This window comes from Deltaproteobacteria bacterium, assembly GCA_016210045.1.
GTDB lineage: Bacteria > UBA10199 > UBA10199.
This window is the reverse complement of record JACQUX010000007.1, coordinates 1-57434: the sequence shown is the minus strand read 5'-3', so window position 1 is coordinate 57434 and position 57434 is coordinate 1. Positions and strand designations below refer to the sequence as shown.

Annotated in this window: 53 protein-coding genes and 1 tRNA gene; 33 read left to right on the top strand and 21 right to left on the bottom strand. The window is 62.0% G+C overall.

What is annotated here, in order from left to right; genetic code table 11:
- Nucleotides 1-39 precede the first annotated feature (39 nt).
- The 5 genes from HY696_02005 to HY696_01985 form a co-directional block, all read right to left on the bottom strand.
- Nucleotides 40-312, bottom strand: a complete 273-nt coding sequence (locus tag HY696_02005) for a hypothetical protein (GenBank protein ID MBI4237176.1) — start codon at nucleotides 310-312, stop codon at nucleotides 40-42.
- 18 nt (nucleotides 313-330) lie between these two features.
- Nucleotides 331-900 carry a hypothetical protein gene (locus HY696_02000; protein ID MBI4237175.1) on the bottom strand — a complete coding sequence of 190 codons (570 nt, stop codon included), beginning with the start codon at nucleotides 898-900 and terminating at the stop codon, nucleotides 331-333.
- Between the two features lie 173 nt (nucleotides 901-1073).
- On the bottom strand, nucleotides 1074-2183 hold the full coding sequence (locus HY696_01995; GenBank protein ID MBI4237174.1) for a hypothetical protein: 1110 nt from the start codon (nucleotides 2181-2183) through the stop codon (nucleotides 1074-1076).
- A gap of 127 nt (nucleotides 2184-2310) precedes the next feature.
- Entirely contained in the window at nucleotides 2311-3024 is a 714-nt protein-coding gene (locus HY696_01990) for a hypothetical protein (protein ID MBI4237173.1), read from the bottom strand.
- The gene (locus tag HY696_01985) at nucleotides 3009-3194 is read right to left on the bottom strand and encodes a hypothetical protein (protein MBI4237172.1); all 186 of its coding nucleotides are present in this window, start codon (nucleotides 3192-3194) and stop codon (nucleotides 3009-3011) included. The genes HY696_01990 and HY696_01985 overlap by 16 nt, the downstream gene beginning before the upstream one ends.
- Nucleotides 3195-3364: 170 nt before the next feature.
- Here HY696_01985 and HY696_01980 point away from each other — a divergent pair, with 170 nt between their 5' ends.
- The 4 genes from HY696_01980 to HY696_01965 all read left to right on the top strand — a co-directional run bounded on the left by HY696_01980 (nucleotide 3365) and on the right by HY696_01965 (nucleotide 6971).
- Entirely contained in the window at nucleotides 3365-4114 is a 750-nt protein-coding gene (locus tag HY696_01980) for a YebC/PmpR family DNA-binding transcriptional regulator (GenBank protein ID MBI4237171.1), read from the top strand.
- A 134-nt stretch (nucleotides 4115-4248) separates the two neighbouring features.
- A complete protein-coding gene (gene ruvC / locus HY696_01975; protein ID MBI4237170.1) occupies nucleotides 4249-4719 on the top strand; it encodes a crossover junction endodeoxyribonuclease RuvC in 471 nt (156 codons plus the stop codon).
- 3 nt (nucleotides 4720-4722) lie between these two features.
- Nucleotides 4723-6435: an O-antigen ligase family protein gene (locus HY696_01970; protein ID MBI4237169.1), complete on the top strand. Its 1713-nt coding sequence runs from the start codon at nucleotides 4723-4725 to the stop codon at nucleotides 6433-6435.
- Nucleotides 6436-6566: 131 nt separating this feature from the next.
- Nucleotides 6567-6971 carry a hypothetical protein gene (locus HY696_01965; protein MBI4237168.1) on the top strand — a complete coding sequence of 135 codons (405 nt, stop codon included), beginning with the start codon at nucleotides 6567-6569 and terminating at the stop codon, nucleotides 6969-6971.
- 7 nt (nucleotides 6972-6978) lie between these two features.
- On the opposite strand, the gene HY696_01960 is transcribed toward HY696_01965, so the two are convergent.
- From HY696_01960 to HY696_01945, 4 genes are all read right to left on the bottom strand, one after another.
- Nucleotides 6979-7362, bottom strand: a complete 384-nt coding sequence (locus tag HY696_01960) for a retroviral-like aspartic protease family protein (GenBank protein ID MBI4237167.1) — start codon at nucleotides 7360-7362, stop codon at nucleotides 6979-6981.
- A gap of 61 nt (nucleotides 7363-7423) precedes the next feature.
- Nucleotides 7424-10453: an ATP-dependent helicase gene (locus HY696_01955; GenBank protein MBI4237166.1), complete on the bottom strand. Its 3030-nt coding sequence runs from the start codon at nucleotides 10451-10453 to the stop codon at nucleotides 7424-7426.
- A gap of 103 nt (nucleotides 10454-10556) precedes the next feature.
- Complete coding sequence (locus HY696_01950) at nucleotides 10557-13187, bottom strand: PD-(D/E)XK nuclease family protein (protein ID MBI4237165.1); 2631 nt, start codon at nucleotides 13185-13187, stop codon at nucleotides 10557-10559.
- Nucleotides 13188-13255: 68 nt separating this feature from the next.
- Nucleotides 13256-14170: a hypothetical protein gene (locus tag HY696_01945; protein MBI4237164.1), complete on the bottom strand. Its 915-nt coding sequence runs from the start codon at nucleotides 14168-14170 to the stop codon at nucleotides 13256-13258.
- A 548-nt stretch (nucleotides 14171-14718) separates the two neighbouring features.
- On the opposite strand from HY696_01945, the gene HY696_01940 reads away from it, so the two are divergent.
- Nucleotides 14719-15762 carry a hypothetical protein gene (locus HY696_01940; protein ID MBI4237163.1) on the top strand — a complete coding sequence of 348 codons (1044 nt, stop codon included), beginning with the start codon at nucleotides 14719-14721 and terminating at the stop codon, nucleotides 15760-15762.
- Nucleotides 15759-17066, top strand: coding sequence for a hypothetical protein (locus tag HY696_01935; protein ID MBI4237162.1), 1308 nt, complete (start codon nucleotides 15759-15761; stop codon nucleotides 17064-17066). The genes HY696_01940 and HY696_01935 overlap by 4 nt, the downstream gene beginning before the upstream one ends.
- Here HY696_01935 and HY696_01930 read toward each other — a convergent pair.
- The 5 genes from HY696_01930 to radC all read right to left on the bottom strand — a co-directional run bounded on the left by HY696_01930 (nucleotide 17056) and on the right by radC (nucleotide 20876).
- On the bottom strand, nucleotides 17056-17691 hold the full coding sequence (locus HY696_01930; GenBank protein ID MBI4237161.1) for a glutathione S-transferase family protein: 636 nt from the start codon (nucleotides 17689-17691) through the stop codon (nucleotides 17056-17058). The genes HY696_01935 and HY696_01930 overlap by 11 nt on opposite strands.
- A 105-nt stretch (nucleotides 17692-17796) precedes the next feature.
- Nucleotides 17797-18192, bottom strand: coding sequence for a type II toxin-antitoxin system VapC family toxin (locus HY696_01925; protein MBI4237160.1), 396 nt, complete (start codon nucleotides 18190-18192; stop codon nucleotides 17797-17799).
- Nucleotides 18189-18449 (bottom strand): hypothetical protein, encoded by a 261-nt coding sequence (locus HY696_01920; protein MBI4237159.1) that lies wholly within the window; start codon nucleotides 18447-18449, stop codon nucleotides 18189-18191. The genes HY696_01925 and HY696_01920 overlap by 4 nt, the downstream gene beginning before the upstream one ends.
- 59 nt (nucleotides 18450-18508) lie before the next feature.
- Complete coding sequence (locus tag HY696_01915; GenBank protein ID MBI4237158.1) at nucleotides 18509-20020, bottom strand: YifB family Mg chelatase-like AAA ATPase; 1512 nt, start codon at nucleotides 20018-20020, stop codon at nucleotides 18509-18511.
- A 178-nt stretch (nucleotides 20021-20198) separates the two neighbouring features.
- Entirely contained in the window at nucleotides 20199-20876 is a 678-nt protein-coding gene (gene radC / locus HY696_01910; GenBank protein ID MBI4237157.1) for a DNA repair protein RadC, read from the bottom strand.
- A gap of 232 nt (nucleotides 20877-21108) precedes the next feature.
- On the opposite strand from radC, the gene HY696_01905 reads away from it, so the two are divergent.
- From HY696_01905 to trxB, 4 genes are all read left to right on the top strand, one after another.
- On the top strand, nucleotides 21109-21927 hold the full coding sequence (locus HY696_01905; GenBank protein ID MBI4237156.1) for a hypothetical protein: 819 nt from the start codon (nucleotides 21109-21111) through the stop codon (nucleotides 21925-21927).
- Between the two features lie 91 nt (nucleotides 21928-22018).
- A complete protein-coding gene (locus HY696_01900) occupies nucleotides 22019-22786 on the top strand; it encodes a HAMP domain-containing histidine kinase (protein MBI4237155.1) in 768 nt (255 codons plus the stop codon).
- Nucleotides 22787-22890: 104 nt separating this feature from the next.
- Nucleotides 22891-23604: a hypothetical protein gene (locus HY696_01895; GenBank protein MBI4237154.1), complete on the top strand. Its 714-nt coding sequence runs from the start codon at nucleotides 22891-22893 to the stop codon at nucleotides 23602-23604.
- Between the two features lie 9 nt (nucleotides 23605-23613).
- Complete coding sequence (trxB, locus tag HY696_01890; protein MBI4237153.1) at nucleotides 23614-24531, top strand: thioredoxin-disulfide reductase; 918 nt, start codon at nucleotides 23614-23616, stop codon at nucleotides 24529-24531.
- 23 nt (nucleotides 24532-24554) lie between these two features.
- On the opposite strand, the gene HY696_01885 is transcribed toward trxB, so the two are convergent.
- Nucleotides 24555-25412, bottom strand: a complete 858-nt coding sequence (locus HY696_01885; protein MBI4237152.1) for a hypothetical protein — start codon at nucleotides 25410-25412, stop codon at nucleotides 24555-24557.
- Between the two features lie 47 nt (nucleotides 25413-25459).
- Complete coding sequence (locus HY696_01880; GenBank protein MBI4237151.1) at nucleotides 25460-26110, bottom strand: RNA pseudouridine synthase; 651 nt, start codon at nucleotides 26108-26110, stop codon at nucleotides 25460-25462.
- 156 nt (nucleotides 26111-26266) lie between these two features.
- Here HY696_01880 and HY696_01875 point away from each other — a divergent pair, with 156 nt between their 5' ends.
- Together HY696_01875 and HY696_01870 are read left to right on the top strand one after the other, a co-directional pair.
- Entirely contained in the window at nucleotides 26267-26908 is a 642-nt protein-coding gene (locus HY696_01875) for a hypothetical protein (protein ID MBI4237150.1), read from the top strand.
- Between the two features lie 124 nt (nucleotides 26909-27032).
- Nucleotides 27033-28085, top strand: coding sequence for a hypothetical protein (locus HY696_01870; GenBank protein MBI4237149.1), 1053 nt, complete (start codon nucleotides 27033-27035; stop codon nucleotides 28083-28085).
- A gap of 392 nt (nucleotides 28086-28477) precedes the next feature.
- Here the strand turns inward: HY696_01870 and HY696_01865 are convergent, their stop codons facing one another.
- On the bottom strand, nucleotides 28478-29314 hold the full coding sequence (locus HY696_01865) for an endo alpha-1,4 polygalactosaminidase (GenBank protein MBI4237148.1): 837 nt from the start codon (nucleotides 29312-29314) through the stop codon (nucleotides 28478-28480).
- Between the two features lie 486 nt (nucleotides 29315-29800).
- Here HY696_01865 and HY696_01860 point away from each other — a divergent pair.
- Nucleotides 29801-29872, top strand: a tRNA-Cys gene (locus HY696_01860).
- A gap of 289 nt (nucleotides 29873-30161) precedes the next feature.
- Here HY696_01860 and HY696_01855 read toward each other — a convergent pair.
- Nucleotides 30162-32462 carry a cyclic nucleotide-binding domain-containing protein gene (locus HY696_01855; protein MBI4237147.1) on the bottom strand — a complete coding sequence of 767 codons (2301 nt, stop codon included), beginning with the start codon at nucleotides 32460-32462 and terminating at the stop codon, nucleotides 30162-30164.
- Between the two features lie 207 nt (nucleotides 32463-32669).
- On the opposite strand from HY696_01855, the gene HY696_01850 reads away from it, so the two are divergent.
- Complete coding sequence (locus tag HY696_01850; protein ID MBI4237146.1) at nucleotides 32670-34364, top strand: 4Fe-4S dicluster domain-containing protein; 1695 nt, start codon at nucleotides 32670-32672, stop codon at nucleotides 34362-34364.
- 96 nt (nucleotides 34365-34460) lie between these two features.
- Entirely contained in the window at nucleotides 34461-35600 is a 1140-nt protein-coding gene (locus HY696_01845) for a DUF4419 domain-containing protein (GenBank protein ID MBI4237145.1), read from the top strand.
- A 35-nt stretch (nucleotides 35601-35635) separates the two neighbouring features.
- Here HY696_01845 and HY696_01840 read toward each other — a convergent pair whose 3' ends face one another.
- Nucleotides 35636-38194: a PBP1A family penicillin-binding protein gene (locus HY696_01840; GenBank protein MBI4237144.1), complete on the bottom strand. Its 2559-nt coding sequence runs from the start codon at nucleotides 38192-38194 to the stop codon at nucleotides 35636-35638.
- 269 nt (nucleotides 38195-38463) lie between these two features.
- Here HY696_01840 and HY696_01835 point away from each other — a divergent pair, with 269 nt between their 5' ends.
- The 18 genes from HY696_01835 to truA all read left to right on the top strand — a co-directional run bounded on the left by HY696_01835 (nucleotide 38464) and on the right by truA (nucleotide 55467).
- On the top strand, nucleotides 38464-39873 hold the full coding sequence (locus HY696_01835; GenBank protein ID MBI4237143.1) for a class II fumarate hydratase: 1410 nt from the start codon (nucleotides 38464-38466) through the stop codon (nucleotides 39871-39873).
- 267 nt (nucleotides 39874-40140) lie between these two features.
- A complete protein-coding gene (locus HY696_01830; GenBank protein MBI4237142.1) occupies nucleotides 40141-42192 on the top strand; it encodes a hypothetical protein in 2052 nt (683 codons plus the stop codon).
- Nucleotides 42193-42194: 2 nt separating this feature from the next.
- The gene (locus tag HY696_01825) at nucleotides 42195-43328 is read left to right on the top strand and encodes a hypothetical protein (protein MBI4237141.1); all 1134 of its coding nucleotides are present in this window, start codon (nucleotides 42195-42197) and stop codon (nucleotides 43326-43328) included.
- 76 nt (nucleotides 43329-43404) lie between these two features.
- Nucleotides 43405-43917, top strand: coding sequence for a hypothetical protein (locus HY696_01820; protein MBI4237140.1), 513 nt, complete (start codon nucleotides 43405-43407; stop codon nucleotides 43915-43917).
- 69 nt (nucleotides 43918-43986) lie between these two features.
- Complete coding sequence (locus HY696_01815) at nucleotides 43987-45306, top strand: hypothetical protein (GenBank protein MBI4237139.1); 1320 nt, start codon at nucleotides 43987-43989, stop codon at nucleotides 45304-45306.
- A gap of 30 nt (nucleotides 45307-45336) precedes the next feature.
- Entirely contained in the window at nucleotides 45337-46032 is a 696-nt protein-coding gene (tsaB, locus tag HY696_01810) for a tRNA (adenosine(37)-N6)-threonylcarbamoyltransferase complex dimerization subunit type 1 TsaB (protein MBI4237138.1), read from the top strand.
- Nucleotides 46026-46466 (top strand): hypothetical protein, encoded by a 441-nt coding sequence (locus HY696_01805; protein ID MBI4237137.1) that lies wholly within the window; start codon nucleotides 46026-46028, stop codon nucleotides 46464-46466. The genes tsaB and HY696_01805 overlap by 7 nt, the downstream gene beginning before the upstream one ends.
- A gap of 120 nt (nucleotides 46467-46586) precedes the next feature.
- On the top strand, nucleotides 46587-46787 hold the full coding sequence (locus HY696_01800) for a hypothetical protein (protein MBI4237136.1): 201 nt from the start codon (nucleotides 46587-46589) through the stop codon (nucleotides 46785-46787).
- Between the two features lie 188 nt (nucleotides 46788-46975).
- The gene (locus HY696_01795; GenBank protein ID MBI4237135.1) at nucleotides 46976-47179 is read left to right on the top strand and encodes a hypothetical protein; all 204 of its coding nucleotides are present in this window, start codon (nucleotides 46976-46978) and stop codon (nucleotides 47177-47179) included.
- A 145-nt stretch (nucleotides 47180-47324) separates the two neighbouring features.
- Entirely contained in the window at nucleotides 47325-48881 is a 1557-nt protein-coding gene (hutH, locus tag HY696_01790; protein ID MBI4237134.1) for a histidine ammonia-lyase, read from the top strand.
- A 124-nt stretch (nucleotides 48882-49005) separates the two neighbouring features.
- Nucleotides 49006-49236 (top strand): YdcH family protein, encoded by a 231-nt coding sequence (locus HY696_01785; GenBank protein MBI4237133.1) that lies wholly within the window; start codon nucleotides 49006-49008, stop codon nucleotides 49234-49236.
- 66 nt (nucleotides 49237-49302) lie between these two features.
- Entirely contained in the window at nucleotides 49303-49968 is a 666-nt protein-coding gene (locus HY696_01780; protein MBI4237132.1) for a phosphatidylserine decarboxylase family protein, read from the top strand.
- On the top strand, nucleotides 49965-50819 hold the full coding sequence (gene pssA / locus HY696_01775) for a CDP-diacylglycerol--serine O-phosphatidyltransferase (protein MBI4237131.1): 855 nt from the start codon (nucleotides 49965-49967) through the stop codon (nucleotides 50817-50819). The genes HY696_01780 and pssA overlap by 4 nt, the downstream gene beginning before the upstream one ends.
- 29 nt (nucleotides 50820-50848) lie before the next feature.
- On the top strand, nucleotides 50849-51121 hold the full coding sequence (locus tag HY696_01770; GenBank protein ID MBI4237130.1) for a hypothetical protein: 273 nt from the start codon (nucleotides 50849-50851) through the stop codon (nucleotides 51119-51121).
- Between the two features lie 3 nt (nucleotides 51122-51124).
- Complete coding sequence (locus HY696_01765; GenBank protein ID MBI4237129.1) at nucleotides 51125-52153, top strand: aspartate-semialdehyde dehydrogenase; 1029 nt, start codon at nucleotides 51125-51127, stop codon at nucleotides 52151-52153.
- 65 nt (nucleotides 52154-52218) lie between these two features.
- Nucleotides 52219-53997, top strand: a complete 1779-nt coding sequence (locus HY696_01760) for a hypothetical protein (GenBank protein ID MBI4237128.1) — start codon at nucleotides 52219-52221, stop codon at nucleotides 53995-53997.
- Nucleotides 53998-54125: 128 nt separating this feature from the next.
- A complete protein-coding gene (locus HY696_01755) occupies nucleotides 54126-54668 on the top strand; it encodes a hypothetical protein (GenBank protein ID MBI4237127.1) in 543 nt (180 codons plus the stop codon).
- Between the two features lie 7 nt (nucleotides 54669-54675).
- Complete coding sequence (truA, locus tag HY696_01750) at nucleotides 54676-55467, top strand: tRNA pseudouridine(38-40) synthase TruA (protein ID MBI4237126.1); 792 nt, start codon at nucleotides 54676-54678, stop codon at nucleotides 55465-55467.
- A 91-nt stretch (nucleotides 55468-55558) separates the two neighbouring features.
- Here the strand turns inward: truA and HY696_01745 are convergent, their stop codons facing one another.
- Both HY696_01745 and HY696_01740 read right to left on the bottom strand, forming a co-directional pair.
- Nucleotides 55559-56707, bottom strand: coding sequence for a PQQ-binding-like beta-propeller repeat protein (locus HY696_01745; GenBank protein ID MBI4237125.1), 1149 nt, complete (start codon nucleotides 56705-56707; stop codon nucleotides 55559-55561).
- The gene (locus HY696_01740; protein ID MBI4237124.1) at nucleotides 56674-57351 is read right to left on the bottom strand and encodes a tetratricopeptide repeat protein; all 678 of its coding nucleotides are present in this window, start codon (nucleotides 57349-57351) and stop codon (nucleotides 56674-56676) included. The genes HY696_01745 and HY696_01740 overlap by 34 nt, the downstream gene beginning before the upstream one ends.
- Nucleotides 57352-57434: the final 83 nt, after the last annotated feature.

Here is a 57434-nt window from a genome sequence, read left to right as displayed (position 1 = left end):
AGCGTGAAAGCCGTGGGGCGGGGGTGGGCGGACCATCCCTCAACTCGGTAACACCTCCGGCACCTTCAGCGGCTCCACGCCATCGGCCAAGGTCCAGACCGGATCATCAGGCGTATGGATTTGATTCTCCCCGGTCGCGAGAATCACGCGCTTCACGCCCGCGGCCTTCAAGTGCGTGATGACTTGCGCGATCGGCCAGGTGCTGCTGGGGATGTTCTTGTCGACGAACGCGAAATCGAACTGCGCGTAATCCGGCGCTGCGGCCGCGCAGGCATCCATGGAGGGATAAATCGCGAGTCGACCGATCCCCAACCGCTGTTGCTCCGCCTCCTACGCGAATTGGATGCCGGTGTCGTCGTCGATCACTAACACGCCAGGGCCAGTGGCCGAGCCGTTGCTCGGGGCCGTAGCCGGTGTCGTCCCCGCCTCCGCCGGAGGCGCACGCCTGCCAACCGTCGGGCAGGGATCCGCCGGTGGCGGAGGCGGGGCCACACCCGCAGCATCACCCGCAGCATGGCCTGCTGGCAGCAGGCCATGCTGAACGTCGATAGACGAACCGGCGTTAGATTGCGGAGTTGGCGCGGGCGCGGGGTCTGGGGCCGCCAGCGGAACGGCCACCTCAATCGGCACCAATCCCGCCAAGCCTTTGGGGATCAAGCGCACGCCGAGTGCGGCGCACCGCTGTTGCACGTGCGGTTCTTCATAATGGCTCGTGACCAAGATGGCACACGCTTGGACGCCGAGTTCTTGAATCAGGTCTAAACCATAGTTGGGTTCGCCGATGAGTTCGTAGTCACAGAGAAACACCGTTTGATCCAGTCGCTGCTGTTGGCACCACCGCCGCGCCTCGGTACCGGATGAGAAATGTTGTACCCGGATCTCGTGTTGTGCCAGTGCCAACGGCGCGAAGCGTTCCCCCAGATGTGGTGAATCGATGCATCGTCATCCACGATCACGATCAGACTCCGGGGTGGGATTTCCAAGCGCGCAACCGGCGCAGGTAGAAGACCGCCACATTGCTCAAAATGAATGCTTTGTGCACCGACAAAAAACTCGGCGAGAGATTCCCAACCTTACTCACAATATTCTGCCACCAAAGCGCGCAAGTCCTGTGGTCGGTAGAAGCCATTCAACAACCGCGTGCCAAAATCCGTGAGCGCATCATCGTGTAAGTTGCGCGCGGGTTGCAGTTGAGAAAATGCGCCATGGTACGCCAGGATTTGCGCGCAGGAGATGGCGTCATTGCGAATGGTGGTATACCACGTGGCGGTATCGGCTGGTGATCCGGTCAGCCATCGTCCGAGAAAACGGTGATGGCGATCTACGGCGGTGTCGAGATCGATCGCGTCATCAATGAAGTCACACAGAATATGATGGCGCGCTGCGAAAAATAATTCCATCTGCTTTGCAGCCACGCGTACTGCGGCACCTGTGGGCGCATAGCGATCCACTAGCAACGCTGCCACCCACTGTGCGATGCCTTCGACCAAATACGTGTCCTGCGTATGAATGGCGATGCACAACAAATGCGGTGCGCGGGCCGCTAAGGCCGCGTTATTCTGCAACTGCGCAAAATGTACCATGTGCCCGCAGACTTCATGGAGCGCAAGAAATTCGATAAACCCCATGGTGTACGTATGTTGCGGATGCGTGTTCACCCACAACGAAAATTGGCCGGTGCTGCAGGTGACCAAATTTTTCCACGTGTCGGTGGAACGGCGATTCAACACGGCAAAACGAAAGCGCGCAAATTTGGGAAAGAGTGCGTACATGCAATCGAGCCACTGCCGCGTGCGGCGCTTGATCAACGCCGGCACGTCATCATTGGAAATGGCCGTGTACAAATAATCTTCCAACGCTTCTGGACGTCCGACATGCTGCGCGTAAGCATCACAATAGGATGTGCAAGCCTCCGCAATGGCTGCGATCTCGTTCTGAGGCACGTGTTGCCATGGCGTGCCGAATCGTTCGACCATACTGCGACGCGTGACCGGATCGGCATGTCCCGCAAAGTATGCGGCACTTTGGCAGAGTTTGCTGCGTGCGTAAGCTGGGAAGAGCGCCGGGTCTGGCGTTTCCTGCTCGAGGCCGTGTTGGACAATCGCTAAATCTTCGCGAATACGTTCACGATGACGATACAGCATCGGTGCAAATACGCGCGGCGCCAAATCATCGACCACCACATAACTTGCCGCATCGCGCGATTCATGCCTGCGGACATGATTTCTCCATCCCCGATATACGCTCGTGGCGGCATCAGCGACGGATGAAAAGTGGCGGCCTCGTAAAGATATTCTTACCATACTGCACTCACGAAATCGTGCTCCATGATTCAGGAATTTTCCCCAACATTATTGTGTCAATGCCATAGGTGCGCATCTGAACAGATGCCGCTTCAGACAATCGTTCTCCGGTAGACAACACGATTCGTTTGACACCGTGCTCTTTCAAATGTTTAGCGGCGTGCTCGATGTCCCAGCTGGACGCAGGAATGTGCTTGTCTAAAAATGCATAGTCATATTCCGTGTATTGGAGATTGGCTTTTTCACAGGCTTCCATCGATTCATACAATGCCAGATTGCTAATATTGAGTTGTCCTTTCACTATCTGCCACACGAGTCGAATATTTTCGTCATCATCGATGACCAAAACATTACGGTGCACGGGAGCTTCTATGGTTGCCTGGACTATATGGATGATTGGAAGCGGTTTTGGGCAGAGTGTAATGTGCATGTCATTGGCAACATCACGAATACTCGGTTTCCAATACTCCGCTGTACATAAAACGATAGTTTTAAAATTGCGCGCGGTGAGACGTCGAACGATTTCCAAACCATCGACTTCGCTATTGTCGTAATCGTAATTCAGAGCACACTCCGTGCCAACAATAATGCGGTCGTATCTGCTTGATTTTTCGTGCCGTGACCGGGTTTGTGAGCCATGTAAGTGTTCCACTTTCCGGATTGTGGCATTCGCATCGGCGGATTGGACTGCGGCATGGGCGGTCCTCAATAATTCAAACACGCCGGCGGATGATGGGCCCAGGTGGCGAGGCAGTCTCCGCCAGAGGCGGACCCGCCTTCGGCGGGGGCGGTGTCGGGGGGGCAGTTGTAATGATACTTACTGTAGATCGCGTCGATGGTGTCGTAGGCGACGCCGCCGGGATAGGTCTGGCCGGGGAGCGCGTGGGACATGGGCGGTCCACTAGGTCGCTACAGTAGTGGCGTCAAGCGCGAAAGTGGGCAGGTCCCCATTATTAGATAACAGGGGCGGCGTTTTCTCGCTGACAAGCGTTGCCAGGTGTGCGAGAGGGGGCCCTTGTCAGGGAGGTTCGGGGTTTCGAGGTTCGAAGGTGGGAGGGATTATGTCCGGTCATTCCAAGTGGGCGACGATTAAACGGAAGAAGGGCGCGGCGGATGCGAAGCGCGGCAAACTCTTTTCCAAGATCATTAAAGAACTGACGATCGCGGCGCGCGACGGCGGCGGCGATCCGGGCGGGAATCCGCGGTTGCGCACCGTGTTGGAAAAGGCCAAGGCGGCCAATATGCCGCAAGACAACGTCACGCGCGCGATCAAACGCGGGACCGGGGAACTCGAAGGCGTGACCTATGAAGAAATCACGTTTGAAGGCTACGGCCCGGGCGGCGCGGCGCTGATGCTCGAAGTCGTCACCGACAATCGGAATCGGACCGTCGCGGATATTCGGCACTGTTTTATGAAACACGGCGGCAATTTGGGCGAAACCAATTGCGTCGGCTGGATGTTCACGCGGCGTGGCGTGCTCGCGTTCGAGAAGGTCAAGGTAACGGAAGAACAGCTGATGGAAACGGCGATCGGCGCGGGCGCTGAAGATCTGCGTGATGCCGGCGATGCGTTCGAAGTCGTGACCGACACGGCCCATTTTCATCCGGTCCAAGAGGCCTGCAAGGCGGCGGGGCTCACGCCGACGTCGGCCGAACTGCGACTGGAGGCTTCGACGACGCTCCGGTTGGAAGGCCACGACGCGGAGCGGATGTTGAAACTGATGGAAGCGCTCGAAGATCACGACGACGTCCAAAACGTCTACGCCAATTTCGACATCGACGACGCGTTAATGGAACAATTAGCGTCGTAACAGGGGCAGGCAAAGCCCCCTCCACCGGCAAAGCCTCCGCCAAAGGCGGACCCGCCTCTGGCGGGGGATGGAGCCTCCCCCTCAACGCCGCTGTGCGGCTGGAGGGTGGCCTCTGGTGTCTCTTGGGGCTCCGCATGCGTATCATCGGCATCGATCCGGGGAGTGTGATCACGGGATATGGCGTGGTGGAGCGGCAGGGAAACCGGCTGCGTCACATCGACAACGGCGTGATCCGTCCCCGCACTGTGGCGACATATCCCGCCCGCTTAGCCCACATTTACGACGCGCTCCGCGCATGCGTGGCGCAATTTTCGCCGGATGCGCTGGCGATCGAGGAAGTCTTCGTCGCGAAGAACGTCCGCAGCGCACTCCACTTGGGTCAAGCGCGTGGGATTGCGCTTCTCGTCGCGGCACAAAGTAACCTGACGATTACCGAATACAGTACGCGGACGGTCAAACAGAGCGTCGTGGGCAATGGTGCGGCGACCAAAGAGCAAGTCCAATATATGGTGACGAAGTTATTGGCCCTCCCGGAGCCGCCGTCGCCCGATGCCGCCGACGCGCTCGCCGTTGCGATCGCCCATGCGTATCATCTGCGGGGGTGAACCGTGTTGTCACTGTTGCCTGCGACACTGCTCGCCCTCTGGTGGAGTGCGTTGCTCTGGACTTGGGTGCGTGCCTGGCCGCGCCCGTTCGACGATTGGAAAAACGGACTTTTTTATCTCGGTGCAAGTTTGCTCGTGTGTCGCGCGCTGTGGCAACGGGCTCGCGTGTCGCTGCGCTGGGATGTCTGGCACGGCGTGATCGGGCTCTATGCCACCGTTGCACTGCTGCCGCTCGTTTGGCGGTCGGGCCCGTGGTACGAAGGTCTCCTCGAGGCGGCGCGGTGCTGGCTTTGGATCGGTCTGGCATGGGCCTTTGCGCAATGGTCCTCGGCGGCGCAGTGGCGAGTGGCGGCGTGGAGTGTCGCCAACGTCGCCATGATCGCGGCATTGAGTGCGGTGCATGCGTATCTCCTCCCCATTTGGTCGGCACAACGCGAGGTCTTTCTCTGGCCGATCGGCCATGTCAGTTATTACGGCGACCTGATGGCCATGCACCTCCCGCTCGCGGGATACGGGCTGTGGCGCGCGACGCGGAGATGGAAGGTGTGGTGGGGTGCGGCCTGCGTTACGCTCCTCTTTGGCGTGTTGTTCTCCGGCAATCGGACGAGCTTTACCGGTCTGTGCCTCGCCGTCGTCGCCGCGCTCGCGTGTTGCTGGTGGCGATGGCCTGCGGCGCGGCGTCGTGTGCTGCGTTGGAGTGTCGCGGCGTGCCTGTTCGGTGCGGTGCTGCTCATCTGGCATCCGCCGAGTGTGCGAGGACATGCGGAGTCGGTCGTGAGTCGGATGACGCGCATGTTTGTGCCGCCGCCGCATGCCGATTGGCGCGGTCTTCTTGATGACGTCACGTCCAACCGTTGGCACACTTACGAAACGACCACCAATATCATCGCGGCGCGACCGTTGCTCGGCTGGGGAATCGGGAGTTTTCGCTTCGTCTATCCGGAATTTGCGCATCGTCGCGACCCGGACTATTTGTCGAATGCGACGACGTGGTACATGCATCCGCATCAGGAATGGCTGCATCAGGCGATGGAAGTGGGGCTGATCGGACTCTCCTGTTTTTGTCTCTGGTGGGGGATGTTGCTCTGGCGTGGCTGTCGATCGCTGACACGCGTCACCACGGCTGCGGAAACGGCTGCGCTGCTGGCCGGTCTTTTGGGTTGCGGCCTCGTGATCTGGAGTTGGTTGTGGAGCACAAACTATGCGTATCCCCTGTCCCGTTTGCTCGCCGCGTTCTGTGTCGTACTCGTGTGGCGCGGACATCGAGCGACTGTTGAGGCGACCGTGGTTGGTGCTTGGCGTTGGTGGCGTCCGATGGCATTGATAATCACGCTGTCGGCGAGCGTGTTGCTCATGGCGCATCACGCCTCGCTCTATGCCGTGCAGCGGGCGATCCATGCGTCAACGGAGGCGACACGACTGGTGTGGGCGCGCACGGCGCATCGATTGGCCCCCGGCGCCTTTGATCCGTTGTACTTGTACGCGAGCGTGTTGACCCATCACGACGCCGCCGCTCCGACGATTGCGCTCTGGGAGTCGGTACTGCGGCAATATCCGTACGTCCCGGTCGTGCTCTATGAAGCCGCCCTCGCGCATCTGCAACACGGCGATCCGGAAAGCGCCATCCAGTTACTGCGCCACGCGGTGGCGAATTCGCCTGCGTTCACCCCGGCGGAGACGCTGCTGCAGGAGTTGGAGGGCGAGGAAAAGCGGTGACTGGTGGCTCGTGGCTGGTGACTCGTGGTCCGATCCCCAGCCACCAGCCACGAGTCACCAGTCACCAGTCACTTTTCTTGTGTTGCGCAAAAAAGTTGCGTCCGCAGGGGGCTGGGTGTAATTTTGTCACCATGCTGCGACTCATCCAGTGGTCTTTCCGTATAGTGTTGCTCGCCATCGCCGGCCTCGCGATGCCCACGTTCGACGCAGCGGCGCTGTCGGTCTCCGCGCCGCCCGAGAATCCGCAGCAGATCGATCTCGCGCACGAAGTGGGGCGGCAAACGACCGTTCGCGGTGTGGCGCGCGACAGTAAAGCGGGCGCGATCATCGTATTGGCGCAAGGTGAAGTGATTTACATCGACGGCCTTTCCGAGTGGCCGGCGGAGCTGCACGGCAAGCAAGTTTCCGCGCACGGTCTGTTGAAGCGCCGCAAATATATTCCCGACCCGACCATCGGTCCCGATGGTGGGATCGCCCAAGGGGCCAAAGGCCTCCAGTTCGTCCTCACCCGCGCGCGTTGGCAGCTTGCCCGGTAGCGATCGGTTACTTCATCTTCAATGATGGAAGATAGGGTGACTCGGGACGGGAAATAAGGATCTTCTTCAGCGGGTCGACAATCAGATCCAGTCGCTCGAGCACAATCTGTCCGATCAGTGCTTCGCATTGGGGGGGGCCGACGAGGCAGTCGGTTACCATGGAACGATTTCCGATGCTGAGCGAGAGCGGGAGGGCTACCGGGAGTTCAATCTTCTGATCGTTGGCCAGCGCAACCACTACCTTCCCGTTACGCTCCAGACCAAGCGCATCGACGAGGTCTTCCGGCAGCAACACCATCACAGCTCCGGTGTCCACCAGGGCATCCACTTCAATCGTCGCGCCTTGATGACCGACCTTGGCTAATTGGCAAATGGCTCGTACTTCACCCATAGAACTCGATGATATTGCATGCGTCGCAAATAACGCAATGTCTTATTTTAGGCATCACGCATCACCGGCGGTCGAGTTGCAGTGCTTGCGCCGCATGCGCGCACAGGCGATTGCGACCATAAACGCAGGTGGCGCACGGCGGTGGTGCGGCGGTCGCGAGGGTAAAATCCTCGGCCGCGATTTGCTGCACGAGCGTTTGTAATTGTTCCCGCGTCGCGGCGAGGGACGCTGCGGTGATGGGGGCCGAGATCTTCGTATTCGTATTCAAAAAGTGCAGTGTCGTGCGATGGAGTGACCGATGCCCGGCCTCGTGCGCGGCAAGGGCGTATACGGCCATTTGCAGCGCGTACCGTGTCGCATGTATTTCCGCCTCCGCGGCCGTTGCAATGCGATCCGTTTTGTAATCGACGATCTCCCAACCATCCGAACGGAGTTGCAGCAGATCGATCGTGCCGCTGATGATGGCCGACGGCGTCGTGGTAAGTCGCAAATGAAACGGGAGTTCGTGCCAGGCCGCTTCTGCTGCGCCGCCCTGCTGTGCGGTCGTTGTTTGTGTGAAATGCTGCAGCAAATGCTGTAGTTCGCGATGGTGCACAAGTGATGGATCGACGCCGCGCAAGCGCAGCTCTTCGCGCGTGATCTCCGCAAGCGTGCGCATCGGCTCCTGCGCCGCCCGCGCGATCACGGCATGCACCACTTCGCCCCGCAGCGGCTCGTGCAATCCCGTCGGCTCCGGCCATGCGAGTGTTCCCGGGAGTCCCAACCGATACTTCAAATAATATTCCTGCGGACAGCGTGCCAATACTTCGAGTTCCGTGACGGTCAGATGCAGGAGCGCGCGCGCTGCTGCTTCACTCTGAGCCAGGTCTTCCACCGGTGTCAGCCGCTGGGATGGCATCTTCGCCGCCGCTGCGTCCTCCTCTGTATGCTCGGCAGTCGCAATAACGATGGTTCGGGGTGCAATCCCCAGCGCCTCGCATGCGTGCGTGAGGCGGGTGGGCCAGTTTGGGACGGCATTGTCGGTCTCTGTGTCTGGTTCCGGCGCGGGACCGAGTGGCAGGATGATTCGCTCCGCAGCGCGGGTGAGGGCGACATAGAGGAGCCGATCCCGTTCTTGTATCTCGGCCGTGGTATTTACCAAGTTGAGCGCGGTCCACGGGTCGGTGGGATCGGGAGTGATTTTTTTCGTGGCCGTCCCGAGCGGTGGTCGGGTGCGTAGTGCTAGACCGATGCCGGGAAGGAAGCCCCAATCGGCAAACTGCGGGCTTCGTTTCGCCGCGCAGTCGAGCAGAAAGACGACGCGAAACTCGTTCCCCTTCGCTGCGTGGATCGTCAGCAATTGCACGGCGTCGTCGCCCGCCAATTGCACGGGTTGATCTGCGAGCCCAGCCTCGCGGACGGTGAGGTCTTGCATGGCGGCCACGAACGCGGCGAGATCGAGTGCCTGCGTATCCGGCGCGCATTCCGCTAACGTACAGAGTCGCTCGAGGTTGGCGGATGCTTGCCCGGTCGGATCCAGTTCCGCGAGCACGGCGTCGTAGGCGGTCGATGCGATGAGGGTCTGCAACATTTCCGCGACCGTGCAGTGCGGGAGCCGCTGCTGCCAATATTGAAACAGCGCGGCGAGGGGCGGATGGCTGAACGCAGCGCGATGCAATGGCGGCAGGCCATCCGTCTGCGGCGCTGCGGGCCCGGAGAGGTGGACTAATCGATAACAGAGGTCCGCCGTGAGGCCGATCAGCGGAGAACGGAGCAGACCAAGCAGCACGCCGTCGTCATATTGCCGTGTGGCGAGGTTGGCCAGAAAGCGGGCGGCAAGCAAGCAATCTTGGACCTCGCGGCGTTGCAAGAATCCGCGGCCTTGATAGCGATGGAACGGAATGCCGGCAGTCCGTAGTGCGTCTACGACCGGTTCGACGCCGAGGTGCGTCGGGAAGAGGCAGGCGATGTCTCCGTAGCGCACGCCTTCGTTTACCACCAACTCCGCGATGCGCGCGGCCACGGCTGCCGCTTCGGTCTGCCGACGCTCCGCGCTGCTCGCTTTAGCCGCCAGCGGCACTGCGAGCCATTCCACAGCGCCTTCGGTCGGTGTGCCGGTGGCGGCGATTAATTGTTCCCCGGCGGGGATATCGGGGCATGCGGCATTGATGAACCGAATTACGCCCGCGCGACTGCGAAAGTTTTCGCGCAAATGGACGACAGCGCCGCCGGACGTGGTGATGACGTCGAGCATCGCGTGAAAACAGCGGACTTCTGCGCCACGGAACCGATAGATCGACTGTTTCGGATCGCCGACGATACACAGCAGGTTGTCCGGCGGAGTAAAGAGCCGTTGGAGTAGCGCCATTTGGATCGGATTGGTGTCTTGGACCTCGTCGATCAACAAGTGGCGGAAGCGGCGCTGATAGTCACTCAAGATTTCCGGATGGGTGTCGAAGATGCGCAGTGCGAAAATTTCTAAATCGTGAAAATCGACGACTTGCTGTGCCCGTTTCGCGTCTGCGTACGCCGCGTCGCAGCGCGTGAAGGCCTCGAGTACGGCGGCCGTATTGGGGAGCGGCGGTTGCGGCGATGCGGCCATCCATTGCGTGACGTTCCAGCGGTCATTCACGAGTTGCTGGAGCCCATTGCAGACGCCGCGGAATTCCCATTCCGTCACGAGTTGGCGGATGGCCTCGTTGCCGGCGGAGAGTTCGTCGAGCACAGTCGTCTCGATGGTGCCGCGCAACCGTTGCTGCGCTTCCGTGGCCTCGAGCAGGCGAAAACGCGGACTCACGCCGAGCCGCGGCGCATGCTCGCGCAACACGCGGGCGCAAAATCCGTGGAACGTCGTGATCGCGGTCGCCTGCAGCGTCAGTCGGAGGTCCGCCGGGAGTCGCTCGCTTAAGCGCGCGCGCAGCTCCGCCGCGGCGCGTTCGGTAAACGTGATCGCCAAGATCTGCGCCAGCTGCGTGTCGGTGTGCGCGAGTAGATACGCGCACCGCTCCACCAGGACGCGCGTCTTTCCTGCGCCGGCCCCGGCAATAATGCCGATCGAGCGGTCGACCGTCTCGATGGCGCGGCGTTGTGCAGCGGTGAGGGTTACAGTCATGGCAGGGGCTTGCGTCGCCCCCTCCAGCGGCAAAGCCGCTGGAACCTCCCCCTCAGCGCGCCTGTGGCGCTTGTCCCCCGGAGCATTCATTACGGTCGACATGTTAACTCGCTTCCTCATGGCGACTGACGCCTTTCCAATCACAGGCGTGACAGGCGTGCGGGACGAGCCGGATTGTGCCGTGGGCAATTTGTTGCGCGACTTGCATCGCCTCGTGTACGGATCCGTCCAACAATTCTTGTAATTGCTCCGCCGTGACGCGACTGGCCACGCGGGTTGTCCCGAAGAGCCGCGTATGGACCTCGCGGTCGACGATCCCGTGCAGCCAATGCGCGTGACGCAAATAGAACAGCAGTGCGCCGCGTGCGGAAAATCCGGGCAGCAATTGTTCCGCCGCGCGGCAATAGAGCGGGAGTTGAAAATGTTGTCCCTGTTTGATGGCATTGGCGACCGGCGCGGCCGTGCGGCCGGTTTTATAATCGATCACGAGCAACGTGCGGTCACTGCTGTTCAGGTCGATCCGATCGATGCTCCCTTGGAGTCGCAACGGCGGCGCGTCCGGGTCCTGTGGGTCGCGGAGCAAGACCGGCGGGGTGTCGCCGCCGAAGCTGCGCTCGCACTGTGCCGGTCGATAGGCATCGTGGCCGAGTTGCCGCCAGCGCGCATGGTCCGCCTGCACGCACGGCATGACCAAGCGGTGGATGCGCTCCATCGCCAATGCGCCGAGCGCCGGATGATGGCGCGCGCACTCGGGGCGTAATGCGGCTGCTGCGGCGGCGAGCGCCGCGGTAATCAACGCGTCGAGCTGTGCGGCGCCGTCGGCGGTCGTGAGGTCGGCGATCGCGTCGAGTGTGGCGAGATCGTGGGTATACAGGTGGGCCAGTACCGCATGCAGCAAGCGGCCGAACGTGGAGGGCGCGACGTCGGCAGCGTCAGGGTCCGTGGCGCGCAGTCCGAGATAGTGGCGCGCGAAGCTCCGAAAGGGACATTCGACGGCGTCTTCGAGCTCCGATACGCTAAAGTGATGTTCGCGATAACGTGTCGCGATATGCGTGTGGACTTCCGGATCGTTGAGCAACGGCGGCGGCATGTCCGCGTGGAGCGCGCGTTGCAAATCGCGCTCCCGCGCGACGCGCTCAGCGACACTGGGGAGACCCGACACGAACGCACGAGCGCACGAACGCACGAACGCACGATCTATACGCATGTCCGTATCTGCGCACGATGGCGTGAACAACAAACTCGGTTGTGCCGGTCTTCCGGCTTCCGTTGTTTCGCAATAGGTTGCGATGACCTCCGAGGCATTGTGGCACCACAAACGCAAATAATCGCGCTCGTGCGCGGCGCAGACCACGGCCGGGGGAAAGGCGTGGAGTACGCGTTGCAGTTGCGGATCGGCGGATTCCGGCGGGAGATGCGTGAAGAAGCTGCCGGGGCGCGGGCTCGGCAGGTGTTCGTCCGTTGCCCCGAGCAGAAAGAGTGTCGCGACGGCGTGATACCACGGTTGATCGAGCGTCGTCGCCATGACCTGCTGTGGGAGGTGCAGTTGGGGAACGGGCGTGGGTGACAGCGCGAGCGTCGCGGTGAGCAGCGCGCGGAAATACGTGGCCGTGAGAAGCTGGTCAGCGCCGGGGAACTGGGCGGAATGCCACCGGACCCACAACGTCTGCCATTCGTGTAGCAGCGCGGCCGTCCGCGCGGCGAATGTGTGATGCGCAGGGTCATGCAGCGCGGCGCCGATCTGCGCGGCGGCGCCGCGCTGTTCCAATACTAGCCGCAGCCAGTCCAGCCACGCGGCTAGCGATTGTTGCGCTGGTGCGGTTGTCCACGGCCGCTCGTCGGCGAGGGGTCCGCTGAGTGGCGCGTCTGCCAAGCGGAGCGGTGCGGGCAGTGCGGATTGCAAGCCGGCTTCGATCCACGCCTGACGCAGCGGGCCGCGGTAGCGCGGATGCAACACCACGACGCCGAGTTGTTCAGGACGGAGTCCGTCCGCGATGCGAGTGCGAATCTGCTCGGCGACGGCGCGACATTCTTCCCAGACCGAGGCGAAACGTTGCAGGGTGACGGGCGCCAGCGCCGCGTGCTCCGCACGATCCGGCTCCACGCACTGCATGTCGTGTCCTGTCGCGGTGCCGGCCTCGAGTAAGGTCCGCAAGACTTCCGACGGTTCAAAGCCAAGATCGCAGATCACCGGCCCCGATGCGACCGCGCCGCTGCGCACCCGCGCGAGCGCGTGGGCGAACGCTTCCGCCGGTTCGATGCTGTCATAGTCCCGATGCAGCCGCGACAGATACGCCTGCGCGACTGCGGCCAAGTCTTGTTCCCGCTCGTGGCCAAACGTGCGGGCCAGACGCGGCAATGCGTTCGGATCGATCCCCGCGTGCAGGCAGGCCTCGATCCCATCCAGCAAGAAGCGCGCAGTTGCTAAGTCGCTGCGCGTCGCGGTGAAATACGTCAACGGAGTCGTTTGTAAGACGTCGTGCAGAACATGCAGTCGCAACCACGGCGGCGCGGCCGGAGTGCGTCGGTCGGCCCAGGCCTCCGCCCAGCGCTGGGGGTGGCACAATTCCGCCCCGCAGAGGATTGGCGCGTCCGGTGTTAACAGCCGGGCGCGCAATGCTGCCAAATCCGCCCCTGCCGGCGCGACCCAGCGCGCGCCCGGTAGTGCCAAATACTCTCGCCACTGCGCATACCATGCGTCCGTGCGTGCACTGCCGTGCGGCGATGCCGACATGCCGTTCGTTCAACATGCGAGGGGGGTAAAAGCAACGGGAATCGTTGCGGCGGAGAGGGGAAACTCTGTTACTTCGTGGCGCCCAAGAATTGCTTCACGCGGACCAATGGGGCGCCGAATGCATCACCGGCGCACTCCATTGCCTCCGCGATCTGTGCCATTTCGGTTCGATATAAGAAGGATGCGTCTTGGTGAAGAAGCCCGATGCGCTCTGCTGCCGACGCGGCTATCATTGCTGCCACCAGACCACGGGCCGTCTGCCAATCGGGATTCTCGTCTGGCCATGTGTCGCGTAGATAGTGCAAGTACGGCACCAACTGTGCGTCCATCTGAGTGCAACGGGATCGGAGTGACGGCGATGGTTCCCCTTCGGCGAGCCGTACGACACGTGGGAGGATGGCGAGAAAGTGATGGGCCGCGATCTCTCGGAGACGCAGCAGATAGAGCGCGACGCTTTGCTGCATGGCCGCATCCGGATACGCTGTTTCCGACGTCAGTGTGGCGAGGCCGGGCCAATCCGCAGAGAAGACGTCGAGGTCCTTGCCGTGGCTGACAATGCCTCCCTCGAAGGGGCCGGCGTCGATGCCGAACATCGTGAAAGCCTGCGCGCTCACGTCGTTAGCAAGGCGTTCGAGCTCGGGCGGAGTGGGCTCGATGTTACTGCATTGCACGTCAAAATTTGCCGCCGCATTGGCTACCGCCGATGGCAACAGCAACTGCTCGGGGATCAGATCGTGTTGCGAAAGGTCGAATAGCAGCGCGGCGCTGAGGATATGTCGAGCCCAGTGCGGGTTGACGGCACGATACCATCCCATGTTGGATACACCAAGCCGCAGGGTTCCAACCATCTGTCCGTCAAAAAACCGTTCTCGTCTCTGCCATCTGTTGGCCAAGGCGGCAGTTACCTCGCGCGCATTCCAATCGCGTTGCCGATGCCAATGGAGTTGCTCTCTGGCTTCTTGGTGCAAGATGGCGTGCTCCATTTTCCAGAACATCGGTGTTGAATCAACTGGGAGTTGCAATGCGACCGTGAGTGCTCCATCCGCAAACTTCGCTATGAAGCTACGCCCGGCCCTGGTTTTCAGGACATTCGCGGGGGCGACCTGGAAGACGGTATCGTAAGCACTGGAGGCACACGCCATGAGCCATCCCTTTCCCTCCCGGGGGATTAAGGCAATGGTGGGGTGCAAAGAATCGGTGACCTCGTCTCCGTGTTTGCGATAGTTAGGATGGACATTCCAGGCGCTGACCCATATCTGACTCTGTTCAGGAGTTTTTGTCAGGTGCCCCAGGGTAGTGGCCCGCATCGGTGCGCCAGCGGCCAGACGCCGCGCGATCCATGCTCGGCACCAGTGGAACGCGTCGCGTGTTGGTTGAGGACGAATGCCCATGATCCGTATGTCATACTGATAATTATCCGACATGTGCAAGCGGGAATTATCAAGGGCGTGTTGCGGTGCGCGGTGCCAACACATACGACCTGTCCGGGCGCTGGGAGCAACTTTTTTTTGCGACGCGCGATAACTTGAATATGTGGATGCCACGCCTCTGGCTTCGATGCCGATCGCATGCGGCTCAACCGTCGTTGCCGCCACCGGCCGGCCGAACACCTGCCGTCCCGGTCCGCGTGAATCTCTATCGTGAGACCGACGCTCTTCGCGTCCCGGCGCATATCCGCCATAGCCTGTGTTTTCCGCCGGATCGCTATGATTATCCCGATGCGCACTCCGCATATGTCCATCGCACGTATGCCGTGCAACACTGTCGCCCGCGGCGCGCCTGGTCGCCGGCGATCCCGTTTGCGCAAAGTGCGCTGGCCAAGGTGTGGCGCACCGCCATGGGGCCGGATCAATTTTGGGACAGCGTACATGCGAGAGATGCCGGCTCCGACGCATGGGCGTTGTGGGCGAACGGACCGTTTCCCCGGCTGGCGGCATTGCTGCACTTGCTGCGTGGCGACCGATCGCCCGCAGAGACGGTCGTCATGGAATATGGTACCGGTCGTCGTCCATCCACCGTGGCGACGGCACTCGCCGCGGGGTTGCGGGTCATGAGTGTCGACATGGATCGCATGTCACTGCAGTATGTCCGCGGAACGTTGCAGGCGCTCGGCTTGTCGATGGACGCCGGCCAATTTGCGCAATACAACACGGCGCCCGACTCAGTCGCGGCCGATATCGTCATCTGGAACACGGTGCCCGACCCTATTTCGAACGCACCGCTTGTTCCGATGCGGGCCTGGGATGCATTGTCCCGCAATGTGGCACTGGGTGGTTGGTTGTTGTGTGCCTATGACGACTCGGCCGCGATTAATGGTTGCGGCCCATCCCTCGACCCGCTCTATTATTGTCCGCAGTTCGGAGAGCAATACCGCTGGCTCTTAGTGGACCGTCTTGTCGTCGACGATTTTACGGTCCCGTCCGATTGGTCGCACGGGGATTCTCAATATCTCGATCTCTGGTACCGTGTTCCTCCCGAGCGCGCCGCGCTGGTGGATCCGTTTTCGTCCTCGCTGTGGAGCGATGAACGGGAAGATGACGGCGACGACGTCGGTGATGTAGTGCTGCGCATATGACTCGTTCGACGAAATCCTCCGGTCGCTCTCCCCAACAATGGCTCGAACGGGCGCGGGCGTTGCGGGATGGTGGGCAGCTGCACGCTGCGGATCATCTGTTCGGGCGGGCCGTGAATGCGGGGCGGCGGCAGGGAAGTGCGGCGATTGCGTTGCAGGCCGGGCTGGAGCGGAACGAGCTGCTGCGTCGGATCGCGACCGACTTAGCGGGGCAGGGGGCGCATACGTTGGCAGCGCCGTGGTGGGCGCGTTCCACGCGCGCGAGTAGTCGGCTCCTTGACGAGCTTCCGCCCGCGATCCGACGTTGTCAGCAACGCGGTCTGATGGATCGGGCGTGGGAGCTGAGTTGGTGGAGCGGCGATCTGGCGGCGAATTTGGGGCAGTGGGGTGCGGCAGTGCATGCGTATGAAGGCGTCGAGCGGGGGTTGCGGACACTGTGTGGCGAACATCCGAAACTCCACGGGTTGACGCGCGATATCGCCCGACTGGGGGCGGAGCAAATGAAGGTGTTTTTTGCCCAGGCCGCGACGGAATTGTTGCGGGATGATCGCGGCGGCGCGACGACGTCGTTTCTACTAGCCGGCGATTTGGCCATAGCGATCGTGCACGCGTTTTTGCAAGAACCGCCGACCGACCAAGTGATCGTGGCGTACCGTGCCTTTGCGCGGCTCTGTCGGGCCTGGTCGGTGGCGCAGGCCGCGCGCCTCATGACGGTCGCTCAGCAGTCACTGCTCGTCGCACGACTCTTGGCGAGTGAACGACAAGTCGTCGCGGAATTGTACGATGCCACGAGCCAAACGCTGCTGCGGGATGTGATCAACGGCGAATTGGCCGGCTATGCCCAAGTGGCGCGTCTGGTGGCCAGACGGGAGGCGCCGGGCGTGATCGAGTGGGCCGAGGGCGAGGCGCTCGTGGCGCGCGGGCTGCAATCGATCGCGCAAGCCGCTCCTCATGTGCGCGGTCTGGATGCGCCGACCTATTACCAGGCCGCCGATACGCGCTTTGCGGCGATCCTCGCGCGGCTCGCGGAAACGCCGCTGACACCGCTGTGGCGCGCCCGCACCGAGGCCCGTTTCACGGCGATGCGCGCGTGCTTGTATGCCGCGTGGAACCTGCCCATCGAGGCGGCCCAAGCCGCCACCCGCGCGCTGCATGCCGCGCGCGCGACTCATTCACCGGCATTCATCGTGCAACTACAGGATGAACTGGCCACGTTGTTGCCTGCGGTGCCGCGCGAAGAGGTCGCTGTCCTCGCGCCGGTCATTACTCTGTCGGGAAAACGCGCTCCGCGCACTCCTACCGCTTGATTCCGAATTGCGGTATCGCTTTCCGCCAACTCGGCCGTTCGGCCAGTCCGGCGTACCAGCGTTGGATCTCCGGATATTGTGCCAACGGGATCTTCGCGGCATCCGCATAATGGAGCGGGGCGCCGATCGCGAAGTCGGCGAGGGTCACGGAGTTGCCGACCAACCAGGTCTTGCCTTTCAGTTGCTGATTCAACACCGGTGCAAAGCGATGAAAGCGCTCGTCGGCTTGGGCCAGCGCGGCGGTGTCGGGTGCGCCGTGGTCGGCCATCATCGCTTTGACCATGTTTTCCCACAAATACGTCCCGCACGGCGGCATCCAGTGTGCGAGCTGCCAACATTGCCACCGACTGACGTCGGCTTGGTCCCGCGGCTCACTCGGCCATAAGGTTTGGCCCGGCGCCCGGCTGCAGAGATATTGCATGATCGCGTTCGACTCCCACAAGACGAAGTCGCCGTCGACCAACGTCGGCATCATCAAGTTGGGATTGAGCGCGGCGTAGTTCGGCGCTCGTTGTTGGCCGTTGAGCAAGTCGACCGTTTCAGTGGCGATCGTGAGCCCGAGCTCGTTCACGACCGCTTGGATCTTGTACGCATTCGGGGATGGTGGGAAGAGATAGAGTTTCATGGGGCCTCCTCATGGTGGTTGGTTGAACGCAGCGGGCTCATACTCGGCACGGCGGGAGGGGGCAAGTCCCATTTCACGCGAGTGTTTTGGGTCTGGGGCGCCTGGTCAACGTGGCTCGCGCACCAGCGGCAGCTGGGGGAGGTGGGTGAAGTGGCGGTCGGTGCTGAGCAAGGTGAGTGTGTGTTGGCTGACCAACGCGGCGATCCAGAGGTCGTTGGCGGGGATCGGCGTACCTTGGCGCCGCAGCTGATAATACAGCCGCGCATAGTGATGGCTGGTCTGGTCGTCCGCGTAGAGGATCCCGACGCGCTCGGTGTTCAGAAATCGCGTTAGCATTTGTTCGTTGCGGGTCGTGCGCGTTCCGCACGCAAATCCGGCCCGCAGTTCCGCCACCACGACAAAGGGGACAAGAATAGCCGTTGCCCGGCGCATCACGGCGATGGCGTGCGGGCTCCCTTTGCACACGGCGACATACGCATTGGTGTCGATCGCGAGTCTCATCGCCACATCGTGCGGTCAATGGTGCGTTGCGCGTGCAGCGCCTGCTCCACGCGCGTGTCGGTCTCCCAGCTCCCGATCAGAAAGTCGAGGTCGTCGTGTTCGGTCGCCTCATCGGATAATCCAGCGCCGCGGTGCAAGGCGCGCAGTAGCACGTCATTCAAGCTCTTCCCCAACTCCTCGGCTTGACGACGCAGTGTGCGATTCAATGCCGCCGGGATGTTGCGGATCGTATACTGCTCCGTCAGTTTTTGTTTCATGCCTACAGTATAGGCAGAATTTGCAGGCATTCCAAGCAAATCTTCGATCGTGGCGTGCTTCATAGTGGCCGATCCAACACGCGGTATTGCAGCGCCTCTGCGACGTATGGGGCAGCCAACGTGTCGTCGTCGGCCAAGTCGGCAATGGTGCGCGCGATGCGGAGCACGCGATCGTACGCGCGGGCGGATAGACCGTGGCGTTCGATCGCGGCGATCAACAATTGGCGGGCCTCGGGCGCCGGCGCACAGCAACGCCGCGTCTCCGCAGCGGAGAGCGCGCCGTTGGTGGCCGCAGGAAGAGCGTGATAGCGCGCTGCCTGTCGGGCGCGGGCCGCGAGGACCCGCGCATGCACGACGGCCGAGGATTCCGCCGGGCGGGTGTTGAGCATGTCGTCGGCCGGGAGCGGACCGATACCGATATGCAAGTCGATCCGATCGAGCAATGGGCCAGAGAGTTTCCGCCGGTAGTGTTGGATCTGCGCCAAGGTGCACTGACACGCGACCGTCGGATGGCCGAGGTATCCGCAGTGGCACGGGTTGGCGGCGGCGACGAACAAGAAGCGAGCGGGAAAATGCGCGTGGACGCCGGCGCGCGAGACGGTGATCTGTCCCGATTCGAGCGGTTGGCGCAACGCTTCCAACACGTCGCGCCGAAACTCCGCGATCTCGTCGAGGAACAAGACGCCGTGATGCGCGAGCGTGATTTCGCCCGCCTCCGGCACCGATCCGCCGCCGACCAGTCCTGCTGCGCTGGCGCCGTGGTGCGGCGCGCGAAATGGACGTGTCGTGATCAGCGGTGTGCCGTTCAGTCGTCCCATCGCGCTGTAGATGCGCGTCGTGTCGATCGCTTCATCGGGATGGAGTGGCGGCAAGAGTCCGGGGAGCCGGGCCGCGAGCATCGTCTTGCCGCTGCCTGGTGGACCGAGGAAGAGGAGATGATGATGGCCGGCGGCCGCAATTTCGAGGGCGCGGCGCGCGAGCGGTTGGCCCTGCACGTCGGCCATATCGAGCGCGGGTGGTCGGGTGGTGAAGGGCGGCGGATCGGCCACGCTGGGGGGCGTCGTATCGTGCAACTGTGTCACGAGTTCACCGAGCGTGTGCGGAGCGAAGTAGCGCAGTCCGCGGACCAGTTGCAGCTCCGGCGTGTTCGCGGCCGGCGCGACGAGGACGGCGCCATGGGCGCGCGCGAACAGCGCGAGCGAAAGCGCCCCGGGAATGGCTTGCAACTCGCCGGAGAGCAGCAATTCGCCGACGCAGAGCAACGGCGCGGTGTGCGTAGGCGAGAGCAACTGTGCCGCAGTCAGCAAACCGAGGGCGATCGGGAGGTCGAAGTAATTGCCGACTTTGCGCCGCCGCGCCGGGGCAAGGTTGATTGTCGTCTTCCGATAACGGAGCTGAAAACCGGCGTTGCGCAATGCCGACGTGACGCGATCTTTACTTTCGCGCACGACGGTTTCCGGGAGTCCGACCAAATGCCAGCCCGGCAATCCATGCGCCGCCAGATCGACCTCGACCGTGACCGGAAAGGCCTCGATCCCATGCAGTCCCGCACTGTGAATCGTCGCGAGCATCGTGTGGTATGAGAGCAAGGGGTGTGCCATGTTCTGACCGTGCGTAGGTGCGTACGTACGTAGATGCGTGCGTCACGAGGCATCCACTTGGTTCCAAGACGTACGGACCTACGCACTTACGCACGTAACGCCGTTCGATTCCCGAACGCTCGCGTTTGAATTTCGAACACCCGCCCGATCACCCGAGCAGACCGGCGTCGCGGAAGCTGAAGTAGTCGCTGTCGCCGATGATCAAATGATCGAGCAACGGAATGTCCAAGAAGCGACCCGCAGCAGCGAGGTGTTCCGTCACGTGATGGTCGTCTGCGCTCGGCGCGGCATCGCCGCTCGGATGATTGTGGAGCACAGCCAACGCGCCGGCGCGACAGGCGAGGGCGGCGGCGAAGAGTTCGCGGACCGGAACCACGGCGCTGCCGCGATCTCCGGCGCTGACCCATTGCTCGCGCAACAATCGGTGCCGCCCATCGAGCGCGACGGCGACGAAATGTTCGCGGCCGCGACTGCGCAGTTGCGGGTGATAGCGCATGAACAGCGCTTCACTCGAGTCGAGCACCGGCGGCGCGGACGGCTGCGCCGTGGCCCAACGGCGTGCCAGTTCCATCGCGGCGGCTAATATCACGGCCTTCACACGCCCCACGCCGGGCACGGTCGCGACTTCGTCAAGCTCCGCGCCCATCAGTCCATGCAGTCCGCTGCAGTGGGTAAGCAATTCTCGCGCGACATCGCACGCCGACTGCCCGCGCGTGCCGCTGCGGAGCAGAATCGCGATCAATTCGGCGTCGCTCAACGCGCGTGCCCCATGCGCCACCATTTTTTCCCGCGGTCGTTCCCCAACCGGCCATGCGCCAATGCCCATCGGCGTCTCAAGAGAGCAAGCCGTGTGCCAGCCGTCCGACGCAAGTATTTCGACGGATGTCCGATATAGACTCAAATGGCTGCCCCGTTGTTAATGTATCGCAGGGGGACAGGTACCGTCGGATGCCCATTTTTCGCGCATCCGACGGTACCTGTCCCCAGCAAATGAATTGACGAGGGCGCGAGCGTGACGTACGCAATGGAGGGTGGGGAGTGCAAAGGAGATCTCACTGATGAAGGCGAATGGATTTGCGAGGGCATGGCAGCGGGCGCCGCGGGCGCATGGGGAGAGGGCTCGTGGGCTGGTGCATCAACCGCGTCCACCACGGGTAGACGCTCGTGGTCGGGGACCGACCGTTGTCACGACGGAGAAGGGTGCGACGGATGCAATCGTTGCCCCGTCGTTGCCGGCGCTTCCGCCCGGTTTTCCTGATCTGGTGCGCATTGCCGGCCCGACCGGGGTCCGGTTTGCGTCCGGACCGTTGGCGTTGGCAGTGGGGCTGGGTTCGGGCGTAGCCTTCACAGCGCCGGAGGCCCAAGCCCTCGATGCGTTTCCGATCAGCGCGAGTATGCAAGATGTCGACTATGCTGGTCCACCCCCGCTCTCGCCCGCAGTGGCTGCGGGGTACCTGATTGGTGGAGTGGTGTTGATGGCGGTCGCGGCGGTGGCGCTGTTGGGGCTGGCGGCCAGCGCGGGCCAGGTCGTACGGGCCCGTAAAGAAGCCGAGGTCAGAGAGGCAGAGGATTTCGAGCGCCTTTGGTCGCTGGCGCAGGCCCACTTTCGCGGCTCCGAGGGGCCATATCGGGTCACTAATCGGGGACTCGTGGGCTTGATGCGGTTGCAGCAGGGGATCGACAGCGACGCGGCGGGACCTCTGTCCGCCGAACAGCTCGGCGATGGAGAAAATGCCCAGCTGCATGCGATGGCTGAACGACTCCTGCTGTCTGACCCGGATCATGAACAGCGTCTCACCGGCGCGCAAATGGAAGCCCTCGCCCGCAGCGTGTTACATTTGCCCGAGGCTCCGGACGAAGCGACCAAACCCACCTAATGCAGTCCTAATGCATTGGCGTTACAGCCGGTTAGTTATTACAGCCGGGCCGTGCTCATGTTTCTCCCCAATGTGCCGTATAAAGTAACATATGGCCGAAGGGCGCGAACAAATGCAGGCAGTGGTCAGCACCCTCTCTCATGAGCTGCGCAGTCCGATGGCCATCGTCAAGGCCGCGTTGGCCAATTTACGCGAAGAAGTGGGGGGGACACTCACCGACACGCAGGCCACGTGGGTGGCCACGGCGGAACGGCAGTGTGATCGGTTGCTCCGTCTGATTCAGAATCATTTGGAATTCAGTCGGTTGACTTCGGGCCGTGTCCGTCTGACCCGCACCCGGGTGTCGCTCTCCCCACTCCTCGAACAGGTCCGCGACGACTTTCAGCACCAAGCAAAGGCCCGCGGCCTGGAACTTACGTTGGAGCTGGAAGAGGACCTCCCCGAGATCGAGGCGGACCCGGATAGTCTCGTGCAGGTCCTCCACAACTTGATCGGCAACGCGCTTCGATTTGCCTCGGCGCAGGTGCGGATCGAGGCGTGTCGCGACATGGGAGAGGTGCGGCTCTCGGTGTGCGACGACGGTCCTGGCATCGATCCGTTGCGCGCGGCGATGCTGTTTGATCACTATACGCAGCTGGCGCGGCAGGCCGACGTGGACGGCTACAAGGGGACTGGTCTTGGGCTCGCGATTGCGCGCGAGATTGTGAATTTGCATGACGGTCGGCTCTGGGTCGAAAGTATCCCCGGGGCCGGCGCGCGTTTCCATTGTGTCTTTCCGGCCGTGGTGGAGCTGGTTGCCCCGCCACCCCCTGTGAACCCTGTGGTCCCGGCGCCATTCGCCACGGCCGAAGGTTTTTGATCCCTGTACCTTCCCACCCCTCGTCACGCGATCGGTCCACACCGATCGCGTGACGCCCTTTCTCCTTGCGCCCCTCTAGGGACTCTCAGTAAAAGACTGCGGCCATGCCGCCTCCGACCATTACGGCTGAACTCCTCGCGTTTCATCAACTGACGCCGCACGTCCGCGAATTTCGCTTTCGTCCGCTGCAGCCGACGCGCGTGCCATTCAACGCGGGACAATATATCAATATCGTCGTCGATCCCGGCGACGACTCGCGGCCCGCGATCACCCGCGCCTATTCGCTCTGCACCCCACCGCACGAGACCGGCTACCTCGGCGTGGTCGCGAATTTAGTTCCTGGCGGTGCCGGATCGTCGTTTCTGTTCAATCTCCATCCGGGGCAAGTGCTCACGTTGCGTGGCCCGCTCGGCTCGTTCACGCTCGATGAACGCGGCACGCGGGATTACCTTTTCGTCGCCACCGGGACCGGCATCGGCCCGATTCGCTCGATGCTCCGCTCGTTGTTGGCCCGCGGCACCGACCGCCAAGTCACGTTGTATTGGGGCCTGCGGCACGACGCGGACGTTTATTACCAAGACGAATGGCAGCAACTCGTCGCCGCGCATGCCAATTTTCATTTTGTCACGACGCTGTCACAACCGAGCGCGACGTGGTCGGGTGTCGTCGGCCGCGTGACGCAACTCGTGGCGCAGCGCATTACTACAGTAAAGGACCTGGACGTGTATCTCTGCGGTCGCGGTGAGATGATTCAGGACGTGCGCGCGTATTTAAAAACACTGGGCCTGTGCCCGGTCCATATGGAGAAGTTCTTTTAGCGAGGGCCTATGCATAACGTCATTATCTTAGGGAGTGGTCCGGCGGGGTGTACGGCGGCGATCTATGCCGCGCGCGCCGATCTGAAGCCGCTGGTCATTGAAGGCAGCCAGCCGGGCGGACAACTGACGATCACGACCGAGGTCGAAAACTATCCCGGATTTCCGAAAGGCGTCATGGGTCCGGAGCTGATGGACTTGTTTCGTGCACAAGCCGCGCATTTCGGGACGGAGTTCGTGCAGGCCCACATCGAGCGCGTGGAACTCGGCGCGCGTCCGTTCACGCTGCACGCGGGGCTCAAGTCGTGGCAGACGCAGACGCTGATTGTTGCGACCGGCGCGTCGGCGAAGTTGCTCGGCATCCCGTCGGAGGCGCAGTTGATGGGCCACGGCGTCTCGGCGTGTGCCACCTGCGACGGATTTTTCTTCCGTGACCAAGACGTTTTCGTGATCGGCGGCGGCGACACCGCGTTGGAAGAGGCGACGTTTCTCACCAAATTTGCGCGCACCGTGACGATCGTCCACCGCCGTGATCAGTTGCGTGCCTCGAAGGCGATGCAACACCGTGCCACGCACCATCCGAAAATCCGCTTCATTTGGGACAGCGCCGTCGACGAAATCTTCGACGTGCAGCAGCACAAAGTGACCGGACTGCGTTTGAAAAATCTGAAAACCGGCGCGTTGAGCGACCACGCTGCGGATGGCGTGTTCATCGCGATCGGGCATCAGCCGAACACGCAGCTCTTTGCGGGCAGTCTCGAGATGGACGCGGTCGGCTATTTGCAGACCAAGCCCGGCTCGACGCACACGAATATCCCCGGCGTCTTCGTTTGCGGCGACGCGCAAGACCACACGTATCGCCAAGCGATCACCGCCGCCGGGACCGGCTGTATGGCCGCGATCGATGCGGAACGATTTTTACAGGGATAGTGCGTTGGAAATCTTACGTAGGTCTATCCGAACACGCCGCGCAGTGCTGCTTCGACCAGCGCAAAGCGATGCGGATAAATTGCGCCGCGACCATTTTGGCGGCGCGCCCAGTACATCCCGGTCTGCGCCCATTGCTCTTCGAGTTGCGCAGTGGCGTAATTATCCCGCTGCAATGGGCCGGATTGCAGATCGTCGCCGTCTAATTCCATCGTCAGGCACAGCGCGCGCGGGATCAAGCGGCTGTCGCGGGCACCCCATGAAAGGGTGTGGAACAATTCATGCGTCACCGTTTCCCGGATGGCACCCCGACTCCGGCCGGTGCGAAAACACGTGACGACGCCGGCGCGATGCAGGCCGAGATAATCCGAATGCGTCGGGTCCGCGTTCGCAGTGAAGCGCAATTCGCGCAACGAGCGAAATAAATGCAACGGCTGGCGGGCATCGAAACCGCCGTAGAGCCACATGCCAGACGCGACCATTTCAGCACTAGCTGCGTCGCTGACTAATCGGAACCGCTCTGCTTGGCCGCCCAGTGTGACGTCCCATACGTGCGTGTAGCCTTGGCGCTGCAACGTATCGCCCGGATCGCGGGCGTGGCGACTCCGCGTCAATGGAATGAACGAAATCGTCGGCGTCTGCTGCGTCGCGGCCGCGCATAGGTCCGCAAAACGTGCCGCCATTTCGTCGCGTCCCACCGTGAGACCGCGATCCGTCTTCGCCACGATCTCAAACGATGCCACGCTGGCCCGTGCTCGACCGTGTTCTTCTACGTAACGATTCGTCCCGTAATGCACACCGACTCGGAGCCCACGGAGTGGGGCCAACGGATCGATCAGCGTGGCGCGGCGTCCAAGGCCGGCAGTGGAGGTCAAACTTGCCATAGTGTGGTTATCGGCAATGCGGAGAGATAGTTGCTTCGCTTGAGCCGTCAAAGAGAAAAATCATCCGGGGATGGAGCCTCTGCGGTGACCGGGGCCTCGCCCTCAGGCGGCGTAAAGGTCAGGCGATGTGCATGGAGCAAGTGCCGTGGCATCGTGAATTGTGAGTGTAACACCCGCTTGCCGTAGAGTTTATCGCCGACAATCGGGAAGCCGTGGAGGTTCAGATGCACGCGAATTTGGTGCCGCACTCCGGTGGGGATGACGATCCGGACTAATGAGAGTGCCACCGGCCGTGCCGCGTTGGGGTAATAGTGGTGGATCGTCGTGACTTCCGTGCGTGCCGCCTGCGGTTGGCCGCGGAACTGCGCGCCGGGCACGGCCGGGACCATGCGGTGTTCTTTGCGGGCATGATGCGCGATCGGTGTTTCGACAGCGAACGTCTCTGGTGTCAGCCCATGGACGATGGCGAGATAGGTCTTCGCGACCAATTGCCGTTCGAATTGCGCCCGCAGCATTTCATAGACCTCCGGCGTTTTTGCCAACAACAGGCATCCAGAAGTCTCGTTGTCTAACCGATGCACCGGCAGCCATCCTGGCATTTGATCTTCAATCGTTGCGGCATGGTGTTGTGGATGCCGCTGCACCGGCATCCCCGCCGGCTTGTCGATCACCACGCACGTCTCGGACTGGAATAGCATAGGGAGATTCATAAGCGTTGTGCGGCAGTGTAGCGTATCAGGGCCGGTCGTGCGCAACATATTCTGCAGATACCGGGTTGTTTTTTCCCGATTCCGTGATACGTGCGTATTCAGTGGTGTTCAGATCACGCAGCAGAGAAACATCAGGAGGCCGCAATGCCGCAGCGTCATCGCATCTTGTGGTTGGGGACCATGCTCTTGGCCGTATGGTGTATCGGAATGCCCCGCGCAGGGTCGGCGCGAACCGGGAGTGCGGAACCGACGATTCCGCCCATGCCCGCGCCGAAGCCGATGGCGTGTACGTACAGTGACGTCATCGCCGGTGAAGGCCTGGTCGTGAGTCTCCAACCGTGTCGCGCGGTGCAGGATTTCCACACCGGCTGTATCTATCGCCTCACTGGATTTCTCGTGACACAGGGTCTGCCGAAACGCGCGTGTTTCGATGTCACCAGCGGCGATGGTCAAACCACGATTCCTTCCGCGCTGTGCCTCAGTCCGCTGGATCAAAATATGGGGCCGGCGAAAGCACTCGGCTGTATGACCACATTGGAAGTCTTAAAATTGTCTCCGCAGACCGGTCACGCGCTGGTGACAATCCCGCGGCGCGATACGGTGCTGACCGCCATCCCAGACTCCCCAGGACTCCCTCCGGGAGACGATAGCGGTGTCCCGCCGACGCCCGATCAACCCGGCACGCCCGGTGATTCAGGCCAAGGCGGCGGCACCCCGTCCACACCGCCTCCCGATAACGGTGAAGGCACCCCCTCTACACCGCCACCGCCGGTTCCGGCGCAGTAGGGGAGGCGCCCACTTCAATGCGCGGCTCGGGCGCATGCCACTCGGTGGCAATCAGCCCATTCAATTGGTGTATCGGCTCCAAGGCGACGAGCAACTTTTTCTTTGACTCGCCGAGAACCACGACATGTCCCGCGCGCTCGACATCGCTATCCATCCGGCCATGCAGCGTCGTCGCACGGCGCCAGCCCGCCTCTCCACGTTGCTACGCGCCACCTCAACGCCGACTTTCACGACACCACCTGCACCACTGCGCCTGCCGGAGCGGTACATCACACCAACAGCTTCGCGGCATCTCGCTGCGATCACCGCCCACCGGACTCGTCGTGCGACCGTGCTCGCGGTCGCCTTTGCGCCACCACCAGCCGCTTCACCAGAAGCGCGCATCGTCGCGGCACTGAAAGTCGGGGCCCGATATTTTCTCGAACAGCTCGGCGTTCGCACCGCACGATGGGAGGCCTGTGACCGCATTCTCACCCCCGCATCTGACGAGATCGAGATGTTCCAAGCATTAATCGAACGCGGATCGGAGGTGTCGCTTGAGGAAATCGGAGGTGTCACGATCTTGGTGTGGGGCGCGGCGATTGTCTGTCGCCGTGCCTGTAATGAATTCTTGATGACTGCCGGTCACGAAATGGCCCATTTGCTTTCCGGCGTCCTCTATTCCTACGCGTGCGGTCAGGATGATTGCATCGTGTCCGAACGCGTTGTCCAATCCGGCATTCGTCATGGGCATCTTTTCCGCGGATTGCATGAAGGATTGACGGAGCTGATCGGGCGTGAGTTCGTGCTCCACGTCCTCACTCATCAACCGGAACTGATTGGCTTCCAAGCGCCGCCAGCCATGGATGGCACCGAGTCCGACTTTCTGCTGGTCAACGGTTGCGGGTATATTCCGCAAGCCCGCGTGGTTGAACGGATCGCCCACGATGCTGCCGTCCGATTCGACTGCGAACCAATCAGAATGCTCCACTTCTTGTTCCGCGCCGCGCTCCAATGCGATTGGTCCGTTTACCCACTGATCCACGCCCTCTATGGCACACGCCTCACCCGTACCATTGCCGAGATGACCGGCCTTCCCGCCAGCGGCTGGCACTGCTTGGACATGATCACACCCACTCGCAGCGGCCGTGGTCCCCATATGGTCCCCACCAAAACCGACGAACGCGCAACGCCTTGATGCGGCAACAATAAATCTTCCACACGCGGTGCCCGGGGCCGGACTCGAACCGGCATGGACCTTGCGGTCCTTGGGATTTTACAACGATCCAAGAGTTTCCTCTTGGGTTGGACTATCTCTTCCCGCCGGTGGCGGGCTGGGCGCTTGTGGGGGAGTATTGTTGGGACTCACCCCCTAGTCTCTACACCTTCTGCGAAACCAAAGCCCTTCGCAGCTCGGCTCGGGATTACCATACGGCGGCACGCCGCTCTAGGCTTCCCCGAATTCACCCAGTTTATTACCTCCGCGTTGCCGCGGAGGAGACCCATCCCATTTGAGTCCCATGCGTCTACCTATTTCGCCACCCGGGCGACATATCTGCTCCGAGCCAGTACTGAAAGCGTTGCTGAGCGTCAAGGACACTCCTCCCTCACCACGTGCGTGAAGGTGTCTAGTGCCGGTGTGCTGAGGTGGGGGAGCCAGCCGAGGGCGCGCTCGGTGGCGCAGGTGGAGGCTGCGTCGCGGGGGAGATAGTCGAGGGCGAAGACGGTGAAGCCGTCAGGTTGTTGTGCCTCGGCATTCAGGCGCGCGGCCCACTGATCGCGATGCTCTTCCTGCATGAATTCTTCGTAGAGCAGACCGTTGATCAAGCCGCGCAGTCGATCGCGCATCGCGGGGGTGATTTCTTGCAGTCCGTTGGGGTTCGCGGCGGCGTCGTAGGGGTCGAAATAGAAGAGACCGCGGTTGATGACCAGCAGCCGATTGGGGCCGAGCTGCGTGCGGAGTTCGGCGATCAGGTCGAGCATCGCGCCGAGCCCCGCGGAGTAGCGTCCACCCCAGGCGGCGGGGCGAACGGTGCCGATGGTGTCGAGGAAGAGGCCGTCACAGTGCAGCGTGTTCAGCAGATAGTCGGTGCCATACCAATGTTGGTCGCCGCTGTTCCGATAGCTGCGCAGCGCGGCGCGCCACGCGGGATCGGACGCGTTGGTGTAATACGATCCCCAATCGGGATTTTGGTCGGGGCGGCCGTTTTGGTCGGCGTCGTAATACCAACTGGCGTAGCCGTCCGCCGGACCGGAACGCCCGTCGCTGGCAGCGGCCGTGTGGAGCGTGTCGTCTTCGCCGACGGTGAGATAGCAAAGGACGGTGATGCCGGCGGCTTGCAGTGTGGCGACATGCGTCGGTGTGAGATTGGTGTCGGGGTGGACGATCAGCAAGTCATAGCGACGCCGACTCGTTTTGCCGGTCACGTCTTGGAGTAGCGCATGGTCCCATTCGCCGTAATAGACGCCGTAAAGGCTGGCGGCTGTGAGCCCGGGGATGGGGCCGGCCGCTGGCGTGGTCGTCAGAGCCGTTGACGCGTTCGTCGCAGCAGGCCCGGACGGAGTCGACGCGCATCCGCAGAGTGCGAAAAACAGCGCGAGAGCGCAGACCCGTGCGATGTCAAAGGATCGTCGCCTGAGCCGGCGGCGCGTGGGTGGGGGCCCACACCGTGGGACGCAGGAGGGAAGGGGCAACCCTTCCCTCCTGCAAGAGCGGGTCCCCCCTATCCCAGCGTCCCACGGTGTGGGCCCCCACCCACGCGCGTTCATACGTCTGTTCCGCATATTGGCACGTCCGACGATTCCTTTTTCTTGACGTTGCTCTGGAATTTCGCGAGTAGATCGCAGAGCGTGACGTAAGAGTCAAGCGAGGGCCATCGCCAGAGGCGGGTTCGGCTTCGGCGGAGGCTGAATGGCGCGGTAGCAAAGTGGTAATGCATCGGTCTGCAAAACCGATACACGGCGGTTCGATTCCGCCCCGCGCCTCACGTCAACGAGCGGTTCGACGACGGGCGACCGGCACCGCCCGCCGTAGGCGGGTGGTGGGCGCCCTAGTCCCCGCAGCGCGGCAGCGCGGAGGGGATTCCGCCCCGCGCCTCACTACTATAGACGGTCCGACAACATCATTTGCGTGGGGACAGGTACCTTCAAACCATTGTCGATACGGTATTTGAAGGTACCTGTCCCCATTTGGATGTTTTTCGCAAACTTCTGGATATGTGAATTCTTGAATCGATAATGCCCCAGCGCGGAACGCGGCTTGCCTGGCAACGACTTACGTCCCGGTGCGGGTGGCGTTGGCGGATTCGCGCTTGTGGGCGAGTGCTTGGAGGCGCAGTTCCAGTGCGGGGTGGGCGTAGAGGAGGTCGCGCATGGCGGGGCCGGGGACTTGCAACAATGTTGCGCCGCGACGGCCGGCGCGGACCGTTTTTGTGCGCGGGCCCCGGCTGAGCAACGCCATTTCGCCGACGACAGCGCCGGGGCGGAGTGGGATCGCTGGGGCGGGTGCGTCGGTGTCGCCGTTCGACACGACTTCCAATCCTCCGCGGAGCAACAGATAGACGGTGTCGTCGGTTTCGCCGCGACGAATGACGGTGTCGCCGCTTGCCACGCGAGTTAGCGTGCCGTTCAATAATAATTCGTCGAACACGGCTTGATCGAGGCCTGCTAACAACGGAGCGCGGCGCAGGCCTGGGATGGCGTGTTGTCGGTGCGTGCGGAGTCGGCGGATCCGATCGACTAAACCGATGGCCGCCAATTCCCGCGCGAGTGTTCGTGTGACGGTCCAGCGCAAGACTTCGACGGGGCCCCGTGCGGTGACTGTGGCGTTGCGGGTTTCACCCAATAATGCGCCCTCCCCGATGAGGCCGCCATGCAGCGTGGCGAGTCGGACCGAGCCGCGGCGTCCCCGGCGCGTGACGTCGACCGTGCCGTGCACTAACAGATACAACGTGCTGCCGTGCGCGCCTTGCCGGGTTAACTGTTGTCCTGCCGCGACATGGAGCCGTGTGGCTCTGCGGTGCACATGATCGAGTTGGTCGGCCGGAAGATCGGCAAAGAGCGGAATTGTGCTGAGTTGCGCCGGCGGCGACTCGGATGCCGATTCATCCGACAAGGCCACGGCGCCGACAAAGCCGTCGCCCCACGGGGTCAGTCCTGCGGCCGCCAGTTTGGCCCGCGAGGCATGGTACGCCACCACGCGTCCGCCGACTGCGGCGGCAGCGGCGGAGGCCTCTTGCAGTTGCGGGGTTTGAGTATGGAGCGGTGGCGTGCCGCACTCGTGCGCGGAGACGCCGCCGGCCAATGCGGCAGCGATTGGCGCGTGGACGATATCGGCGGCGCGGGCCGGTCCTGCAATCACGCCTTGCGTGACGAGCTGGAACACGGCGGCGTCGTTGAAGGTGTCGCCGGAAAAGCTGAAACGCGGGGCGCCGTCGCGTCCGACGACGCTGTAGCCGAACGCGATATTGGAATGAAATCCATGTCGCAAGACCAGCTGCAATCCGTTGATCGTGATCGGCGTGAGTAACGGCACGGGCTGGAAGTCCCACCACCCCGCGATTCCCTCGCGCGGATAGCGGCCGGCCGTCAGGGCTGCCAGTTTATCGAGCCACATGCGATGGATACTGGCGGTGGTCCATAAGGTCTTACGGCCGCCCGCCAACAGCGCGGGTAGGGTGCCGCTGTCGTGATCGCCATGGACATGGGTCAACAGGACGCCGCGCACGCGCCAGTCGGCAATGCCATGCTGGCGCAAGAATGCGCGCGTGTCCGCCGGGGGATCGACGAGCACGACGTGTCCGCGATTCCAGAGCATATGTCCCGACGTCTCTCCGGTCGGATCGAAGCCGTCGCTCGAATGGATCGGGACGATCATCGCGCGGCCGTCCAACGCGTCGCGCAGCGCGGCCAAGCTGGCGGCATTATCGGAGACGGGCACATGGGGCAGTTTTTCGGCAGCGTCACGATAGAGTACCGCGTCGAGGTCGCCCAGATAGTGTCCGGCGTCGAACAGTCGGAAGCGGCCGTTGTCCAACGCGAACAGTTGGACGCCTTCAAAAAATAATCCATCCGCTGGGATCGAGTGCAGCACGCGCATCTGGTCGATCGGGATCTTGGCCCAATGGCGCAGTTCCGCGGGCATGTCGGGAAATCCCACGGTCGCGGCGCCGCCTGGATATTCGCGGGCCAATTCCAAACGGGAAAAAGTCGGCCACTGCGGTCCGAGGTAGGATGTGCGCAAGACGGTGTCGAGTGGTGAGCGCAGTGCCGGTGGGATAGCGAAATGGGTTGGAGCCTTGCAGTCGGAGGCGATGAAAAACCCATGATACATGGGGAACTCGGGCTCTGCCGTGCGTCCGCTGCGGTCATCGAACATCAGTGTGGCATCGAGGGCGTAGAGCTGCGGTCGCCACGGCGCCGGTGCCAACATCGAGTCTTTCACCGTGCCGGGCGGGATGCCGAATTGGATGGTGTGTTGGCTGCGCGGGGCATGCACGAGCACGCCGCCCCGTGGCAAGTGCTTGAGGAAACGTCCTGGGATCGGATGCGGCGCGGGGAATAGTCCAGCAGCCATACGATCTCCTTTGGTTCGCAATGCTCCCTGCTCGGTCCCATTGCGTTCATCCCTACCGCGCGCCATGTCTCCGCTGCTGCTTCGGCGCGCTTGCTCCGGTGTGAAATGTACTAGTGCAGTGAACTAGCCCTCGTGTCGCCGGCCTGTCAACCGCCTTCTCACCCAAATCATTGACGCTCAGTTCGGGGCCATGTTAGCCGCTGCGCTATGCCATCCATCCCAGCCCATTATCCACCGCCGGTCCAACCGGGGGAGTTCATCGCGACCGAACCGTTGCCGCCCGACCAGCGCATCGACGTCGGCGTGTTGTTTGTCGGCGCGGGTCCAGCGAGTCTGGCCGGCGCGATTCGGCTGATGCAATTGCTGGAGACTTCGCCCCAGCTGAAGGCGCGGCTCGGCGAGTGTCCGGTGGCGATCCTTGAAAAGGGGAAATACGTCGGCGCGCATCTGCTCTCCGGCGCGGTCTTGAATCCGAGTGCATTCCGGCATCTGTTCCCCAAACTTGCGGACACCGATTTCCCGTTTTGCAATCCCGTGCCCGGCGAGCGCGTCTCATTTCTCACCAGCAAGCGTGCGTTCCCAATCCCGGTGCCGCCGACGATGCGCAATCATGGCAACTTCGTCGCGTCGCTGTCGCAAGTGGGAAAGTGGTTGGCCGCGCGCGCCGAAGAATGCGGCGTGACGATCCTGACGGAAACGGTGGGGATGAAAGTCTTGGTCCACGACGGGCGCGTGGCCGGAGTGCGGACCGGCGACAAGGGCCGTAATCAGCGCGGCGAACCGTTGCCGAATTTCGAGCCGGGTGTGGATGTGGTCGGGCAATACACCGTGTTCGGTGAAGGGACGCAAGGCCACTTGACGCAGTCGGCGTTAGAACATTTTAAAATCTCGCGCGCGCAGCCGCAGATTTATGCGTTGGGGGTGAAAGAAGTGTGGGAAGTTCCGCAGCCGCTCGACGCCGTAGTGCACACGATGGGGTGGCCACTGCGCTTGGGTAAAGCGCATCGCGAGTTCGGCGGGAGTTTCGCCTATCCAATGGGACCGAACCGGATCTCGCTCGGTCTCGTGGTCGGACTCGATTACGCCGATGCCTCGCTGTCGGTGCACGATTTGTTGCAGGAACTGAAAACGCATCCGTTATTCCGCACCATGCTGGCCGGCGGCCATCGGATCGAGCAAGGCTGGGGCGCGAAGACGATTCCCGAAGGGGGCCTGGCCGCGTTGCCGGAACAGCTGCATGTGCCCGGGGCATGCGTGGTCGGTGACTCGGCCGGTTTCGTCAACGTGCCTGCGTTGAAGGGCATTCATTACGCAATGTGGAGCGGCATTTACGCAGCCGAAGCGATCTTCGCGGCATTGCAAGCGCCGTCCGACGCCAATGCCCGCGATCCGCTGTCGGCCTATGATCACGCAGTGCGCACCAGTTTCATTTGGAAGGAGCTGGCTGCAGTGCGCAATATGCGGCAAGTCTTTCACCACGGTTTCGTGGCCGGTTCGATGCTCGCCGGCCTCGCCGCACTCACCAACGGGCGCTTTCCCGGCGGCCAATGTCCGTCGTTGCCCGACAGCGCGCATCCCGTATCTGCCGGGACGCGGACCTATCCGAAGCCGGACAATCAACTCACGTTCGACAAACTCGACAGCGTCCACGCGGCGGGCAATCGGAGCCGCGACAATCAACCGAATCACGTCCGTCTTGCCACCAAAGTTCCGGAGGTCATCGGCGAGGCCTGGATCCATATGTGTCCAGCACTGGTCTACGAATGGGGCCCCGGCGCAGTCGGCGCGCGCGAGTTGGTCATCAATCCCACCAATTGTATCCACTGCGGCGCGGTCACCGCGAAAGGCGGCCGCCTGACGCCACCCGAAGGAGGGAGTGGGCCGGAGTATGAATGGATGTAGTGGTCCGCGTAGTGCACAGCTAAAAGTCGCTTGACTCAATATTGTTATCCGACCTATTGGTGGGGAGTTTTCTATCATCTAATAAGGAGGATCACCATGTCGGCCAATCTGCATCCCGTCCCCGTCACCCGCGTACGGGGCAATCGCGTCGAGCCGCGTCTACAACGACTGCGTACAGTGGAGGCAGCCCGGCAGGCGCGTGGCTTGCTGAGCGATTCCCGCTTGAAAGCGGATTTCGAAGCCTCTGCGGGGCTGACCGGACCCGTCGTGCCGAGCAAACATGTCAACCTATTGGTCGCCGCCGCGGACACCGCATTTAACGAACATCTGCCGTTGCGACTGAGTCCGGATGCAGTCTGGACCACGTTGCTGCAGGGATTAGGGCATCATGTGCGACAGGATGCGGAGGCATTGCGGTCCTGTTTTGTTGCCCATCCCGGGAAAAAGTCGGTTGATGTGCGTCGCGACGAGTTTAGGCGTGGAGCGCCTGATAACGACTGGCCGGGGATGGTTACGGAATTGGCGGGCAAGACGCGGGAGCACGTACTTGACGGCGCGCGCGCGGCGCTGACGGCGCGTTTTTCCACGACCGATGACTTGGCCGCAGTGGTCGCGGACTTGGCCGTGTGCAGCGCGGTGCAAGAATTTTTCAATTTTTCCCTATGGACGATGTGCGGCATTCCGGAATTCTTAATCGAGGGGACAGCGGCGGATTGGACCCAATTGCGCGATCGCGTCGCCAAATGGGCCGATTGGGATCTGGAATGGTGGACGCGAGGGGCCTGTGAGGTGCTTGGCCAGTGCGTCGCTGCGGTGGAAGGGCGGCCGGATGAGTCGTTCTGGCAAAGTTTTTATCATCATGATGGGGCCAGCGGGGGAGCGCATCTGACCGGGGAGATGGCCAAGCTGTTTCCGTATGTACATGGGGAGGGGATGGCCGTGGTTCGCAATCGCGGGCTGCGGGTCGCGCCGGGCAGTTATCCCAGTAGCGTGTCCCAAGTCCCGTTTACCTGGCATTATCTCGAACAGGCATTCCCGTATCAGTTAGTGGGCGGGATGATGGGCGTCGAGCAATTGGAAGATTATTCAGTACGGCCTCGCTTGGGCTGGGTAGTTGGCCCGGCCGCGGCGGCAGGGGAGTCGGTCGGGAACGAGGGTGAGGCCATGATGCGCTTTCTGGGATACGCCGATAGAGAGGATTTTGAGGCCCGTGTCGCTGAGGGATCATCCGATTGACGTACGTACCTACGCACGTACGGAGGCCTCACGCCCTAATAATCCCCCATATCCTGCATGAAATACTCCGACGCGGGATTGGTCATGCGGCGGCCGGCGATGTCTTCTTCGTAGCCTTCCAACGTCTCCGATTCTTCGCGGACGCCGCCGTGCCAATAGACTGCGGAGCCGCCGGAGAGTTGCGCGATGCGCGTGGTGGGGAATCCCGGCGGCGGCTCGAATTCGAACGGCGGATCGTCTTTCACCGCGCTTTGCAGATATTGCAACACCACCGGCGCGGCGGTGCGGCCGCCTTGTTCGCCGTGGCCCAAGTGGCGGCGCACGTCGAAGCCGATCCAGACGCCGGCCGCGAGTTTCGGCGTGAAGCCGATGAACCAGGTGTCGCTCTCGTCGTTCGTGGTGCCGGTCTTGCCGGCCAACGGTTTGCCGAGCGCTAACATGCGGCGCGCCGTGCCTTCCTTCACGACTTTTTGCATCAGGCCGACGATCAAATGCGCTGTCTGTGGCGTAACGACATAGCCTTCCGGAATGCGGTCGCCGTACAGGACTTGGATTTCCTGCGGATCGAGATCGAGTTTGTCTTTTTCGATCGTCTGTTGCGCCGCTTGCCAGAGGTCTTGGTTCAAGTCGCTGGATGGGGTGAGGCGTCCGTTGTCCACGACGACCGTGGCCGGCGGTTCGTCGGAGAGGATCGGCGCCGTGAAGACTTCCTTGCCAGTCACGTCGGTGATCTTGGTGATGAAGATCTCCGGCGTCTTGCGGCCATAGTTGCCGAAGTTCACATACGCGTTGACCATTTCATGCAGATAGACGTCGTTCGCACCGAGCGCCATTGAGAGGTATTTTTGGAAGGGATTGGTCAGCCCCATCTTGCGGCAGAAACCGGTGAGGTAATGCAGCCCGATGGAGTGTGCGATCCGCACGGTCGGGACGTTGCGCGAGAAGGCGATATGGCTGGCGAAGTGACCCATCCCGGAAAATTTGCCGCCGTAATTCTTCGGCGCCCAGACCTCATGGCCGACTCGATAGGCGACCGGCGCGTCCGCGACCGGGGTGTCGTAGGTGAAGCCTTTATCGAGCGCGGCGGCGTAGACGAATGGTTTGAACGACGAGCCGGGTTGGCGCAGCGCTTGGGTGGAGCGGTCGAATTCGCTGAGCCGATAATCGTAGCCGCCGATCATGGCGCGCACGTAGCCGGTTTTCACTTCCATCGAGAAGAGCGCGCCTTGCACTTCGGGTGTCTGGACGAGTTCATACGCGCCGTCGCTCCCGAGGGTGCGGACTTCAATCACGTCACCGGTCTGGATCCGGCCGCCCGCGCGGGTCGCGTGTTCCGGGGCGATGGTGCCGGCGTTATGGCCGACGTGAATCGAGATCGTGCGTCCGCTGACTGCGGTGACGACCGCGCGATAATTGCGCAACGGTTGTAACGGGGTCGGACCGGTTTCCCGCAATGCGTCTTCGGCGGCCTCGGGGATATGAAATTTGCGCTCGCCCGCCTCGGCCGTGGCGATCTGGTGCACTTCTTCATTGATCGACTTCGCGGTGACCGGATCGATGCCGCGTTGCAATGCGCCGCGCCAACCGCGCCGTTGGTCGAGCGCCTCGAGTCCGGCGCGCACGGCCTGTTCCGCAGCGAGGTACTTTTCGATATCGACCGTGCTCTCGATCCGCAGTCCGCCTTCATAGAGGACTTTGTCGCCGTATTGCTCGGCGATTTGGCGGCGCACGTGTTCAGTGAAATACGGGGTGTAGCGGATGTTGAAGTCTTTATCGATCCCGGCCTCGTAGAACGTGAGCGGTGCGATCGTGGATTGATCGTGCTCGCTGCGACTGATGTAGCCGCGTTCCAACATTTGGTTCAGCACGTACAGTTGCCGCTCTTTGGCGCGGCCCGGATTGTTATTCGGCGCGTCGTCGGTCGGGGCCTTGGAGAGGCCGGCGATCATCGCGGCCTCGGCCAATGTGAGTTGGTCCATCGATTTGTGAAAATAATTCTCGGATGCGGAACGGACGCCGTAGGAGCGATTCCCGAGATAGATCTGGTTTAAATAGAGCGTCAAAATTTGTTCTTTGTTCAGATTGCGCTCCAAGCGGGTGGCCAAGATGATCTCGCGGACTTTGCGGCCCAGCTTCTTTTCTTTGGTCAGCAGGATGGAGCGGGTGATTTGTTGCGTGATCGTGCTCCCGCCCTGGACGAATTCGCCGGCCTTGATGTCTTCCCATAACGCGCGGCCGATCCCGACGATGTCGACGCCGCGATGTTCGAAAAAGCGTGCGTCTTCGGCCGCGAGAAACGCGCGGATCAGGACTTTGGGGATTTGGTCGAGCGTGGCGATCAGCCGGCGTTCGGTCCAGAATTCGCCGATCTTGGTGCCGTCACTGGCGAAGACCTCGCTGACGACCGGCGGACGATAGTCGGACATGGTCTGGATGTTCGGCAGGTCGTGCGCGAAGTAGAAGTAGCCGACCATCGCGGCGAATCCGCCGAGCATTAATGACCAGGCCGTGGTGCCGACGAAGAACTTAATGGTTCGCAACGTAAAGCGAATCACGCCATGGCGTTGCAGAAACGTCGCTTGAGGTTCTGTCATGGGGAATGACGGGTAGCATAGACTGGTTTCGCAAGTCCAAGGCATTTTCTAGTTGGCAGGCTGCTTTAGATGGTAGTGCGAGGGTTGGTGCCCACGCCTCGTGGCGCAGGAGGGACGGGTCAACCCTTCCCCCCCGCAACAGCGGGTCCCCCCTATCCCAGCGCCACGCGGAGTGGGCACCAACCCTCGCGCCCGCTGAGACAGCCTGCGACAAAATTGACATGGTGGATGGGGCAGTCCATAAACGGCGCAAACTTAAAGGAGCAACCATGAAAACACGGACGGAGTTGGATTCGATGGGGGCGATGGAGGTGCCGGCGAGTGCGTTGTATGGGGCGAGCACGGCGCGGGCGGTGCGGAACTTTCCGATCAGCGGGCGCAGTATTCCGCAGCGCGTGGTGCGCGCGTTGGGATTGATTAAATGGGCGGCCGCGGAGACGAACGCGGGATTGGGACTGGTGCCGCGGCAGACGGCGGCCGTTGCTGCGCGGGCGGCGCGGGAAGTGGCGGAAGGAAAATGGGACGCGGAGTTTGCGGTCGATGTGTATCAAACCGGTTCGGGCACTTCGTCGAATATGAACGCGAATGAAGTGATCGCGAATCGCGCGACGGAATTGCTCGGCGGGAAACGGGGCAGTAAGTTAGTGCACCCCAACGATCACGTGAATTACGGCCAATCGAGCAATGACGTCTTCCCGACGGCGATCCATCTCGCGACCGCCACCGCGTTGGCCGGGGAATTGGTCCCGGCGCTGCAACGCTTGGAACACGCGCTGGCCGCGAAGGCCAAGGCGTTTCACAGCATCGTCAAGACGGGACGGACGCATTTGCAAGACGCGACGCCGATCCGGCTCGGCCAAGAATTCAGCGGCTATGCGCATCAAGCGGCATTGAGCCGGGAGCGATGTGTGGCGGTGCTGCCGCGATTGTGTGAACTCCCGCTCGGCGGCACCGCAGTAGGGACCGGTGTGAATACCCATCCGCGTTTTGCGGCGCGGACCATCGCGCTGTTGCGGCGGGCCACGCAGTTGCCGCTGCGCGAGACGCGGAATCATTTCCAAGCGCAAGCGGCGCCGGATGGCCTGGTCGAACTCGCGGGCGTACTGAAGGCCGCGGCGGTCGCGCTCTCGAAAGTGGGCAACGACATCCGTTGGTTGGCGAGCGGTCCACGCTGTGGGATTGGCGAGTTGATCTTGCCGGCCGTGCAGCCGGGATCGTCGATCATGCCGGGAAAAATCAATCCGGTGATCATCGAATCGCTGCTGCAAGTCTGCGCGCGCGTGATTGCCAACGATGTGGCCGCGACGTTGTGCGGACTCGGCGGCTATTTCGAATTGAACATGATGTATCCGCTGTTCGCCGAGTCGCTGTGCGAGTCGCTCGATCTGCTCACTTGCGCGGTCGATAACTTTCGTGAACGCTGCGTGCATGGATTGCAAGCCGACGCGCAGCGCTGCGCCGAACTGCTGGATCGCAACCTCTCCGTCGGGACGTCGCTCGCGCCGGTGATCGGTTACGACGCCGCCGCGCAGCTGATTAAACACGCCGCCGCGGAAGGGACTACGCTGCGCGCGATGGCCATGCGCGAACTGTCCTTGCCACCAAAGACGCTCGCCAAGCTGCTGGACCCCGCCCAACACACGAAACCCGGCATCCGTAAAGGGAAGGGCGGGGAGTAGATATTTTTCAAGAAACGTCCGTCGTGCGACACTTCTAACGCCTGAACTTTCCACGCCATACTTGCCCTGCGCCCGGCCGAGGGCCGTGGATAGGGGCTGGGCGACGCAACTTTTTTTGCGCGCGGCCGATGAATGGCCTACAGAACGAGTTGGGAACAGCGGACGGCTCTTATGTATCGAACGCACATTAGATCACGTCGGACCTTTGTGACGCAGCACGGGCAGCGCAGTCGCGCTGTGGGTGGCGGCAACGCTTGGTCCGTGGGCATGCGGTCGCGACAGGGTGCCGGAAGTCGCGTGAATGCGTATCGCACGGTGCTGCCGAATTGGGTGCGCACCGCGCCGTCGGCCGATATGGGGCGGGCATTCGAGCCCTTCACGGCGACCAGCGATTCCGCGACCCATCGGCCCAGTGTTCCGTTGATGCTCTCAGGCCTCATTCTCGGGGCGTTGCTCTGTATCGGGTGCCAGTCCTACGACTGTCCGCGGGGCGCATTGATGGTGGATGGCGATGATCGGGCCGCATATCAGGATCAGCTCGAGCGCGCCGGCGAGCATCTGCAGCAACGGCGTTGGGACGATGCTGTCGAGGCCTACTTTGCACTGCGACAGCGGGTGACAGAGGCCGGCGATGGGACGTGTCAAGTCAAACGCTGGTATCGTTCCGCTGAGAGCGAAGACGCGCTCGGTTTCTATATGCTGATTGCGAACGATTTCATCATCCAGAGTGGAGTGCGCCAGGCGTTGGCGCATCTCCATAACGGCGATTGGGCGGCGGCCGCGCGGGCGCTCGATGGGACGGACGCGGCGCTTGGAGACAGTTACCAGGAGGCGCGAGATCGAGTGGAGGGGCTGCGTGATCCCGACCGCTTTGCTCGCGGTCGCTTGGAGTATGCACAATTTTACGACGGACGCAAACGGTTCGATCTCCTGCGTGGCTACGTGCGCTATCGCGTCTTCGGCGAGCAAGCATTATTTGCCACGACGCTCAAGCAACTCCTGTCACGCTATCAGCGGGATACGGTCGGCCCGGACAACGAGTCGGTCACGACCGTTGATATGGAGAGTTTCCGGAGCGTCTACGGGCTGTGGTTGACCGGAGAGATGGACGACGCCCAACGAGACGCCGTATTGGAACCACTGGCGCCGATGTTTGCGGCGATCGACTCGTTGAGCGCCGGACTGCCGATCACGCGACGCGTCGCCGAAGCAGAGACCGCGCGTCCCCGCTTGCGGCACGGCGTCGTGCCGTGGGAGTTGGTGGAGTCTCCGCGCCGGTGGGCGATGCGGGATCCTGAAGAGGCTGCGGATGTCGCGCATCCGCCACGGCCGCTGGAATCGACCGATGCGGTCTCCCCGTATCAATATATCCTGGATCCGGCGCAACAGGCGGTGTTGCGGGACATTGCGGCGGAATTTGCGAATATTTTTGCCGCGTGGGTGGGATCGGATCAGCGCGCCTATCGATTGGAATTTATGATCAGTGACGCCCTGCAACGGAAATATTACCGCGACGATGCGGCGGCGCAACAAGCGGCTGCATATTGGCAGGCCTTTAATGTTGTGGCCTCGATGCGCGAATGGCAACGACGGGGCGAGCTGGCCACGGCAATGGGAGACTCGGCGGTCAAATGGGATTATTTTTTCCCCTACTTTCCCCATTGGCAAGATGTGGATCGTGCGATTCGCGCTGTAGTGGCGAACCTCCATGCGCCGGCCGGCGGACAGGCGGAGTTGTTGACCGGTCTGGAGTTGCTGCGGCAACGCATGCGGCTCGAGCAGCGCCGTGCGTCGTGGGCAACGCTGCAGTCGGTGATGGCGCAGATCGGGGGGGTGAGCGGTTGGATCGACCATGCGGCCCGAGTCGCGCGTTTCCTCGGCCAACTGGAACCTTATGTCGGGATGCAAGTGGCCGCCGCCGTGGTCTTGTTGCAAGCGTCCCAGCCCGCCAAGGCGGAAGAGGTCTTGGGTGTACTGGACGCGGCGTTGGCGCAGTGGCCTGAACAAAGCGCGCATGTGGCCGTGTGGCGACCGCGCATTGCGCTCTTGCGGCGACAACTCCAGTTCCTCAGCGGCGGCGATCGTGCGGCGTTGACGGCGGCGTGGAAGGGGATGAAGGAGCTGACGCCGCGCCAGTTGCGCGCCGAACTGCGCCGCGTCGTGGATCGTGAAATCGTCTCGGATGCTGCGTTGGGATTATTGGGTGATTTTGGCGCAGATATGGCCGACGAATTGCCGGCACCACCAGCGGAAGCACCTCCCGTGCCGACGCCCGCGCTGCCACTACCGGCGGAGGCCCTGCCGGGGCCACAGGAGTGAGTATGAACGTGCATCGCTTATCGCGGCGAGTGCCGCTCCATAGAGAGGGGCCTCGTAGCGGCCGCAACGGTCTGCCGCGCGTCGGGAGGGGATTGCAGCTGCCGTTGCCTTCGCGCGCAGTGGGCGTCACAGGCACACTGGTCACGACTCGCCGGAGCAATGCGGCTGGATTGCAGCAGTCGATTATGACACGCGCGGCAATGCCGCAAGCGCCGCTCGCGTTGGCAGTCGTCGCCCAACGAACAGTCGCAGTGATGCTGAGCGGTGCGGTCGCGGCGGCGTGCGACGAGCCGACATTGCCGGCACACTGTGAAGCCGTGCCGGGTTACGAACTGCCGCCCGATTGCACGGCGATCATCGAGCGGATCAATGATCACAGCACACTGTACTGGACGATCGGCGTCGCCGTGACATTGGGCGCCGTGTTGGGCATCTGGCTGGTCCGGCGTCATAACCAGCGGCAGTTCGTGCAACGCGAGGCAGAAGCCCGCGTGCGGCGGCAGCAGGAGATGGAAATCCGTTTGGCGCAGGCGATGCAAGCGGGACGCTATGCTGAGGCCCTGACGACTGCCACAGACATGTACAACCTCTCGTTTCTCGAGACCGCACTGACGCGCGAAAGTGCCGCCACGTTGGCGCGGTTAGGGCGCGTTGTCGCCACGCTCCATTTGTTGCAAGATCCGCCCGATCACCCGAACGCGGCACATGTGCTCTTCGAATTTCTCCCTCGGGTCCGCCCATTCGTCGACGCGGAGCTCATGGCGGCATTGGACTTGGCGCTCGTGGTGTTGCGGGCGAGATTCGCCACTGTGAATCCGGAAGAAGTGACGGCGGCCTGGGCGCAGTTGCGTCAATTCCAGTCCCGCGTCACGCCGCAATCCTTTGCGCAGCAATGCGGTCGTTTGGCGGAACTCAATGCGGCGAGTCGCCGCAGGCCGTGGCAATTTGCAGTACCGTTGCTGGAAACGGTCGTGCGGACGGGCCGCGTCGCGTTGCCGGCCGGGCCCCGTCGCGCTGCGGCGCCGAGCGGAGGGGTTGGGAATGGCGCGTCCGAACTGATTGAGCCCGTGTCTGCAAATGAAGGCGATGCGCTGGCGAAGCCGGAGCTGGTGCCGTCCGACCCGATTCCTGAATAAACCTTCCAGTAGTAGTGCGATTGCGCTAATAGTATGACGCTCTGGTTTGCAACGATGTGGCGCGAGAGGAGCGGTGATGCAGCATGGCAAACGCATGGGTGTAGTCGCGATGTGGCTGTTGATCGCGGCGATGGCCTGGGCCGGTGATGCGTGGCGGGTCTCTCTGGGCGGGTTGGGGCCGATCCGGATCGAGATGCCGATCGACGCGGCGTTGCAGCAGATCCGCGCCAGCGGCGTCGGCACAGTGCAAGAGGTGGTGCGCCAAGCGGAGGGGGAGCCGTATCGCCACTACGATGTCATGCAGTCCGGACGTCGTTTGTTCACGTTGGAGCCCGCAATGAACGTGGTCTGGCGGATTACGATCGTCTCTCCTGACTTCAAGACGAGCGAAGGGTTGGGAGTTGGGAGCCCATGGCCGGCGTTGACAGCGGCATACCCGAAACTCCGCGTGTCGCCCGGCGCGGAAGGTGGTGCGTGTGCCGTACAGTTGGTGCCACCGGGCGGCTTGAGCTTCTGCTTCGCCGAAGCCAAGCCGGCGCCGACGAGCCGTGTCCAAAAAGTCCTGCTCTACAGCACAAGCGACCTGTAGTTTTTTTCTCCGCCGATTGCTTTCAGACTTGCAATGCCCATGCGGCGGGTGTTAGCGGATTCCTCTATCATGAAAACCACAATGTATCGGCGTTCGCTGGCGGCGATGTTTTGCGGCTGGCTGCTCGTGCAACCGATAGCGGGACTCCGCGCCGGCGAGCGGCTCGGGTGCGGCGTCTACTGGGACCCGACGCATTTTGCCCAATCCGAGGTCTATTATGCCCCCGCGCTCAGTGCGGTGTATTCGCCGCTGCATCATTTAGTCTTCGTGTTCGGCAAAGGGGCGCCGGACGGTGTGCTGACGTTGTGGCTCTATGGCGATACGCCGGACGGGTGGCGCTACGCAGGTCAATCGTATCCGCTCGGGAGGGTGCCGCTGATCTCTTCGCCGGCCGTTGTCGTGAATGAACAGACTGGTCGCATTGACGTTGTCGCGACCGGCATGACTGAGGTCGAGGCGGATGATCCTCCGGTCGCGGGCCTGTATCATTGGTATTTCGACCCGGTCTCCGGATGGGGACGCAATGCGCACGAGACGTTGGTCGATGCCGGTGATTTCGGCGAACCGTCGTTGGCGCGGAATTCGGTGAACGGCAATCTGGAAGTCATTGGGATGGGCGGTGACCCCGCGCGCGTCTATCGTTGGTCGTATGCGCCGTTAGCCGATGGATGGGGCAACAGCGGTCATCGGGAGTTGTTTAGCGAAGAGCCGATCGTGACACAGCCGGTCGTCTTTTTCAACGACACGTCACGGCGGATTGAAGTGGTGTGGGGGACAGAGCGGGAATGGGTTCATGAAGCGTGGTGCGAAGATCCGCTCGCTCCGGACGAACCGTTTCGGTGTGATATTTCGGAAATCGTCGCTGCAGTGACCCATTGGACGTGGACGTCCGGCGTCGGTTGGGAAGACATGGGTGTGCTGAGCGGTGTCCCCGCTACGCCATTAGCCGCGCCGCCGGTCGCGGTGGTGAATCGCGAGCATGGCCACGTCGATCTCTTTTCCGTGGCGCAATTGCCCGCGTCGCTCGAAGGACATCATCGATTGCTCCATTGGTATTGGTTGGCGAACGGCAAGGGATGGGGCCAGGATGGCCACGAAGAATTCTTAGGCGCGACTCAGTTGGATTCGCCGCCGGTCACCGTCTATAACCGCACCACGCAGAGTCCCGAGGTCTACGCGATCCGGATGGATGGCACGCCGCTGCAGTGGATCTGGAATGGCGACCGGTGGGTCGATCGTCCCGCCGGCTCGATCCGCCTGAAAGGGCCGGTTGGGCTCGCTGCCGCCTATAGCCCGGCCACGCGGGCGACGCACGTGTTCGGCCTGTCGGACGCCAATCCGTCGTGCATCGCCCATTGGGATCAGCACGCACTTCCCATTTGGCAATAACGCGTGAGTGCGTTACACCACACGCATCGTATGACATGTCTGCTCGCCATCGATACTTCCACCACCACAGCGGCGTTGGCTGTTGTCGCGAATGGTGTCACTTTAGCTGAACACAGTGCGCATGTCGTGAACGGTCATGGCGCGGAGCTGGTCCCTCTCATTGTGGCTACGTTGCGGGACGCGGATGTGCCGGTGCGCACGTTGAACGCGGTGGCCGTGGCGGTCGGGCCGGGGACGTTTACCGGGATTCGGGTCGGGATGGCGGCGGCGAAGGGGCTGGCGCTGGCGCTGGGCATTCCGCTGGTCGGCATCTCCGCGCTGGCCGCGCTGGCGATGCGCGGTGTGGCAACGGAACAGGTCATTGCGCCGCTGCTCGACGCGCGGCGCGGCGAGATGTACGCGGCCGCGTATGCATGGAGTGACGGCGCGCTGCAAACGCTCGTTCCTGAATCAGTGGCAACTCCTGCAGTCGTCGTACAGCAACTCTTGGCACTCGGACGACCGGTGATTTGCCTCGGAGATGGCGCGCTTCGTTACGCGGAAGTGGTCGCCGCGTCGGGCGACCGGATTGTCGTGGCTGCCGATCCGGCGTGGCATCTTCCGTCGGCGGATGGGTTGGCGCGGCTGGCGCTGCAACGCTTGGCAAACCGGGAACAGGATGACGTGGCAACCTTGGCGCCTCGCTATTTGCGGGCGTCGTATGCTGAGGGAGGTGGCATATGCTGAGGGCAATAGGGAGTAGCAGGCAGTGCTGGGAATCGCACCGTGCCGATGCGGCAGCAGAGGCGCGTTTCCTGGCCCTGAGGCGATCTGCCAGGCAGGCGACCGCGTTGCGAGAGGCGATCGTACTGGGGAGCCGCGGTCTTGCGCGGGCGTTGCGGGAGAACGCGCTCCTCGAACCCCACACCGTGTTGAGTGCGGTGCATGCCGCCACGACACAATACACGGCGCGTGCCCCAACCCACTTGTGGGGCTTCAATGCGTTACTCGGGGCGGCGTTGCGCGAACGCAATCAACGCCTCGCTGCGCTGCTGTTTCCAAAACTCGTGCCCCTCTTCGAGAGCTTTGCCGGCGAGATCGACACGGCGATGACCGCCTATGATGCCGGGAGCGCGTTGGCGGCGGGTATGGAGCCGCTCACTAACTGGGCGGATGAGTGAGGTCGGACGAACGCCTGATCGCTGTCATTGTGATGTCGGGGGCGATGAAGGAAATGCGCTGTCTATATGAGCGTGACATCCACGCTCGGTGAGCTGACAACAACACCATAGGAGGCAGGGATGAAAAGGAAACTAGTCGGTGCTGTACTGGCGGTGGTCGCGTTGGGGATGGTGTCGTCGTCCGCGCTGGCTAAACCGGACTATGCAAAGAAGGAAGGCGTGGGCTGTACGACGTGTCATGTGAAGGCCGGAGATAAGGCGTTGAATGAAACGGGGACGTGTTATCAAGGCAAGAAAGATCTCGCGGCGTGTAAGAAGTAGGGCTGAAAAGTTGTAGTTGATTTTGCGCCAAGGCCCCTCCTCTCGGAGGGGCCTTTTTTTGTCAGCTACTGAGATGTCGCTTGACGTGCGCGGTCCCGTGATCGACATCATAGGCGAAAATATCTAGATGCGTCATCTTCCAACCCATCGGATCGCAGTGGTGCGATCCTCACCAACAGGAGGCAATTATGAAGGGGAAACTCATCGTCGCTGGGCTCGCACTCTGCGGATTGGCGTTTGCGTCGACCAACGCGTTGGCCAAGGCCGAATACACCAAGAAAGAAGGCGCACCGTGTGCGACGTGTCACGTGAAGGCCGGCGATAAGGCCCTGAATGAGACTGGCACGTGTTATCAAGGCAAGAAAGATCTCGCGGCGTGCGGCAAGAAGTGACTGCCGAAATGGCGACGAAAATATCGGCGTTGAGTCGCAACAACCCCTCCTTATGGAGGGGTTGTTGTTTTTTTGCATGGCGTATGCTTCGCGGAGGTTGTTGGTTCTCGTTGCAGTGCTGCTCGAGGCACGTTAAGGACTCGCCATGCCGATCTTGGTATTAGATGGCGAACGGTTGCCGTGGGAGGATGCGGCGCGTGCGCTGAGCGAGCCGATTCACGTGCGACTGGCGCCAGCCGCACGAAGACGGTTGGCCAAGGCGCGTGCCGTGGTCGAACGCCACGAGCGCGACGAGCGACCGATTTACGGCATCAATACGGGCTTCGGTATTTTTGCGCGGACCAAAATCGCTCCGGAAAAATTGCGGGAATTGCAACGCAACTTGGTCGTGAGTCACGCGGCCGGTGTCGGCGCCGCGTTGCCTGACGGTATCGTACGGCTGATGCTGCTGCTCAAACTCCATCACTTGGCGCGTGGACATTCCGGCGTGCGGGTCGAGTTGGCGGAGGCCTTAGCCGCCTGGTTGAACGCCGATTGTCTGCCGATCGTGCCGGCGCAAGGTTCGGTCGGGGCCAGCGGCGATCTGGCGCCGTTAGCGCATTTGGCGTTGGCGCTGCTCGGCGAAGGATTCGTGCGGAGTGGCGGTCGAATCATGGCGGCATCGCGCGCCGCCAAGCGATTGCGGCTGCCGTGTGTGACGTTGCAGGCCAAAGAAGGCTTGGCATTGTTGAACGGGACGGAAGCGATGTTGGCCGTGGCGGTCGCCGTGGTGACGGAGGCCTGGGTCGTGCTGTGTCACGCCGATATTGCCGGAGCCTTGACGATTGAAGGGTTGCTCGGCTCCGTGACGCCGTTCGACGCGCGGCTGCATGGGGTGCGACCACATCCGGGAGCCGTTGCCACGGCCGCCATGTTGCGGAAACTGTTGGCGCAGAGTGCCATCGTTGCCTCGCATCGCGATTGCGGGCGCGTGCAGGATCCGTACGCGTTGCGGTGCATCCCGGCCGTGCATGGTGTGGCGCGTGAGGCGATCCGTGTCGGCGCCGCGACGGTTCATTGCGAACTCGACAGCGTGACTGACAATCCGATTATCTTTCCGGACGACGACGCGATTCTGTCCGGCGGCAATTTTCATGGGGCGCCGTTGGCCTTCGCGATGGACGCGTTAGCGATCGCGCTCACCACGCTGGCGTCGATCAGCGAACGGCGAATCGAGCAATTAATTAATCCGAAGGCGGCGGAGCTGGCAGTGATGGGACTCACACCGACCCCCGGGCTGCATTCCGGATTTATGGTGGCGCATACGACGGCGGCTGCACTCGTTTCCGAATGCAAGACCTTGGCACATCCCGCGAGCGTGGACACGATCCCGACGTGGGGCGGGCAGGAAGATCACGTCAGCATGGGGATGTGGGCGGCGCGAAAGGCGCGGGACGTGGTGGCGTTGGCGCGACAAGTCGTGGGGATTGAACTGCTGGCCGCATGCCAGGCCATCGACTTGCACCCACGCCGCGATGCCCCCGGCAAAGGGGCCGCCGCGGCCTATCGGGCGGTCCGGGCCGCAGTGCCGATGTTGCGCGAAGATCGACCAATGGCCCCGGACTTGGGGCTCGCCGAGCAGCTCGTGGCGGAGCAGCGAATCAAAGCGGCGGTCGAAGGGCGCTGTGGCCGGATGCCGGAATGGCAGTTGCGCGCGGGGTGAAATCCCGGCTATCATCATCATGTCCCGGCATCCCCTTGACACCTCAGCATCCTCTACTATGATCCCTTCCATGAGCGGTGAGGCCGGGGGAAGCCGTCCGGCGGAACTTAATAGGAGGTGAGGTATGGAACAAAGCGATCTCGATTTGATCGCTCGGTACGAGCAAAATAACCCAGCGCTCGCCACGTTGTGGAAAGAGCACTGCAATTTCGAGCGCCAGCTCTCAAAGTTGGAGAGTAAGCCATTTTTGACGGCGACAGAACAATTGGAACGGAATCGGCTGAAGAAGTTGAAGTTGGCCGGTCGTGACCAGATCGAACAGATCCTGAACCAATACCGCAACACGGCAGCCTAAGTGTCGCGCGCTGCCCGCGTGCTGCCGTCTTCCGCACGCGAAGGACGATCCATGAGTGGACGCAATATGCCGCGCGTGCCGCGGCATTGTATCGTGACTCAAGAGGGGTGGCCGTTCATCGGGCTGGGGCTGCCGCTCTTGGCCGCCGGATGGTGGCTGCAGATCCCGTGGCTGCTGTGGAGTGGTGGCATATGGGCGGTGGCGTGCGCGCTGTTCTTTCGCAATCCGTCCCGCAAGATTCCGACTACGCCGGGTGCGGTGGTCGCGCCGGCCGATGGAAAAGTTATTGCGATCGAGTCAGTCGAGGAACCGTATTTTGGTCGTGGCGCAATGCAGCGGATCAGCATTTTTCTCTCGGTGGCGGATGTCCATATCAATCGCACGCCGATTGATGGCGTGATCGGCGGTGTCAAATATACGCCGGGAAGGTTTCTGGTGGCATACGCGCCGAAGGCCTCCACGGATAACGAGCGGAACGCGATTTGGGTGTGCAATGCCGATCGACAGCACGAGGTTGTCATGGTGCAGATCGCCGGCCTCGTGGCGCGGCGGATTGTTTGTTATCTGCGAGAAGGGGAGCAGGTGGCGCGCGGCATGCGCTGCGGCTTGATTCGATTCGGCTCGCGGGTCGATCTCTATCTCCCGCTCGATTGCGCGATTACCGTGCAGGTCGGGGATCGGGTGCAGGGCGGTGCGAGTGTGATGGCGCGATTTGCGGTGGAGGGAAAATGAGTGACGAATTGGGGAATCCGAGCGGCGAAGTGCGGCGCGAAGGGATCAAGCGGGGGATTTATCTGATCCCGAGCCTCTTCACGCTGGCGAACTTACTGCTCGCGTATTTGGCCATCGTGAAGACGTTGCACCACGATTTCAGCGGTGCGAGTTGGTGCGTGATCGTGGCCGGGTTGTGCGATTCGATGGACGGTCGGTTGGCGCGGTTGGCGCGGGCCGAATCCCGGTTCGGTGTGGAATTTGATTCGCTGGCGGACCTGGTCGCCTTCGGCGTCGCGCCGGCGGTGATGCTCTACAGTTGGTCGATGGCCAGTTTCGATCGGATCGGTTGGTTGGCGACCTTCCTGTATTTGGCCTGCGGAACGCTGCGCTTGGCGCGTTACAACGTCCAACTGCACACCGTGGAGAAACGGTTTTTTCAAGGTCTCCCGATCCCGGCCGCCGCCGGGATGATCGCCTGCACCATTCTCTTTTACACGCAACAATTCGGTCCGGTATTTCCGTTGCGACAGTGGTGGGTCGTAGGCCTGACGGTCTTGCTCTCCGCGCTGATGATTTCGACGTTGCCCTACCGGAGTTTCAAACAGCTCAACTTGCGTTCGCGTCGCTCGTTTTTCTCGTTGTTGCTCGTGATCGGCGTCTTTGTGTTGGTGGCCCTCGAACCGGTCTCGACGCTGTTCGGTATTGCCGTCGTCTATCTGGCGAGCGGATTAGTGGAAGAACTCGTGACCCGGAAACATAGCAAAGCCGTCGTCGCGAAGTTGCGCAAGCAGCGCACTGCGGTGCGTGAGGCGCAGCAAGTGTTGCGGGAAAAAGTCCATATCCTGCCGCGTGGGGATCAGCATTCATGAAATCGGGCGCGTGCCTGTTTTGTGGGGGGATGGTGCCGTTGCCGGAGCAGGTTCAGCCGGGGCGGAGTGAAGTGTGTGCCCATTGCGGCGGCTATATCCATTGCTGTCGGCAGTGCCGATTCTACGATCCGCGAGCTCACCATCAATGCCACGAGCCGCAAGCGGAACTCGTCAGCGACAAAGAGAAGTCGAACTTTTGCGACTATTTCGAATTTCGCGGCGGCAGCGGTACCGCGGATCCGCAACACGCCAAGGCGGCCGAGAGCCGCGACCAATTAGAGGCACTCTTTCGGAAAGGTTAACATATGACGACCAATGGTTTCACCGTGGCGGTGGTCGGGGCGACGGGCGCGGTCGGCGAAGAAATGATTCGCGTATTGGAACAGCGCGACTTTCCGGTTGCGCAGTTGCGCCCGCTGGCCTCGGAGCGGTCGTTCGGTGACGCCGTGACATTTCGTGACGCCGAAGTGCCGGTCGCGGTACTCAACGTAGAGAGTTTTCGCGGAGTGGACGTAGCCCTCTTTTCCGCAGGGACCGACGTGAGTCGCGAATTTTGCGGGATTGCGGCCAAGGCCGGCGCGTTGGTCGTAGACAACAGCGCCGCGTTTCGGATGGAGCCGGACGTGGCGCTCGTGGTGCCGGAAGTGAATGCGGCGGCGTGCGCTGACTGGCGGCGACGCGGGATCATCGCCAATCCGAATTGTTCCACGATTCAACTGTGCGTGGCGTTACATCCGCTGCAACAAGCCGTGGGGTTGGAGCGTGTGATTGTGGCGACCTATCAATCGGTCTCGGGTGCCGGACGCGCGGCGATGGAAACGCTGGAGACCGAGACGCGTGCATTGTTGAGCGGAGAGGAAACGGCGCCGACGGCCTTCCCACATCCGATCGCGTTTAATTGTCTCCCGCATATCGATCAGTTTTTAGACAATGGGTACACCAAAGAAGAGTGGAAGGTGATCGAAGAGACGCGCAAAATTTTGTCGTTGCCACAACTCCCGGTGACGGCCACTGCAGTGCGCGTGCCGGTCTTTGTCGGGCACTCGGAGGCCGTGCATTGTTCGACCACGCGGCCGATCACGGCCGCTGCCGCGCGCGAGCTGCTGCGTCAAGCCCCCGGCATTGTCGTGGTCGATGACCCGTCGCAACTTGCCTATCCGTTGGCGCGCACTGCCGCCGGTCAGGATGCGGTCTTTGTCGGACGGATTCGCGAAGACGTCGGATTGCCGAATGGTTTGGCGCTCTGGGTTGTGGCCGATAATCTCCGCAAAGGGGCGGCGTTGAATGCCGTGGAGATTGCAGAGATCGTCGTGAATCGGTATTGGGCGAACTAAGTCGTCATCCTGAGCGAAGCGAAGGATCCAGTGGTGATCCAAGAAGATGCTTCGCTTCGCTCAGCATGACAACATGGTGCAGACAGGCGATCATCGTGACGTTGTGTGCCGTCGGGTGGAGTGCGGCTGTGCACGCGTATCCTTCCACTGAACGTCGACCGTCGGGCTTAAGTCAACCGCCGCTCGATTTAGGTCTGCAGACGGCGACTGGGTATCGGCTCGATAACGACGAACAACTGTTGTATTTGAGCTCCGGCCAGACGTTGCGCATCATCGATTTAGCGACCTTCGCGCTCACTAGCACGACACCGTACGACATCAGTAGCGATACTAGCCTCTCCGGCGCGATCAAGGGCGTAGCGGTCGATACCGTGAACGGCCTCCTGTATGCCACGCAAGAGGGGGGCAAGTTGTTGGTCTATGAGCAGAGCGATCCCTCCAGTAAGCCGACGCAGCAGACAATCGCGTCGGGGAAGACGCTCACGTTGGCGGAATACGATCCGGACGGCGCGCAACTCTACATCCTGAACGAGACCGATCGTGCGTTGTTGCGGTACAATCCGAGCACGCAGACGCCGTTGAGCATTCCGCTGACGGCGACGACAGGGACGACGTTCACTGTGAACGCGATGACGTTCGTTCGCAATGTCAGCGGGAGTACCGGCGCGCTCTATTGCTCTACTACGAATGGTCGCCTGTTTGTGCTGAGTGCGTCGGGGACGGTCGCCAGTCCGATCACGCTGGATGCGACGTTACAACAGAATTTGAAGGGGTTGGCGGCGCATCCGAACAGCGGATCGATCTATGTCGTGAATAGTTCGTTAAAGAGTGTGCAGCGCGTGAGTACGACCACGAATACGTTGCTCTCGACCATCGACTTGAGCGCCAACAGCGATCTCGACCAACTCGTCGTGGCCGACGTCACCAATCCTTCCGCGACGTATGGCTTTGTTGTTGGGAGTAACGGATTGTCGATGTTTAATGCCGATACCGGCGAGGTCTTCGATCTCGGGAGCACCTCGACGTTGGGCGAGCCGCTCAGCGTCAGCGGCACCGGTCCCGCGATCGCCAGCGACGACGGCTATCTCTATCTCTCGTATGGCAAGATTGCTGTTGTCACCGATAATCCCTTTGTGACGATCAACAGCGTGACCTACGACAGTGGCAGCACACTCAGCACCAGTGGATCGGTCACGTTGAGTGTGCAAACCGACGAGGCCGGCACGTATGATCTGCGGATCGGCGGGGACACGCGCACCAAAGGGAGCGCGTTGGTGGATAGTAGCGGCAATGCGTCGGGGTCGATTGCCGCCGATACGGCCGTGAGTCTGACGATTCCGTACAGCAGCAATGCGAGCCTGTGGAGTGAAGGGAGTAATCGGGTGTACGTGTTTGTCACGGACAGCGCAGGCAACGAAGGGCGGCGCGCGACGGTCGTGACGGTCGATACGCCGCCGCCGACCGTTGCAATAACCAGCGTAGGATTCGGCAACGAGAAACTCTATGTGAACTTGGAGCGGCTGAGCCAAAGCGATATCGCGAGCTATCGCGTCTATGCGGATACGGATCCTACGGTGGTGTTGACGAAAGCGGAGATTGCCGGGAGCACCGCGCAGTCAGCGGTCGGGAGTACGCCGACAGTGACCGTCGCGGGACTCACCAATGGCTCCACGTATTATTTGGCGGCGGAAGCGGTCGATAATACCGGGAACATCAGTGCCACGCGCACTGCGGTCCTGTCGACAGGCGCTGCGGCCACGGCGTCGCCCGAAGCGACGTATGGGCCGGCAGGGTTGGCGGGCGAGGCGGGGTGTTCGCTGCTTTTGCAGGGCAATGCAAAATGAAAATATCAAAATGCAAAATACAAAATGTCGGACGCATGTCGTGTATATTACATTTTGCACTTTGCATTTTGACTTTTGCATATCCCATCTCTGCTGTCGCCCTTCCGTACAACCCCAAACACTGGACCATGGAATTCCGCGGTGGAGTTTTTCAACCGACCGGTGGGACAATGGAAAGTTTCTTCGGCGGGTGTTGTAACGTGACCGGCGGCATTGCCGGCGGGCCGCTCTTTGCTTCTCGCTATGGCGTCGATCTCAATCTCGGGTTTTTGTACGGTAGTGGGGCGATGCGCGGGATCAACAGCGGGACCGAGGCGCAGGACGCGTTCAATCTGATGCTCGTGCCCGTTGCACTCGATGGAACGTTTCGGGTGCATTATCGCGAAACGCAACCGTTGATCCCTTTCGTGAAGGCGGGCTTCGATATGATTTATTTCCGTGAGCACGATGCCGAGACGACGATTCAAGGGCTCAAATGGGGGATGCACGGTGGCGGCGGGCTGATGGTGTCACTGAGTCCGTTGTTGGGTGAAATGGCCCCGGGGGAATACGGCTGGAACGACGTCTTTTTCGTGGTCGACGGTCGCTACCAGTGGGTCAACAATTTTGGCGGCGGTGGGCTCGATCTTTCCGGTTGGGCCACGACGGCCGGGGTGCATGTGCAGTTTTAGCGCACGTATGCTGCGTTCCATTGCCCTTCTGCTCGAATACGACGGCCGTGACTTCTGTGGGTGGCAGCAACAGCCGCGGCAGCGTTCCGTACAAGGAGTGGTGCAGGCCGCAGTGCAACAGATGACCCGCGAAGTGACTGCGCTCGTCGGGGCATCGCGGACTGACGCTGGTGTGCATGCCGTGGGACAAGTCGCGCACTTTCAGACCCGCACGGCCATTCCGGCCGTGGCCTTTGCGCTTGGACTGAACCAACATCTCCCGCGTGACGTCCGGGTGCGTGCCGCCGTCGAGGTCCCGGCAACATTTCATGCCCGCCATCGGGCCGTCCGCAAAATCTATCGCTATCTGATGCACATGGCAGCAACGCCGTCTGCGCTCTTAGGGGGCCGACTCTGGCATCGGTGCGGCGGACTGCGTATTGCGGCCATGCATGCGGCGGCGCAACGACTGTGTGGTGCGCACGATTTTCGCGCGTTCTGCGCCAGCAACGATCGGAGTCAACATCAGCTGCGGCGTCTGGAACGCTGTACCGTGCGGCGCGTTTCCTGGGATCGGCTATGGCCGGCGTATGCTCCGCAGCCAGGGCATGTGCTCGTGATCGAATGTGTCGGCAACGGTTTTCTGAAGCAGATGGTGCGCAACATCGTGGGGACGCTGGTGGAAGTGGGTGAGGGAAAGCGGTCGCCGGCCTCTATGCGGTCTGTGCTGCAGAGTCGCGATCGGCGCCAAGCCGGTGCCACGGCACCCGCCGAGGGGCTTTACTTAGTGAAAGTGGAGTACGAGCCCCCGTTATGGTGACTGGTGACTGGTGGCTGGTGACTGGTGACTCGGCAACGGGGCTCACATGGTCCGCCCCAGTTGCCAGTCACCCTTTTCTCCCCAGTCACTCCTAAGGAAATCGGAGTGCGGCGAGGTGGTTGTTGTTTGTCAGAATAAACAGCTGGTTTCCATCGGTCGTGAGCCGGCCGTAAGTGCCGGTGCCCATCGGCCGCGATGCGAGCAGCGTCCCCTGTTGGGGATCAAGCAGATACAACGTGTTGTGGGTCGAGACGACGACGAGATGTCCGTTGACGAGCACCGGGGCCGAGACTTCCGACTCGGGCAAATCGGTGAGCCATTGTCGGGAGCCGTTACGCAGGTTGAGTCCGTACACCTTCCCGCCGCCGCTGACGTACAGGTAATCGCCGTGCAGCAATAAGTCGTTCGGAGAAGCGATCGGGGAGCGCCAGAGCGGCCGCCCGGTGCGCGCATGCAGTGCGGAGAGTCCGCCACCGACCGAGGCCACGAGCAACTGATCCCCGATGAGCAGTGGCGTCATGTCGACATCGTGCAACACTGCGTTGCGCGGTGAGACTTGGTGATCCCAGACGATATTGCCGTGTTGCGGGTCGTACGCCGCGACGTGCCCGTCGGCGAAACCGGCGACGATCAATCCGCCCGCGAGGAGGGGATCGGAGCCTCCTTTAACGAGGAACGGGGCGGCGGTCAGCCGTTCCGTAGTGCGCCACTCGACATTGCCGGTCTTCGCGTGGATGGCCACCAGTTCTCCGCGCGCAGTGACGACGAAGAGTCGTTGTTGAACCGCGAGCGGGCGGGTGGCGAGTTCGCTGCCTAATTCAACGCGCCATTCTTCAGTGCCGTCCGTTTGGTGAATGGCGTAGACGAAGCCTTTGGTGTCGGGCGCGAAGACGATGTTGTTCGACAACGTGACTGGGGCCACCACCGGACCTTGCGTGCGATACGTCCACAATGGTTTTCCGGCGGTTGTGATGGCCACGACAGCGGCCGTGGCGGACCCGACATACACCGTGTCGCCGACCACGACGGGTTGCCCCTGCTGGATGGTGCCGCGCCCCAGCGCCGGGGTCTTGCGGAGTGGGATGCGCCAGGCCGTTTTGGGTAATAGCGTATTGGCATTGCCCGCCGGCTGCGCCACCGCCTCTTCTTGGGCGGTTGTAGCGGGACGAGCGGCCTGGACGACCGGCACACAGCAACAGGAGAGCGTCAGTGCGACAACTGCGGTGCGATAGCGAGCCATAGCCGTTCGATGTCCTTTGCCCGATCTAACGCCGTGGGCTCTGCCGCTGGAGCGGCGGTTGCGGTCTGGAGGAGTTGGGTTGCTGCATCGGCGCGACCTGCCTGCTGCAGGCACCGCACAGCGTTGCGTAACGCCGCTTCTCGGTCGATTTGGTCGGGATGGATCAGTGCCTTTTCAAACCAGGTGGCGGCATTATTCCAATCGGCACTCTGTTCGTAACTGTATGCGATCCATTCCATCGCCGTGGCGGCCAAAAATCCCGGGACACGCCGACTCTCCGTGAGCGGCGTCATCAGTGCGCGGACGGCTTCGCCCTCTCCCGCTTGCAAGTGCAAGTCGGCCAATTCAAACCGGGCGAGGTGGGCGACCAGTGTGCCGGGATACGCGGCGACGAGTTGCTCCAGCTGCGCGCGATCGTGCGGTGTGCTCGCCGCCGCTTGATAATAGGCTAACGCCGCCGCCTTGGCCGCTTGTCGCACGCGGTGCTGATACCACGCGTTCGTGCCGACGACTGCCGCGACGACGAGCACCGCGGCGAGTCCGTAGCGCCAGCGCGCTAAACACCAATGGAGTGCAATGTCGATCCGATCCGCCAGATCCAAGTCCTGTCGACTCTGTCGAGAAAACCGATGATAGAGCGCCATAGCCGGCGCACCATAGAAAGAGCACCAAAAATGTCAACCGCTCGCTGTTTCTTTGTGCACTTGTGGTGTGGATAGATCCGGGG

What these genes read in the sequence shown, in the direction of transcription:
- HY696_01985 (MBI4237172.1), bottom strand. Translation starts at nt 3,194, where the DNA reads ATGTCCCACGCGCTCCCCGGCCAGACCTATCCCGGCGGCGTCGCCTAC.
- HY696_01980 (MBI4237171.1), top strand. Translation starts at nt 3,365, where the DNA reads ATGTCCGGTCATTCCAAGTGGGCGACGATTAAACGGAAGAAGGGCGCG.
- ruvC (MBI4237170.1), top strand. Translation starts at nt 4,249, where the DNA reads ATGCGTATCATCGGCATCGATCCGGGGAGTGTGATCACGGGATATGGC.
- HY696_01965 (MBI4237168.1), top strand. Translation starts at nt 6,567, where the DNA reads ATGCTGCGACTCATCCAGTGGTCTTTCCGTATAGTGTTGCTCGCCATC.
- HY696_01960 (MBI4237167.1), bottom strand. Translation starts at nt 7,362, where the DNA reads ATGGGTGAAGTACGAGCCATTTGCCAATTAGCCAAGGTCGGTCATCAA.
- HY696_01955 (MBI4237166.1), bottom strand. Translation starts at nt 10,453, where the DNA reads ATGACTGTAACCCTCACCGCTGCACAACGCCGCGCCATCGAGACGGTC.
- HY696_01950 (MBI4237165.1), bottom strand. Translation starts at nt 13,187, where the DNA reads ATGTCGGCATCGCCGCACGGCAGTGCACGCACGGACGCATGGTATGCG.
- HY696_01945 (MBI4237164.1), bottom strand. Translation starts at nt 14,170, where the DNA reads ATGGAGCACGCCATCTTGCACCAAGAAGCCAGAGAGCAACTCCATTGG.
- HY696_01940 (MBI4237163.1), top strand. Translation starts at nt 14,719, where the DNA reads ATGTGGATGCCACGCCTCTGGCTTCGATGCCGATCGCATGCGGCTCAA.
- HY696_01935 (MBI4237162.1), top strand. Translation starts at nt 15,759, where the DNA reads ATGACTCGTTCGACGAAATCCTCCGGTCGCTCTCCCCAACAATGGCTC.
- HY696_01930 (MBI4237161.1), bottom strand. Translation starts at nt 17,691, where the DNA reads ATGAAACTCTATCTCTTCCCACCATCCCCGAATGCGTACAAGATCCAA.
- HY696_01925 (MBI4237160.1), bottom strand. Translation starts at nt 18,192, where the DNA reads ATGAGACTCGCGATCGACACCAATGCGTATGTCGCCGTGTGCAAAGGG.
- HY696_01920 (MBI4237159.1), bottom strand. Translation starts at nt 18,449, where the DNA reads ATGAAACAAAAACTGACGGAGCAGTATACGATCCGCAACATCCCGGCG.
- HY696_01915 (MBI4237158.1), bottom strand. Translation starts at nt 20,020, where the DNA reads ATGCTCGCGACGATTCACAGTGCGGGACTGCATGGGATCGAGGCCTTT.
- radC (MBI4237157.1), bottom strand. Translation starts at nt 20,876, where the DNA reads ATGGGCATTGGCGCATGGCCGGTTGGGGAACGACCGCGGGAAAAAATG.
- HY696_01905 (MBI4237156.1), top strand. Translation starts at nt 21,109, where the DNA reads ATGAAGGCGAATGGATTTGCGAGGGCATGGCAGCGGGCGCCGCGGGCG.
- HY696_01900 (MBI4237155.1), top strand. Translation starts at nt 22,019, where the DNA reads ATGGCCGAAGGGCGCGAACAAATGCAGGCAGTGGTCAGCACCCTCTCT.
- HY696_01895 (MBI4237154.1), top strand. Translation starts at nt 22,891, where the DNA reads ATGCCGCCTCCGACCATTACGGCTGAACTCCTCGCGTTTCATCAACTG.
- trxB (MBI4237153.1), top strand. Translation starts at nt 23,614, where the DNA reads ATGCATAACGTCATTATCTTAGGGAGTGGTCCGGCGGGGTGTACGGCG.
- HY696_01885 (MBI4237152.1), bottom strand. Translation starts at nt 25,412, where the DNA reads ATGGCAAGTTTGACCTCCACTGCCGGCCTTGGACGCCGCGCCACGCTG.
- HY696_01880 (MBI4237151.1), bottom strand. Translation starts at nt 26,110, where the DNA reads ATGCTATTCCAGTCCGAGACGTGCGTGGTGATCGACAAGCCGGCGGGG.
- HY696_01875 (MBI4237150.1), top strand. Translation starts at nt 26,267, where the DNA reads ATGCCGCAGCGTCATCGCATCTTGTGGTTGGGGACCATGCTCTTGGCC.
- HY696_01870 (MBI4237149.1), top strand. Translation starts at nt 27,033, where the DNA reads ATGTCCCGCGCGCTCGACATCGCTATCCATCCGGCCATGCAGCGTCGT.
- HY696_01855 (MBI4237147.1), bottom strand. Translation starts at nt 32,462, where the DNA reads ATGGCTGCTGGACTATTCCCCGCGCCGCATCCGATCCCAGGACGTTTC.
- HY696_01850 (MBI4237146.1), top strand. Translation starts at nt 32,670, where the DNA reads ATGCCATCCATCCCAGCCCATTATCCACCGCCGGTCCAACCGGGGGAG.
- HY696_01845 (MBI4237145.1), top strand. Translation starts at nt 34,461, where the DNA reads ATGTCGGCCAATCTGCATCCCGTCCCCGTCACCCGCGTACGGGGCAAT.
- HY696_01840 (MBI4237144.1), bottom strand. Translation starts at nt 38,194, where the DNA reads ATGACAGAACCTCAAGCGACGTTTCTGCAACGCCATGGCGTGATTCGC.
- HY696_01835 (MBI4237143.1), top strand. Translation starts at nt 38,464, where the DNA reads ATGAAAACACGGACGGAGTTGGATTCGATGGGGGCGATGGAGGTGCCG.
- HY696_01830 (MBI4237142.1), top strand. Translation starts at nt 40,141, where the DNA reads ATGCGGTCGCGACAGGGTGCCGGAAGTCGCGTGAATGCGTATCGCACG.
- HY696_01825 (MBI4237141.1), top strand. Translation starts at nt 42,195, where the DNA reads ATGAACGTGCATCGCTTATCGCGGCGAGTGCCGCTCCATAGAGAGGGG.
- HY696_01820 (MBI4237140.1), top strand. Translation starts at nt 43,405, where the DNA reads ATGCAGCATGGCAAACGCATGGGTGTAGTCGCGATGTGGCTGTTGATC.
- HY696_01815 (MBI4237139.1), top strand. Translation starts at nt 43,987, where the DNA reads ATGAAAACCACAATGTATCGGCGTTCGCTGGCGGCGATGTTTTGCGGC.
- tsaB (MBI4237138.1), top strand. Translation starts at nt 45,337, where the DNA reads ATGACATGTCTGCTCGCCATCGATACTTCCACCACCACAGCGGCGTTG.
- HY696_01805 (MBI4237137.1), top strand. Translation starts at nt 46,026, where the DNA reads ATGCTGAGGGCAATAGGGAGTAGCAGGCAGTGCTGGGAATCGCACCGT.
- HY696_01800 (MBI4237136.1), top strand. Translation starts at nt 46,587, where the DNA reads ATGAAAAGGAAACTAGTCGGTGCTGTACTGGCGGTGGTCGCGTTGGGG.
- HY696_01795 (MBI4237135.1), top strand. Translation starts at nt 46,976, where the DNA reads ATGAAGGGGAAACTCATCGTCGCTGGGCTCGCACTCTGCGGATTGGCG.
- hutH (MBI4237134.1), top strand. Translation starts at nt 47,325, where the DNA reads ATGCCGATCTTGGTATTAGATGGCGAACGGTTGCCGTGGGAGGATGCG.
- HY696_01785 (MBI4237133.1), top strand. Translation starts at nt 49,006, where the DNA reads ATGGAACAAAGCGATCTCGATTTGATCGCTCGGTACGAGCAAAATAAC.
- HY696_01780 (MBI4237132.1), top strand. Translation starts at nt 49,303, where the DNA reads ATGCCGCGCGTGCCGCGGCATTGTATCGTGACTCAAGAGGGGTGGCCG.
- pssA (MBI4237131.1), top strand. Translation starts at nt 49,965, where the DNA reads ATGAGTGACGAATTGGGGAATCCGAGCGGCGAAGTGCGGCGCGAAGGG.
- HY696_01770 (MBI4237130.1), top strand. Translation starts at nt 50,849, where the DNA reads ATGGTGCCGTTGCCGGAGCAGGTTCAGCCGGGGCGGAGTGAAGTGTGT.
- HY696_01765 (MBI4237129.1), top strand. Translation starts at nt 51,125, where the DNA reads ATGACGACCAATGGTTTCACCGTGGCGGTGGTCGGGGCGACGGGCGCG.
- HY696_01760 (MBI4237128.1), top strand. Translation starts at nt 52,219, where the DNA reads ATGACAACATGGTGCAGACAGGCGATCATCGTGACGTTGTGTGCCGTC.
- HY696_01755 (MBI4237127.1), top strand. Translation starts at nt 54,126, where the DNA reads ATGGAATTCCGCGGTGGAGTTTTTCAACCGACCGGTGGGACAATGGAA.
- truA (MBI4237126.1), top strand. Translation starts at nt 54,676, where the DNA reads ATGCTGCGTTCCATTGCCCTTCTGCTCGAATACGACGGCCGTGACTTC.
- HY696_01745 (MBI4237125.1), bottom strand. Translation starts at nt 56,707, where the DNA reads ATGGCTCGCTATCGCACCGCAGTTGTCGCACTGACGCTCTCCTGTTGC.
- HY696_01740 (MBI4237124.1), bottom strand. Translation starts at nt 57,351, where the DNA reads ATGGCGCTCTATCATCGGTTTTCTCGACAGAGTCGACAGGACTTGGAT.